Origin of the sequence: Azotobacter bryophylli (genome assembly GCF_042643485.1) — a bacterium.
Classification (GTDB): Bacteria; Pseudomonadota; Gammaproteobacteria; order Pseudomonadales; family Pseudomonadaceae; genus Azotobacter; species Azotobacter bryophylli.
In genome coordinates this window covers 1-54997 of sequence record NZ_JBHRSJ010000012.1, presented here as the reverse complement: position 1 = coordinate 54997, position 54997 = coordinate 1, and the positions used below count along the sequence as shown (strand labels likewise).

Sequence of the window (54997 nt, the reverse complement as noted above, 5' to 3'; positions counted from 1 at the left end):
GCTGCACGCCGTGCACGGCGACCGCCTGGTGCTGCGCGACCAGTCGGCCCGGCGCACCCAGGGCGGCGGACGGGTGCTCGATCCCAACCCGCCTGCGCGCCAGCGGCGCAGCGCGATGCGCCTGGCGCAGCTCGCCGCGCTCGCCGGCGGCGCTCTGGAGCAGGCCCTGCCGCTCCTGCTGGAGCAGGCCGACAACGGCCTCGACCCGCTGGCGCTGGCGCGCCAGTTCAACCGCCCGCGCCCGGGCTGGCGGCTGCCGGAGGGCGCCTGCGAGATCGCCACCCGGATCGGCCCGCGGTTGTTCGAGCGTCACTGCTGGCGGCGGCTCGGCGAACGGCTGGTCGAGGGGCTCGAGCGTTTTCACCGGGAGCAGCCGGACGAGCTCGGCCCCGACCGCGACCGTCTGCGCCGCTACTGCCTGCCGGAACTGGAGCGGGCGGTGTTCCTCGCCCTGCTGGAGGAGGCGCTGGCCGCGGGGCGGATCGAGGCGAGCGGCCCCTGGCTGCACCGCCCGGAGCATCGGGTACGCCTGAGCGAGGCCGAAGAGGCGCTGCGGGCGCGCCTGTGGCCGCTGCTCGAGGCCGGGCGCTTCGATCCGCCCTGGGTGCGCGATCTGGCCCGTGCCCTGGCGGTGGAGGAGGGCGCGATGCGCCTGCTGCTGCGCAAGCTGGCGCGGCTGGGTCTGCTGCAGCAGGTGGTCCGCGACCTGTTCTATCCGGAGGCGACCCTGCGCCGGCTGGCCGCCGAGGTGCTGGCGCTGGAGACGCAGCAGGGCGCGGTCCGCGCGGCGGCCTTGCGCGACCGCATCCAGCTCGGCCGCAAGCGCTGCATCCAGCTGCTCGAGCATTTCGACCGCATCGGCCTGACCCGCCGTTTCGGCAACGAGCGCCGGGTGCGCCGCGACAGCGCCCTAGTGCGGGAATGCGCCCGCGGCTGAGGCGGGCGCCAGAGTCGAGGAAGGCATTCGCGTCCGGTGGCGCGGCCGGGCTTCAAACCCGGTTGGGGACGGCAGCCGTTCCTGGGTAGGTTCGACTCCTACTGCCTTCCGCCATATCCCTGCGGTTGCGGCCCGCCCTGGTCGAAGCCGCTCACGTGACGGCTCTCGCTGCCGAGGAAGCGGCAGAGGGTGCGGGCGAAGAAGTCGCCCTTGCCGCGGGTATAGGCCTCGCGGTCGAGGGCATATTGGCTGGCCATGTGCCGCTTGAGCCGGGCGTAGGCTTCCACGTCCGCTGGATGGCAGCGCAGGTGGTCGCGGAACATCAGGTGCTTTTCCGCTTCGCTCAGGGTCAGCACGTGGACATGGTGGGTGCGCACTTGTGCTCCCGGCAGGCGGCCCTTGACGAAGAACATTCGCGGCGGCTGCAGGTTGTCGTGCCGCAGCAGATAGCCGCACTCCGCGAGCGGGGCGCGCAGTCGGCCCCAGTCGCAGCCGGGGGGCGGCAGCAGCATGATGTCGATGATCGGCTTGGCCGCCAGGCCGGGCACCGAGGTGCTGCCGAAATGCTCGATGCGCACCCCGTACAGGCCATGCCGCTCGAGCCGCAGGCCGAGGCGCCGTGCCTCGGCCCGGTAGTGCTGCGGCCAGTCGGCCTGGGGTTCGCAGATGCGGATCGGGTCTTCGATGAAGCGGTATCCGCCGTTCTGTCGGCGGATGGCGGGCTGGTGCATGGGTCCTCCTTGATCTCTTCGCTGTGCCGGACCTGGCGTTCGGGGCAGGGCTCCTCGTGGGCGGGGTGTGGGCGTGGGGACGCGTCCGGACCGTGCAGGCGGCTGCCCGTCCTGGGGCGGCAGGGGCTGTGGCCGTCGCGTAGGGGAAAAACTAGTGGCGGGTGCCGCACGGTGCCAGCGGATACTGTGTCCCGAGCCCCGCCGGGGCCTGCCGGCCGCTCAGCGGGGCGGGTACAGGGAGAGAACCCGGGCGACCGCCTCGCGGATGGCCTCGGTGCGCTCCTCCGGGCTGGCGTTGCCTCGGCGCACCACCTTCTCCGCGCTGCCGCGCCAGACCAGATTGCCGTCGTGCCCGTCGAGCAGGTTGATCAGCAGGGTGCCGACCTGGTAGTCGAAGGTGCGGGTTTCGCTGTAGGAGGGCATGCCCCAGTAGGGGTTCCAGGGGCTGCCCCAGTAGCCGCCGGAATAGTTGGTGACCTGGGTATGCCGCTGGTCGACGATCATCCACGCCTGCACCTTCAGATCGCCGACGCTGCCGGGCGGCGCCTGGCGCAGGCCGCGCTGTTCGAGCTGATCGGCGACGGCGGCGCGGACGCGCTGCTCGGTCAGGCTGCTGTCCAGGCGCGGGTCGTTGGGGCGGAACTGCACCGCCGGCTCCTGCCAGCTCCAGCTGCGGTAGGCGCCGAAATCCCGCGCCGGATCGAAGTCCCGCTCGATTCGGGTGCTCTGGCAGGCGGCCAGCAGGAGCATAAGCGGCAGCAGTAGCAGGCGGACGGACATGATGACTTCTCCGATTGCAGGACGGACGGTGTGATCTAGGGTGGGAAGCCTTCGAGGGCGCGACGGATCGCCTTGCGCAGGGGCTTGGCATGTTCGGCGCCGGCATCGCCGTCGTCGCTCTCGCCGTAGCCGCTCCAGACGCGCTGGCCGTCGGCGCCGTCGAACAGCTCGACGCGCACCACCAGCGCATCGTATTCGTAGTTGCGCACGATCGGCACACTGCCCCACAGCCCGTAGTCGTTCCAGTAGCGGCCGTAGCCGTAATAACCGCCCGGGTACGGGTAGGGATAGCCGTAGTAGTCGTCGTAGTACTGGCGGACCCGGTGCTCGAGGCTGACCGCGGCGGCGACCCGCAGATCCGCCCGGGCGCCCGCCTGCGCCGGGCGCAGGCCGCGCTGGTCGAGGGCGGCGCCGAGGGCTTCCTGGAACAGGGCCGGATCCACGTCGGCTCCGCCGCCCGGCGGGCGGTCGTCGAGCCAGGCCCAGTTGCGGTAGCGGGCGTAGTCCCGTGTCGGCGCCGGATAGGCGGAGCGGTCGAAGGTCGTGGCCGCGGCGGCGGGCGCCGGCGGCAGCGGCGCGGATTCGGCGCGGTAGGGGTTGGGGCTCTGGCAGGCGCCGAGTGCGAGGCAGAACGACAGCATGGCCAGGCGACGCATACGATCCCCATGACGTCCGGGTGTCTCGCTCAAGTATCGTCGCGCGCCCGGACCGACGGAAGTGACTGCTATCAAGCTTAGCAGACCGGACGGGGCCGGCAGAGCCAGTGCAGGTAGCGGCCGAGCCCTTGGAAGCCGGGATGGCGGCGGTAGGCCAGTTCCATCTCCAGCAGGTCGAGCAGCTCCGCCTTGGCCTGGAACTCCGCCGGCATGTAGTCGTGGAACACGCGCACGCCGCTGCGGCATTCGATGTGCCAGTTGGCGTTCATCTGCGCTTCCAGCTCGCGCGGGTCCAGCGGCCGCTGCGGGGTCAGGCTCTGCCCTTCGCCGGCGAATTCCTCGCGGCGCAGCTTGCGGAAGTGGCCCTTGAGCAGGTTGCGGTAGATCAGCGCGTCCTTGTTGTAGAAGGCCAGCGACAGCCAGCCGTCGGCGGCGGTGAGCTGGTGCAGCACCGGCAGAATGCTGTGCGGCTCGGCCAGCCATTCCAGCACCGCATGGCAGAGCACCAGGTCGTAGGGCGCGTCGAGCCGGCCGAGCAGTTCCTGCCAGGCGGCCTGCAGGAAGGTGGCCTGCAGTCCGGCCTCGGCGAAGCGCTGGCGGGCGCCCTCGAGCATCGGCGCGGCCGGCTCGGCCAGGGTCACCTGGTGGCCGTGCTGGGCCAGCCAGAGCGCCATGTGGCCGAGCCCGGCGCCGACGTCCAGCACCCGCAGCGGCCGCCCGGGCAGGACTTCGGCGAGGTCGGCCTGGAGCACGGCCAGGCGGATCGCGCCCTTGGCGCCGCCGTAGATCTTCTCGGCGAAGCGCACGGCGAGCTGGTCGAAATGGCGGTCTCCGGCTTGTCCCGTCATGGCTTGTAGCGCCGTTCGGTATCGGCCAGCTTGGCGCGCACCACCTCGTCCATGTCCAGGCCGAGCTCGGCGCAGAGCAGCAGGAGGTAGAGGACGACGTCGCCGATCTCCTGGCCGGCGTGGGCCAGCTGGTCGGCGGGCAGGTGGCGCGATTCGTCTTCGCCGAGCCACTGGAAGATCTCCACCAGCTCGGCCATCTCGACGCTGGCGGCCATGGTCAGGTTCTTCGGGCTGTGGAAACGGCGCCAGTCGTTGGCATCGCGAATGGCGTGCAGGCGGCGGGTGAGTTCGGTCAGGTCCATGCGGCACTCCTGGAGGGAGGCGCATAGCTTCGGCTGGAAGCCGGGGCGGTGCAAGTTCTGCGCAAGAAACGTCGTTACGAACGAAGGCGGGAGTCCGTCCCCGCCTGGACTGCGGTCAGTGCCGACCGCCTCCGTGGCTGTTCCTGCCACCTTTGCGGCCGGCTTCGGAGGCTTTCTGCGGGTCGTTGGCGAAGTTGCCGCCACTGTTGCGTCCGCCCTTGCGCCCGGCGGTGGATGCTCTTTCACGGTCATTGGCGAAGTTGCCCGGATTGGTGCTCTTGGTCATGCCGTTATCCTCGCGTGGATGGGGACCCGAGACCGAGGCGTCGCTCGGCCTGCCTGGATTCTGAATGAGGCGAGGCGGGGGAGTTCCGGATTTTCCGGCGAAGGGGCTGGTAGGGGATGGGCGGTCCGGGCGCTGCAGGCAGCGGGGAGCATCGCTGCCTGCGCGGGCGGACGTGGCGTCAGCGACCGTGGCCGAAGGCCAGGCCCTGCTGACGGCGCTCGGCGAAGTAGGCGTTGGTGACCTTGATCACCACCGGGCTGAGCAGCAGCAGCGAGATCAGGTTGGGAATCGCCATCAGGCCGTTGAGGGTGTCGGCGACCAGCCAGGCGAACTCCAGATGGGCGAGGGCGCCGAAGGGGATGGCCGCCACCCAGAGCACGCGGAACGGCAGGATCGAACGGGTGCCGGCGAGGTATTCCCAGCAGCGCTCGCCGTAGTAGCTCCAACCGAGGATGGTGGTGTAGCAGAAGATCACCAGGGCCAGCGCCAGCACGGAGTTGCCGATGCCGGGCATGGCGCTCTCGAAGGCCGCCGAGGACAGGGCCGCACCGCTCTGGCCGCTGTTCCAGAGGCCGGAGGTGAGGATGACCAGGGCGGTCATGCTGCAGATGACCAGCGTGTCGATAAAGGTCCCGAGCATGCCGATCAGGCCCGAGCGCACCGCGCAACTGGTGGTTCCGGCCGCCTGGGCGATGCCAGCGGTGCCGAGGCCCGCCTCGTTGGAGAAGATGCCGCGGGCGACGCCGTAGCGGATTGCCGCCATCACCGCCGCACCGGCGAAGCCGCCAGCGGCCGCCGCAGGACTGAAGGCGTGCTCGAAGATCAGCGCGAAGGCACCGGGAATGGCCTGGTAGTTGATGATCAGCACGCTGACCGAGGCGATGATGTAGCTGATGCACATGAAGGGCACCAGGGATTCGGCGACCTTGCCGATGCGTCGCACGCCGCCGAGGATCACCAGCCCGGTGATGGCCATGGTGACCACGCCGGTGACCCAGTCCGGCACGCCGAAGGCGACGTTGAGGGCGTCGGCCATGCTGTTGACCTGGACCATGTTGCCGATGCCGAAGCCGGCCAGTCCGCCGAACAGGGCGAAGGCTCCGCCCATCCAGGCCCACTTCCGGCCCAGGCCGTTCTTGATCGCGTACATCGGGCCGCCGACGTGCTCGCCGCGCTCGTCCTTCTCGCGGTAGTGCACCGCCAGCACCACTTCGCAGTACTTGGTGGCCATTCCGACCAGAGCCGTGCACCACATCCAGAACACCGCGCCGGGGCCGCCCAGGGCGATCGCCGTGGCCACGCCGGCGATGTTGCCGGTGCCGACGGTGGCGGCCAGGCAGGTCATCAGCGCCTGGAACGGGCTGATCTCGCCGCTCTCGTCGTCGCCTTTCTGGCGGCCCTGCCACAGCAGGCGGAAGCCGTTGGGAATGTTGCGCCAGGGCATGAACCTGAGGAAGAACAGCAGGAAGAGTCCGGTACCGAGGATCAGCACCAGCATCGGCGGGCCCCAGACCAGGGCATTGAGTCCATTGACCAGGGTGTTCAGAAAATCCATCGGCAACTCCGGTGTTTTGGTGGTTGACAGGCTGTCCATGGGGCTGCCGCGTGAGAGGGCAGCTCCCCGTGGTCGAAGCCGCCGCTTTCGGCCGGCCGGGCCACGATCGCCTGTCAGGTTTCCAAGCAGGATAGATGCCATCGGCCGCAATCAGGTAGAAAAAGCGGAACGGAGCCGCTCCGGCGCGGGGACGGCCGCCCGGCTGCCCCGTTGCGGTGCGCGTTCGTCGGCAGGATGGTGCGCAGCTTCCCGACCGGCGCGGGCGCGCCAGAGGCGGTCGCCTCAGTCGAGAATGAAGTGGGGCAGGAAGCGCGAGCTGTCCTGGGTGACCAGGGTGGCGTCCTCGCGGATGCCGATGCCGCAGGCCCGGTCGCCTACCACCCAGCTGCCGATCACCGGGTAGTGGCCGTCGAAGCAGGGCAGCGGGTGGCAGGCCTGGCGGATCGCCGGTCCGTCGTAGGGGCCGGGAACGGCGAGGCGCTGGCCATCCAGAGTGTGCAGCTGGACGTTGGCCCCTTCGCGGGAGAGCAGCGGCTTGCGTACCCAACCGGGGGGGAGGGTGGCGCCGGGGGCATCCTCGAAGTAGGCCGGAAGCAGGTTGGGATGGCCGGGGTGGCGCTCCCAGAGCAGGGCGAGGATGCCCTTGTTGCTCAGCACGGCTTTCCAGGGCGGCTCGATGAAGCGGGTGAAGGAGCGGCCGATGTGCTGGCCGAAATCCTCTTCCAGCATGAACTCCCAGGGATAGAGCTTGAACAGGGTGGGAATGTGCTGATCTTCCAGGTCGACGAAGCCGCCCAGGCGATCGAGGCCGATCGCTTCGATGTCGATATGCCGCGTCTCGTGGCCGGCCTGGTTGGCGATGTCGCGAAGGTAGTCCACCGTGCCGCGATCCTCCGGGGAGTCTCCGGCGCAGGCGAAATACAGCGGCTGCTGCACGGAGATCCCGGCGAAGCGCTCCATCAGGCATTCTTGGATTGAATTGAACTGATCTGCGGCGATCGGCAGCTCGCCGTTCTGCTGTTGCTGTTCCAGCCACAGCCACTGGAAGAAGGCCGCTTCGTAGAGCGCGGTCGGGGTGTCGTAGTTCAGCTCGAAGAGCTTGGCCGGCCCCCGACCGTCATAGGCCAGGTCCAGGCGTCCGTAGAGGTGCGGTTCGCGGCGGCTCCAGCTGGCGGCCAGCGGCTCGCGGAAGTGCTCCGGCACCCTGAGGCGGTCCAGCAGCTCCTCGCTGGCGACGATCTCCTCGACCAGCGCCAGGCTCATGGCGTGGATCTCCTCGGTCGGCGCCTCCAAGTCCACTTCGATCTGCTGCAAGCTGAAACGGTAGGCGGCTCGCTCGTCCCAGTAGGGCTGGCCGTCGATGGTATGGAAGCGAAAGCCTAGGCATTCCGCCTGGGCGAACCAGTCCGGCCGTTCGTGTTGGGGAATCCGTTGCATCAGCTGCCACAGTTCGAATAGCGGTAAGCGCCGGCGCCGAAGCCGCCACGGCTGACCAGAGGGGAGGCCGGGGTGCGGATGTCGGCCATGCTCACCTTGACCGGGCCTTCATGGTCGCCGATCCGCCTGTTGCAGGCGCTGCGCAGGTACTGGAGGTCGTCCTGCGCGCGGTACAGCGGCTGGCTGGTGAAGAGGCGGCCGTTGCCCCGGTTCGCCGCGTCCGGATATGGCTCGCGGCCGACCAGATAGCCGGCCACCGTCGCCCTGTGCTGGATGCCGGCTCCGGGAATGGGCTCGCAACCCCCGGCCCCGAAGTCCGCTTCGCACTCCTGCTGGTTCAGGTAGCGCGGCGCATGTCGCTGGTGGACCGACTCCGCCTGGGCGCGCTCCTGCTGGCAGACGCTGCCACTGAAGACGCCGGCGGCGATGCACGAGGCTTCGCTGCGGTAGAGGTAGCCCGGGTGGGACTGCCCGCAGCCGGCGAGCATCAGCGGGGTGCTGCCGACCAGTACCAGGCGCATGGCCTTGCTGCGTTTCATCGGGCGCTCCTCAGCCGTTCATGGCGGCGGCGTTGAGCACGCCGACCGAGACGGAGGAAAGGGCCACCAGGATGCCGCTGGCCATCTCGTTGTCGCCGATGCGTTGCCCCAGGCCGGGAATCAGCGCTCGCAGCAGGGCGAAGGTCAGCAGCTGGGCGATCAGCGCCACCAGTCCCCAGAGCAGGAAGTCCAGCAGGCTGACGGATTCGCGCATGGCGCTGGCCAGCGGCAGGACGAAGCCCAGCAGGCTGCCGCCGAAGGCCAGCGCGGCGGCCGGGACGTTGGTGCGGATCAGCTGCCATTCCTTGTGCGGGGTGAGGGCGGTGTAGATCAGGCCGAACAGCGCCAGCATCAGCAGGCCGGCGCCGAAATAGAGGGCGAAGGCCGGTACGCCGGCAAAGTAGAAGGCAAGGTCGTCTCGCACCGCGGTGCTCCCTGTGATGTCACTTGGCCGGCAAAGTAGCGGCGCACAGGGGGGAAGGCAACCGCGCAGCGGTCGACGAGGAGAGAATCGTGAAGAAGGTCACCTTTGCCGCGCCGGGGAGTCCTTCGGCGCGGCAAAGATCGGGGCTCAGGCGCTCGGGCGGGATTCGCGCAGACTTTCCAGCTGGCGTCCCTGGCGGGCGGCGTAGGGCTCCAGTAGACGTTCGATGCCGGCGGCGGTGCCCGTCGGCGTGGCGACCGGGCGGACCCGGGCCCGCTGGCGCACCTGCGGGTCGTCGCCGATCTCGTGATCCAGCAGCAGCTGGTTGCGGCTGTGCTGCGACAGGGTCAGGGCCTCCTGGACGCCTGTGCTGAGCAGGAGCTTGGCCTGGCTCAGGCCGAACAGGTTTTCGCCCCGGGTTTCGGAGAGCTGCAGTTGCAGGGTGACTCCGCTGTCCGCCGCCTCGCTTCGCAGGTCCTGGTGCAGCGCGCGCAACAGTTCGCCGCAGCAGAGGGCGTCGGCCAGGTAATCGTTGCCGATCTCGCGGCGATGGAACAGCAGCAGGCTGCTACCCTCGTTGAGCGGGTGCAGCTCGCCGCGGTATAGCTCGGCGGCTCGCTCCAGGCAGTCGCGGTGGCGCTGGCGCAGCTCCAGCAATTGCTCGCGGGGCAGCTTCCTGAGCTGCTCCAGCGGGCCGAGGTGGACCGCCAGGATCGCGCTTTCCCGGGCGTCCGGGATCGGCTGCGACGGTTGGGGGCCGGATACGGACGGCTCTTCGTCGAGATCGAAATCCTCGTCGAAATCGTGCTGCCGGGGTGCGCGGGCTTGGTGCGGCCGCGGGCGCTCGCCGATGGTCGGCAGGTCGAAGTCGTCGTCATCGCGACGGCTGGCCGCCAGCGGGGAGAGACGGGCGGGGGCCTCGTCGAGCGGCTCCTCGTCGGTTTCCGCGTCCTCGTCGAGCTCGTCGGTCTCCAGCTGTTCCGGCACCAGCATGGCCTGCAGCTGGCGCGCCAGATCGCCGATCTCGTCCTGGCGTCCTGCCGCGGGGGCAGGGGCTTCTGGGGCGCGCAGCCAGACTCGCAACTGTAGCAGCGGCGTGGAGATATGCCGCCCCAGGCGCAGGCTCAGGGCCAAGGTCGCGGCCAGCAGGATCAGGCTGAGCAGCCCCATGTTCTGCAGGCTGAGGGTCATCGGCAGCTGGAACTGCTGCATGTCCAGGCTGATGCGCAGGTGGCCGGCGATCACTTCCTGGAAGGTGATCGGCGCCGAGTAGAGGCCCGGCTCCTCGCCCAGCAGGTTCTGCTGCGGGCGCGAGCCCGATTCGGCGAGGATGCGGTTGTCCACGCTGTAGATCGCCGCGTGGGCGACCAGCGGGTTCTTCACCAGGTTGCTCAGCAGCACGTTGAGGCTGAGCAGATCGTTCGACACCAGCAGCTCGGTGGCTGAGGCGGCGGTCTGGCTGAGCAGGCTCTGGCCGAGGGCATCGGCCTGCTGCTGCATGGCGTGCTTGAACTGCATGGTGACCACCCAAGAGTAGACCAGCAGTGCGAGTATCACCAGCAGCAGGCTGTGGCAGACGACGCGCAGCACCAAGGGCACGCGGCGGTGGCGCAATGCGCGGAACAGTAGCAGAAAGAGGTTGTCGGGTCTGACGGACGCTGGCCGGTTCACAGATCTCGGCTCTTGATGGGGAGGGACGGGCAGTATACGGAAAGCCCGTGTCCCGCCGGAAGCAGCAAAGGCGTCGGCATGGAAAAACCCCGGGGTACTCCTGTCGCGGTGCTGCTGCGCTGGCTGCCGGGCCTGATAGAATGCGCGGCTTCTTCGCTTATGGGAGCTGCGCCTTGCGCGAGATTGTCCTGATCAATATCACCGGGGAGGACCGTCCCGGTCTGACCGCGGCCATTACCGGCGTGCTGGCCAAGTGCGGGGTGAACATCCTCGACATCGGCCAGGCGGTCATCCATGAAACCCTGTCGTTCGGCATCCTGGTGGAGATCCCGGCCCCCGGCAATGCCTCGGCACTGTTCAAGGACCTGCTGTTCGCCGCCCATCAGTTGAATCAGCAGGTGCGTTTCACCCCGGTTTCCGAAGTCGAATACCTGCAGTGGGTCGGCGGTCAGGGCCGGCCGCGCTACATCGTCACCCTGATGGCGCGCCAGGTGACCGCCGGACAGCTCGAGCGGGTCAGCTCGAGCATCGCCAGGCACGGGCTCGAGATCGAGCGCATCGACCGCCTCTCCGGGCGTCCGCCGCTGGACGCCCCGCCGGCCCGCAGCAAGGCCTGCATCGAGTTCTCCGTGCGCGGCGAGCCGGCCGATCCGGAGGCGCTGCGCGAGGAGCTCCTGCTCACCGCCCAGGAGCTGAACGTCGACATCGGTTTCCAGCGCGACAGCCTGTACCGCCGCAACCGCCGTCTGGCAGTGTTCGACATGGACTCGACGCTGATCGAGGCGGAGGTCATCGACGAACTGGCCAAGGCCGCTGGGATCGGTGACAAGGTCGCGGCCATCACCGAGCGGGCGATGCGCGGCGAGCTGGATTTCCGCGCCAGCTTCAAGGAGCGCCTGGCGCTGCTCAAGGGGCTTCCGGAAACCGTGCTGGCGGATATCGGCGCCTCCCTGCGCCTGACCGAGGGTGCCGAGGTGCTGTTCGCCGAGCTCAAGCGGCTGGGCTACAAGACCGCGATCCTGTCCGGCGGCTTCACCTATTTCGCCCGGCAGATCCAGCAGAAGCTGGGCATCGACTACGTGTTCGCCAACGAGCTGCAGATCGTCGACGGCCTGGTCACCGGCGTGGCGGTGGAGCCGATCGTCGACGGCCAGCGCAAGGCCGACCTGCTGCGCCAGCTGGCGCAGCAGGAAGGGCTGTCCCTGGAACAGACCATCGCCGTCGGCGACGGCGCCAACGACCTGCCGATGCTCGGCCTGGCCGGTCTCGGCGTGGCCTTCCGCGCCAAGCCTCTGGTCCGGCGCTCGGCTAGGCAGGCGATCACCAACCTCGGGCTGGACGGCATCCTCTATCTGATCGGCCATCGCGACCGCGACAGCCAATAACGCGTAAGCCCGGCTTGCCGGGGCGGCGGACGCCCCGGCGACCGACGGTCACTGACCCTCGGCGGGGAAGTCGTAGTTCATCTCGGCGCTGGGCCCCTGCAGGTAGTAGCCCTGGATGTAGCTGGCTCCGGCCTGCCAGAGCGGTGCCAGCACCGAGGTGTTCTCGATGTCAGGCACGATGGTCGCCTTGCCTTCGGCGTGCAGGTCGTGCAGCAGGGACTTCAGTCTTTCCCGGTTCGGCTCCTCGTCGAGGTCCTTGAGGAAGGAACCGTCGATCTTCACGTAGTCGACGGGCAGGTGCTTGAGTGCGGTGAACGGATTGGTCGAACAGCCGAAATGGATCAGGGCGCTCTGGCAATGCAGTTCAGCGAGGCCTTGGGTCAGGGCCTTGGCCTGCTTGAGGTAGGTCGTGGCGTCGCTCTCGTTGAACTGCAGGACCAGCGCATCGGAGGGGAGCCGCGCGGCCTTGAGTGCGGCGCCGAGCCAGGGCAGTAGGCTCGGGTCCTGCAGGGTGGCCGCGCACAGGTGGATGAACAGGCGCGTGTCGTGGCCTTTCGCCCGGTGCGCAACCAGGCGCTTGATCGCGTTCAGGATGACCCAGCGATCCAGCGTCTCGGCCAGCCCGGCCTCCATCGTGGCGCCGAGAAAATCGGCCGGCGCCACTTCCTCGCCCTGCGGATTGAGCAGGCGCAGCAGCACCTCGTAATGTTCGGTGGCCTCGCCGCGCAGGCTGATGATCGGCTGGAACAGCAGGCGGAAGCCGTCCAGCTCCAGCGCCTGCCTGACCATGGCGACGATGCTGCCGCGGCTGGCCGCGGCGGCCAGCTCCTCGGCCGGATCGTAGAGTTTCAGGGCGTTGCCGCCATCCAATGCATCGGCGCAGCGGTGGGCACGGTCGATCACGTCCTGGGCCTTGGCGGTCATCTCGTCGAGACCGGCGACGCCGATCGACAGGGTGATCTGCACGGTGCGGCCGTTGACTTCGAACAGATGCCCCTCGGCCTTCTTCAGCAGCGTGGCCAGGCCGGCGCGGGCCTGCTCCGGCGTCACGGCGTCGTGCAGCGTGGCGAACACGTCGTCGGCGAAGCGGGCCAGATGGGCTGTTTCGCCGAAGTGGGCGCGCAGCAGATCGGCCAGGTCGGCCAGCAGCCGATCGAAGCCGGCCAGGCCCAGTTCGGCCTTCAGCTGGGGATAGCGGTCGATGTGGATGTAGCACAGGCAGGCGGCCTGGCTGGCGCTGACCGCACGCTTGGTGGCTTCATCCAGCAGTTCCATGAAATGGTTGCGGTTGTACAGGCCGGTGACCAGATCCTGGGTGCTGATCTCGCGCAGTTTCTCCTCCAGCTCGCTGTTGCTTTCGTTGCGCATCACCACCTGGATGCAGGGCTCGCCGTCGTAGCTGGCGGGAGACAGGCTCATGCGCAGTCGGAGCTGATGCCCATCCTCGCGGATGCCGTTGCATTGCAGCTCCCTGACGTCCGCGGCGCTGGCGTAGTTCTTGATGAAGTCCCGAAAGCGGGCCTGATCCTGGCCGGCGATCAGATCGATCATCGGCATCCCTTCCAGTTCGTCGGCCTCTTCGTAGCCGAAGAGCTGGAGATAGGCGCGATTGGCATAGATATGCATGCCATCGTGCACGTAGGCGATGGCGTCCACCGAGCTGTCGAGCAGCAGCTGGCAGCGCTTCTCGGCCTCGCGCAGGGCGATTTCGGCGGCCCGCCGCGCCCGGCGCTCCTCCAGGTTGGCCAGCTCGCGCCGGGCGACCAGCATCAGGCGCTCGTCCTCGCCGACGGGCAGGGCATCCTGGGCTCCGAGGGCGAGGGCTTCGGTGATCAGGTCGGAATCGTTGTCCTGGACCAGCTGGACGATGGGAATGTCCTTGAGCTGTCGGCGGATGCTGGCGATCGCCTCGGCAGGACTGAGGTTCTCGCTGCTCGGCGCGGCGATCAGCAGGTCCCAGCTCTGCTGCAGCGCCTCGGCGAGATCCTCGCTGGACGTCAGCCGATGCACGCGGGTCGCGCTGCCGGCGTTGCGGAACAGGCTGACCAGGCGTTCGGCTTCGTTCTGCGAATCTTCCAGGATCAGCAGGCGGACGGTTTTCTTTTCGATGGCCATAACTTTGAACTCAGCCGCGGCTGGGCGTGCTGGCAGGCAAGGTGCCTGGCAGAAGACAGGGGAAGTGGCCGGAATCTACAGTGGCCGTCGGGGGGAGTCAAAGCCTTCCGGCCCGTTGGGGGACACCGGTCGCGTCGGGCTGTGACCGGTGTCCCGCGGGAGCGGATCAGTGCTCGGAAGAGCGCTCGTGGCCGAGCGCCTGGCCCATCTGTACCGGGCTCAGGGCGCCCAGTTCGGCATGCCATTGCACCTGGCCCGGGCCGAACAGGACGATGGCGGTCGAGCCCAGCTTGAAGCGGCCGCATTCGGCGCCCTTCTCCAGATGGATCGGCGCGCGCGCCGCCTCGTCGTAGCGCCAGCTCTTCAGGGCGCGCTTGGGCGGCGTGACCAGGCCGGCCCAGACCGTCTCGATGCTGGCGACGATCATCGCGCCGACCAGCACCACGGCCATCGGCCCGAGTTCGGTGTCGAACAGGCAGACCACCCGTTCGTTGCGGGCGAACAGCTCGGGGACGTTCTCGGCGGTGACCTGATTGACCGAGAAGATCCGGCCCGGCACGTAGATCATCTCGCGCAGGGTGCCGGCCAGCGGCATGTGCACGCGGTGATAGTCCTTCGGCGACAGGTAGACGGTGGCGAACTCGCCGCCCATGAAGGGCTCGGCGATCCGCTGGTCGCCGCCGAGCAGCTCCAGCAGGCTGAAGCTGTGGCCCTTGGCTTGGAAGATGCGGCCGTATTCGATCGTGCCGATCTGGCTGACGGTGCCGTCGGCCGGGCTGAGGATGGCGCCCGGCGTGCTGTCCAGCGGCCGGGCGCCATCCTTCAGGGCGCGGGTGAAGAAGGCGTTGAAGTTTTCGTAGGCGGTCAGGTCCTCGATCAGGGCCTGGCGCATGTCGACCTGGAAGCGTCGGGCGAACCAGCGGATGAAGGCGTTCTTGAACCAGGCGTTGCTGCACTCGGCCAGGCAGCCGGCGGCCCGGGAGATCAGGTGGTGGGGCAGCAGGTACTGGCTGGAAACGAACAGGCGGTCTTTCAGGCGCATCGTCAGATCTCTACGGGCGTGTCTGGATGGTTGCCCCATTCGCCCCAGGAGCCGGCATAGCCCTTGACCCGCGGGTAGCCCAGGGCCTTGGCGATCAGGTAGGTGAGGCCGGAGCGGTGATGGGTCTGGCAGTGGGTGACGATTTCCTTGTCCGGGGTGATGCCCAGGCCGTTCAGGCATTCGGCGATGTCCTCGCGGATGCGCAGGGCGCGGGCCGTGTCCATGGCGGCGGTCCATTCGAAATTGATCGCACCGGGCACATGGCCGCCTTTCGCCGCGAGGACCTTCTCGCCGCGGTATTCCTGGGGCGAGCGGGCGTCCCATACCACCAGATCGGCGGCGCCGAGTCGGCTTTGCAGGTACTCGCGGGTGGCGGTCGGCTCGCTGTGCAGCGTGAGGGCCACGGGGCTGCCGGCCGGCGCCGGAATGTCCTGGGACAGCGGGCGCTCTTCCGCCAGCCAGGCGCGCAGGCCGCCGTTCAGATAGTGGTAGCGGCGATGGCCGATGACGTCCAGCAGCCAGATGAAGCGGCCGGCCCAGCCGCCGCCCTCGTCGTCGTAGACCACGTAGACCGCATCCGGACGATGACCGAGTTCGCCGAACAGGCTTTCCAGCTGCTCCTGCGGCGGCAGTAGGCCGGGCGCCGGCGGCTGGCCGAGCTGGGTACGCTTGGGATCGACGAAGCGGGCGCCGGGGATGTGGCCCTCGGCATAGCGGGCGGCGCTGGTCAGATCGACCAGGATCAGCTCCGGCGCGCCCAGGCGGGCTTGCAGATCAGCCGGTTCGATGACCAGCGGCAGCGTGGCGAAGTCGGCCATGGGTGGCTCCAATCAAGGGGGTGAAGGCGGGCATTGTAGCCAAAGCCCGCAGCCCGTCGGCAATTCGGCGGGAGGCCCGCTCAGTATTCCGGTTCGGGCAGGCTGGCGAGGATGTGCCGGTAGCTGGCCATCCGTTGCGGCTGGATGCGGCCCTCCTCCAGCGCCTTGAGCAGGGCGCAGCCGGGCTCGCGGTCGTGCTTGCAGTCGCGGAAGCGGCAGTGGCCGAGCAGGTCGCGGAACTCGATGAAACCGGCCTCGACATCCCCGCGGTCGACGTGCCCCAGGCCGAATTCGCGGATGCCGGGGGAGTCGATCAGTTCGCCGCCGCCGGGAAAGTGGAACAGCCGGGCGGTGGTGGTGGTGTGGGTGCCCTTGTTGGTGAGTTCCGAGAGGGCGCCGACGCGGGTGTCCACCCCGGGCAGCAGGCTGTTGACCAGCGACGACTTGCCCACCCCGGACTGGCCGACGAAAACGCTGACGTGCCCGTTCAGGGCCGCCTGCAGTCGCTCCATGCCGTCGCCCTGGTGAGCCGACACCTCCAGCAGCGGGTAGCCGAGCTGGCGGTAGGTCGCGAGCAGGGCGCCGAGCTGGTCGGCGTTGGCCTCGTCGATCAGGTCGGCCTTGTTCAGCAGCAGCAGGGGACGGATGCCGGCGTGCTCGGCGGCGACCAGGTAGCGGTCGATCAGGTTGGCGTGAGGCTCGGGCAGCGGGGCGAAGACGATGACGATCTGGTCGACGTTGGCCGCCACTGGCTTGAGCTGGCCGCGGATGTCGGGGCGGCACAGCTCGCTGCGCCGCGGCAGTTGCGCGACGATCACGCCGATGCCCTGGTTGCCGGCGCGCCAGACTACCCGGTCGCCGGTGACCAGCGCCGGCAGGTTGGCGCGCAGGTGGCAACGGAAGACCTGGCCGGCCAGTTCGCCGTCGTCCGCCTCGACCTCGACCTGCACGCCGAAGTGGGCGATCACCAGGCCGGTCTGCTCCGGACCGAGATCGCCGCCTTCCAGCTCTTCAAGGGCACGGGACTCGCGCCGGGCGGCGCGGGAGGCGCGTTCTTCCTGGATCTTTTCGATGCGCCAGCTTTGTCGGCGGCTGAGTTGGCGTTTGGCCATGAATCTCCCGGGGATGTGCGCGGGGTGACGAAAGGGGAGGGGAGTTTAGCATGGGCCCGGCCTGCTAAACTGCGCGGCAAAGCTAAGGAGCCCCACCATGCAGAACCCGCAGAACCTTATTTGGATCGACCTGGAAATGACCGGGCTGAATCCCGACCAGGACGTCATCATCGAGATGGCCACCATCGTCACCGACAGCGAGCTGAACATCCTGGCCGAGGGGCCGGTGATCGCCGTGCACCAGAGCGACGAGATCCTCGCCGGGATGGACGAGTGGAACACGCGCCAGCACGGCCGTTCCGGGCTTACCCAGCGGGTCCGCGAGAGCCGCATCGACACCGCCGCCGCCGAGGCGCAGACCCTGGCCTTCCTCGAGCAGTGGGTGCCGAAGGGCAAGTCGCCCATGTGCGGCAACAGCATCTGCCAGGACCGGCGCTTCCTGGCCCGCTATATGCCGGCGCTGGAGGCCTGGTTCCACTACCGGCACATAGACGTGTCCACCCTCAAGGAGCTGGCTGGCCGCTGGGCGCCGCAGGTGCGCGACAGCTTCAAGAAGGCCGGCAGCCACCTGGCGCTGGACGACATCCGCGAATCCATCGCCGAGCTGCGCCACTACCGCGAGCACTTCATCAAGTACTGACCTGCAGGGCGGATTCGTCCGCCCCTATAAACCGTGCCGTCGTAGCGCCCAGGCCACGTGCTCGCGGACCAGCGCCGACGGATCGTCGCGGCGCGCCTTCAGGGCCTCCAGCGCCACGATGGTCGAGGGCGCGTTGCCCAGGCCGACCGCCAGATTGCGTAGCCAGCGCTCGTAGCCGGCACGCCGCAGGGGCGAGCCTTCGGTGCGGCTGAGGAACTGCTCTTCCGTCCACAGAAACAGTTCGGCCAGCGTGGCGTTGTCCAGTCCGTGGCGCGGCTGAAAGTCGCCCTCGGCGCTGGGCCGGGCGAAGCGGTTCCACGGGCAGACGATCTGGCAGTCGTCGCAGCCGAACACCCGGTTGCCGATCAGCGGGCGCAACTCCTCGGGGATCGAGCCCTTGAGCTCGATGGTGAGATAGGAGATGCAGCGCCGGGCATCCAACTGCCTGGGGCCGACGAAGGCGGCGGTCGGGCAGATGTCCAGGCAGGCGGTGCAGCGCCCACAGTGCTCGCCGGCATGGGGCTCGTCGACCGGCAGCGGCAGGTCGACGAACAGCTCTCCGAGGAAGAACCAGCTGCCGGCCTTGCGGTTGAGCAGCAGGGTGTTCTTGCCGATCCAGCCGAGGCCGGCCTGTTCGGCGAGGGCCTTTTCCAGCACCGGCGCGCTGTCGACGAAGGCCCGGTAACCGAATGGGCCTATGACCTCCTGGATGCGCTCGGCCAGGTGCTGCAGGCGCTTGCGGATCAGCTTGTGGTAGTCGCGGCCGAGGGCGTAGCGGGAGACGTAGGCCTTCTCCGGCTCGGCCAGGCGCTCGCTCATCCACGTATCGCCGGGCAGGTAATCCATGCGCAGGGAAATCACCCGCAGGGTTCCGGGCACCAGTTCGGCCGGGCGCGAGCGCTTGCTGCCGTGGGCCGTCATGTAGTCCATCTCGCCCTGATGGCCTGCGGCCAGCCAGCGCTGCAGATAGGCCTCGTGCTCCTGCAGATCGACGCCGGCGATCCCGACCTGCTGGAAGCCGAGTTCGCGGCCCCAGTCCTTGATCGACTGGGCTAGATTGGCGAGGTCGGGAAGGGGCATGGTGACTAAAGAAAAACGGACTTAGATGCGATAATTCTGCCAGACCTTGGAGCCGACGCATGCCAGATTCTCACGACGATTTGCCCATCCCCCTCTACAGTGCCGCCCAGGTGCGCGAACTCGACGCGCGCCTGATCGCCGCCGGTACGCCCGGTTTCGAACTGATGCAGCGCGCCGGCCATGCCGCCTGGCGTGCCCTGCGCCGGCGCTGGCCGGATGCCGGCGCGCTGACGGTGCTGGCCGGCCGTGGCAACAACGCCGGCGACGGCTATCTGGTCGCAGCCCTGGCCAAGCGCGCCGGGTGGCTGGCTCGGGTGCTGGCGGTCTGCAATCCGGCGCAGCTGCAGGGCGATGCGGCGAAAGCCTGCGACGAGGCGCGACAGGCCGGCGTGGAGATCCAGCCGTGGCGCGAATGCGCGCGGCTGGAAGGCGTGCTGGTCGACGCCCTGCTCGGCACCGGGCTCAGCGGCGAGGTGCGCGAGCCCTATGCCCAGGCGATTCGCCAGCTCAATGCCAGCGGCCTCCCGGTGATGGCGGTGGATATTCCCTCGGGGCTCAGCGCGGATACCGGACGAGCGCTCGGTGTGGCGGTGCGCGCCGAGCTGACCGTCACTTTCATCGGCCTCAAGCTGGGACTGCTCACCGGCGATGCGCCGGATTGCGTGGGAGCGCTGGCATTCGCCGACCTGCAGGCCGATCCGCAGATCGTCGCCGGTCTGCCGGCAGAAGCCGTGCGTCTGGCGGCGGGCAACGTCGCGCGTCTGGCGCCGCGGCCGCGCAGCGCGCACAAGGGGCGCTATGGCCATCTGCTGGTGGTGGGCGGCGACCGCGGGCTCGGCGGTGCGGCGCTGCTCAGCGCGGAGAGCGCCCTGCGCAGCGGCGCCGGTCTGGTCAGTCTGGCGACCCGCAGCGAGCACGTGCCGGCGGCGCTGGCGCGGCGGGCTGAGGTCATGAGCGTCGGGGTCTCCTCGGCCAATCAGCTGCTGGCGCTGATGGAGCGGGTCGATGTGCTGGTGGTGGGGCCGGGGTTGGGCCAGGCCGCCTGGGGGCGCAGCCTGCTCTCGGCGGCCGCCCGTGGGGCGCGGGCCCAGATCTGGGATGCTGACGCCCTGAACCTGCTGTCGGTCGGCGCGGCGAGCGTGCCGGCCAACACGGTGCTCACGCCCCATCCCGGCGAGGCGGCGCGCCTGCTGGGCTGCGACATCTCAGCCGTGCAGGCCGACCGGCCGGCGGCGGTGCGGGCGCTGGCCAGGAAATATGCGGCGGTGGCGATCCTCAAGGGGGCCGGCAGCCTGATCGCCGATCCCGACGGGCGCTTGGCGGTGTGCGATCACGGGCATCCGGCGATGGCCGGCGCCGGGCTGGGCGACGTCCTCGCCGGGCTGGTCGGTGGCCTGCTGGCCCAGGGACTGCCGCCGTTCGAGGCTGCCTGCCTGGCGGTCTGGCTGCACGCCCGCGCTGGCGAGCGGCTAGCGGTTCAGGGGCGCGGACTGGCGGCCGGCGATCTGTTCCCGGTCGTTCGCCAATTGCTGGAGGAGCACGCGCCATGCCTGAACTGATCCTGCATGCGGCCGACGAGGAGAGCCAACTGGCCTTGGGGAAACGCATCGGCGCGGCGACCGGCGGACGCGGCGTCATCTTCCTGCACGGCGATCTCGGCGCCGGCAAGACCACCCTGTCGCGCGGTATCCTGCGCGGCCTGGGGCACGCCGGCCCGGTGAAGAGTCCGACCTTCACGCTGGTCGAGCCTTATGTCGTCGGCGAGGTGCGTGCCTATCACTTCGACCTGTATCGCCTGGCCGATCCGGAGGAGCTGGAGTTCATGGGCATTCGCGACTATTTCGCCGACGATGCCCTGTGCCTGGTCGAGTGGCCGCAGCGCGGAGCCGGCATTTTGCCAAAGCCCGACCTGGACATTACCATTAGCCCACAGGCGGGAGGCCGTTCATTGCGTTTGCTGCCTCGGAGCGCGCGCGGCGAAGCCTGGTGTGCCTCTCTGAGTCAGGAGAATCAATAGAAATGAAGGGTAGTCGCATGCGTGCGTGGCTTGTCGGCATGGGGATGCTGCTCGCCACCTTGGCTGCCGATGTCTGGGCGGCCGCGGAAGTCCGCAGCGTGCGTTTGTGGCGGGCGCCCGACAATACCCGCCTGGTCTTCGACCTGAGCGGTCCGGTCCAGCACAACATCTTCACCCTCAGTGCGCCGGAGCGGATCGTCATCGACGTCAGCGGCGCCCAGCTGCGCACTCCGCTGGAACAATTGGCCCTCGGCAACACGCCGATCACCAGCCTGCGTTCGGCCCAGCGAACCCCCGAAGACCTGCGTCTGGTGCTCGACCTGAGCAAGGCGGTGACGCCGAAGAGCTTCACCCTGGCGCCCAACCAGCAGTACGGCCATCGCCTGGTGATCGACCTGTTCGACGAGGGCGCGAGTCCCGTCCAGGAGCTGCCGCCGAGCAAGGTCGCCAGCGCGCCGCAGGTTCCGGTATCCCCGGCCAAGCCGGCGACCAAGGTGGCGCCGCCGCCGGCTTCCCGGCGCGATGTCGTCGTCGTCCTGGATGCCGGACACGGCGGCGAGGACCCGGGGGCCATCGGTCCCAAGGGCGTCCAGGAAAAGACCGTGGTGCTGGCCATCGCCCGCGAACTGCAGCGGCAAATCAACGCCGAGAAGGGCTTTCGCGCCGAGCTGACGCGTACCGGCGACTATTTCATTCCCTTGCGCCGGCGTACCGAGATCGCCCGCAAGAAGGGCGCCGACCTGTTCGTTTCTATCCACGCGGACGCCGCTCCACGCTCCTCGGCCTTCGGCGCCTCGGTGTACGCCCTGTCCGATCGCGGCGCGACCTCGGAAACCGCGCGCTGGCTGGCCGACAGCGAGAACCGCTCGGACCTGATCGGCGGCGACGGTGGCGTCAGTCTGGACGACAAGGACCGCATGCTGGCCGGCGTGCTGCTCGACCTGTCGATGACGGCTTCGATGTCCTCCAGCCTGAACGTCGGACAGAAGGTGCTGAGCAACATGGGCCGCATCACGCCCTTGCACAAGCAGCGGGTCGAGCAGGCCGGCTTCATGGTGCTGAAGTCGCCGGACATTCCGTCGATCCTGGTGGAAACCGGGTTCATCTCCAACCCCGGCGAGGCCGTCAAGCTGCAGACGCAAAACCATCAGCAGTCCCTGGCGCGCTCCATCCACGGCGGCATCCGGCATTTCTTCCAGCAGAGCCCGCCGCCCGGCACCTATCTGGCCTGGCTCCGCGATTCCGGCAAGGTTTCCCGGGGGCCGCAGGAGCATGTGGTCAGCGTCGGTGAGTCCCTGTCGATGATCGCCGAGCGCTACCAGGTGAATCCGGCGCTGCTACGCGATGCCAATAACCTGAAGAGCGACTCGCTCAAGGCCGGGCAGGTTCTCAACATCCCCGCGGCCACCCTGGCGGCGCAGCAATGAACGGCCAGCCGCGCATCCAGCTGCTGAGTCCTCGGCTGGCCAACCAGATCGCCGCCGGCGAAGTGGTCGAGCGGCCGGCTTCGGTGCTCAAGGAGCTGCTGGAGAACAGTCTGGATGCCGGCGCCCGGCGCGTCGATGTCGAGGTGGAGCAGGGCGGCGTCAAGCTGCTGCGAGTCCGCGACGACGGCGGCGGCATCCCGGCCGAGGACCTGCCGCTGGCCCTGGCTCGGCACGCCACCAGCAAGATCCGCGATCTGGAGGATCTCGAACGGGTCATGAGCCTGGGGTTCCGCGGCGAAGCGTTAGCCTCGATCAGCTCGGTGTCGCGTCTGACGCTGACGTCGCGCACGGTCGATGCCGAACAGGCCTGGCAGGTGGAAACCGAGGGGCGTGAAATGGAAGCCCGGGTGCAGCCGGCGGCGCATCCGGTGGGCACCTCGGTGGAAGTGCGCGACCTGTTCTTCAACACGCCGGCGCGGCGCAAGTTCCTGCGCGCCGAGAAGACCGAGTTCGACCATCTGCAGGAGGTGGTCAGGCGCCTGGCCCTAGCCCGCTTCGACGTGGCCTTCCATCTGCGCCACAACGGCAAGGGCGTGCTCAATCTTCACGAAGCTCCCGACGATACGTCCAAGGCCCGGCGGGTGGCGGCGGTCTGCGGCTCCGCCTTCCTGGAGCAGGCGCTACCCATCGAGGTCGAGCGGGGCGGCCTGCGTCTGTGGGGCTGGGTCGGGCTGCCGACCTTCTCGCGCAGTCAGGCCGATCTGCAGTATTTCTACGTCAACGGCCGCATGGTGCGCGACAAGCTGGTCGCCCATGCGGTGCGCCAGGCCTATCGCGACGTGCTGTTCAACGGCCGGCATCCGACCTTCGTGCTGTTCCTCGAACTCGATCCGGGGGTGGTGGACGTCAACGTGCACCCGACCAAGCACGAGGTGCGCTTTCGCGACAGCCGCATGGTCCACGACTTCCTCTACGGCACCCTGCACCGGGCTCTCGGCGAGGTTCGCCCGGAGGACCAACTGGCGGCGTCGACGCCTGCGGAGCCGGTGGCCCGGCCGAGCGGGCTGGCGGCCGGCGAGTTCGGCCCGCAGGGGGAAATGAGCCTGGCGGCGCACGTCCTCGAGCGTCCGGCGCCCGAACCGGCCTGGCGTCCTGCCGGGAGTGGCGGCTATCGCCCGGCCCAGCCTGCGCCGGCGGTGCCGGCCGGCGAGCTGCAGGGAGCCTACCGTGAGTTCTTCGCGCCCTTGCCCGAAACGCCGGCGGCATCGGCACGGAGTCTTCCGGAGGAGCAGGGCGATATCCCGCCGCTCGGCTATGCGCTGGCCCAGCTCAAGGGCATCTACATCCTTGCGGAGAATGCCCAGGGCATGGTGCTGGTAGATATGCATGCGGCCCACGAACGGATCACCTACGAGCGCCTGAAGAGCGCCATGGCCAGCGAGGGGCTGCGCGGTCAGCCGCTGCTGGTGCCGCAATCGCTGGCGGTCAGCCAGCGCGAGGCCGATTGCGCCGAAGAGCATGCCGACTGGTTCCGGCGTCTGGGCTTCGAGCTGCAGCGGCTGGGGCCTGAGACGCTGGCGATCCGGCAGATTCCGGCCCTGCTCAAGCAGGCCGAGGCGTCCCGGCTGGTCTGCGACGTGCTGGCCGATCTGCTGGAATACGGCACCAGCGATCGCATCCAGGCCCACCTCAACGAGCTGCTGGCGACTATGGCCTGCCACGGCGCGGTTCGCGCCAACCGCCGTCTGACCGTGCCGGAAATGAACGCCCTGCTGCGCGACATGGAGCACACCGAGCGTAGCGGCCAGTGCAATCACGGCCGGCCGACCTGGGTCCAGCTGGGCATGGACGAGCTGGACAAGCTGTTTCTGCGCGGACGGTAGTCGCTCCCTTGGGGCTCCTTCGACTTAGGTGGCTTGCGGTGCAGGGCCTACAGGCCGAAACTAGGCGCCCTTTGCGCTCCTTCCGAGTTTGTCGATGTCCCGTTTGCCTCCCGCCATCTTCCTGATGGGGCCGACCGCCTCCGGTAAGACCGAGCTGGCCCTCGAGCTGGCGCGGGCTCTGCCCTGCGATCTGATCAGTGTCGATTCGGCGCTGGTCTATCGGGGCATGGATATCGGTACGGCCAAACCGTCGAAGGAAATCCTGGCGGAGTTCCCACATCGGCTCATCGACATCCGTGAGCCGGCGGAAAGCTATTCGGCAGCCGAATTCCGCGACGACGCGCTGGCCGCCATGGCAGACATCACGGCCAGGGGGCGCATCCCCCTGCTGGTGGGTGGAACCATGCTGTATTTCAAGGCGCTGCTCGAAGGGCTGGCGGACATGCCGAGCGCCGATCCGGTATTACGTGCCGAGCTGGAGGCCCGGGCTGAGGAGGAAGGCTGGGCTGCCCTGCATGCCGAGCTGGCTGCGGTCGATCCGGAGTCCGCGGCGCGCATCCATCCCAACGATCCCCAGCGGCTGATCCGTGCCCTGGAAGTCTATCGCCTCAGTGGTCTGAGCATGACTGCGCATCGTCAGCGGCAGATGGCGCAAAATCCTGTATTCGACAGCTCAGGCTCGGGGCATTTGCCTTATACTGTCGCGCAATTAGCCATAGCACCGGCACAGCGCCAGATTCTCCATGAACGCATTGCACAGCGTTTCAAGCGCATGCTCGAGCAGGGCTTTATCGAGGAGGTCGAAGCGTTGCGTCGACAAAACGATTTGCACGAGGGCCTGCCCTCCATGCGGGCAGTGGGTTACCGGCAAGTCTGGGAATATCTCGATGGCAAGCTGAGCCACGAGCAGATGGAGGAGCGTGGCGTGATCGCCACGAGGCAGCTCGCCAAGAGGCAGTTCACCTGGCTGCGCAGCTGGTCCGGCCTGCACTGGCTGGATAGCCTGGCCCACGACAATCTGCAACGTACCTTGAAATGCCTAGAGTCGGCAGCCATATTGGGCTGATCTTTTTATTGTCGTCCATTTATCCGACTTGGACGAACTGAATTTCGAATAACGAACTATCTCACCTCTATAGGAGTGCGGCACATGTCAAAAGGGCATACGCTACAAGACCCTTACCTTAATACTTTGCGCAAAGAGCGCGTTCCGGTTTCCATCTATCTGGTCAATGGCATCAAGCTGCAGGGCCAGATCGAGTCCTTCGACCAGTTCGTGATCCTGCTGAAGAACACCGTCAGCCAGATGGTTTACAAGCATGCGATTTCCACCGTGGTTCCCAGCCGTCCCGTGCGTCTGCCTACCGCATCCGAGGGCGAACCGTCCGAGCCGGGCAACGTTTGATAGGAGTCCGCCTTGTTCTTTGAGCGCCCTGATGGTGGGGAGCGGGCCGTTCTGGTTCATTTGGAGGCCCAGGATCCCGAGGCGCGTGAAGATCCTCAGGAATTCCAGGAATTGGTCCGTTCGGCTGGCGCCGAGGTGGTGGCGCTGGTCGTGGTGCCGCGCCATCAGCCAAGCGCCAAGTATCTGATCGGCACCGGCAAGGTCGAGGAGTTGCACGACCTGGTCGGTGCCGAGAAGGTCGAACTGGTCATCTTCAATCACGTCCTCACGCCGAGTCAGCAACGCAACCTGGAGCGAGTGCTGGAGTGCCGGGTACTCGATCGTACCGGGCTGATTCTCGATATCTTCGCCCAGCGCGCGCGTACCCACGAGGGCAAGCTGCAGGTCGAGCTGGCCCAGCTGGAGCACATGAGCACCCGTCTTGTCCGTGGCTGGACCCACCTGGAGCGACAGAAGGGAGGGATTGGCTTACGCGGTCCGGGCGAGACTCAGCTCGAAACCGACCGACGCCTGTTGCGGGTACGCATCCGGCAGATCCGCCAGCGCCTGGAGAAGGTGCGCAGCCAGCGCGAGCAGGCCCGGCGCGGACGCAGGCGCGCGGATATCCCGTCGGTTTCTCTGGTTGGTTATACCAATGCCGGCAAATCCACTCTGCTCAACGCTCTGACCGCATCCGACGTCTACGCGGCCAACCAGTTGTTCGCCACGCTCGATCCGACGCTCAGGCGCCTGGAGCTGGAGGACGTGGGGCCGATAGTTATCGCCGATACGGTGGGATTCATACGCCATCTGCCACACAAGTTGGTCGAAGCTTTCCGCGCTACGCTGGAGGAGACGAGCAACGCCGATCTGCTGCTGCACGTGATCAACGCCCACGAGCCGGAGCGCGAGGCACAGATCGAGCAGGTCATGACGGTGCTCGGGGAAATCGGCGCGGACAGCCTGCCGATTCTCGAGATCTATAACAAGTTGGACATGCTCGAGGGAATCGAGCCGCAGATACAGCGCAATGCAGAGGGCAAGCCGCAACGGGTCTGGGTATCGGCCAGGGATGGGCGGGGATTGGACCTTCTACGCCAGGCCATCGCCGAATTGCTGGGTGATGATCTCTTCGTCGGTACCCTGCGCCTGCCTCAGGGGTTCGGCAGGCTGCGCGCGCAGTTCTTCGCCCTGAATGCGGTGCAGGGCGAGGAGCACGACGAGGAAGGCAGCAGTCTGCTGGTCGTGCGCCTGCCCCGAGTCGAGCTGAATCGGCTGCTCAGCCGTGAAGGGCTGCGGTCGGACGAGTTCCTCGAACAACATACTTTGCAATGAAAGCCCTGGTCTGCGGTTTTGCCGTAGGCGGCAGGCATTGGGTAGCATGGGGCGGCGCGCCGTGGGTGCGTCTGTGTTTTTCTGATGGAGAGCGCTATGGCTTGGAATGAGCCGGGTGGCAATTCTAACAACCAGGATCCTTGGGGGGGGCGAGGCGGCGATCGCAAAGGTCCTCCCGATCTCGATGAAGCTTTCCGCAAGTTGCAGGAAAGCCTGAACAGCATGTTCGGCGGCAAGAAGCGCGGCAGCGAAGGGCGCGGCGACAAGAGCGGTGGGCTGGGCCTGGTCGCCATAGTTCTGGGCGTGCTCGCCGCCATCTGGTTGTACAGCGCCATCTATGTGCTGGACGAGCAGGAGCAGGCGGTGGTGCTGCGCTTCGGCAAGTATTACGAGACCGTCGGGCCGGGCCTGAACATCTATTTCCCGCCTGTCGATCGCAAGTTCGTCGAGAACGTCACCCGCGAACGGGCCTACAGCAAGCAGGGGCAGATGCTCACCGAGGATGAGAACATCATCGAGGTGCCGCTGACCGTCCAGTACCGGATCAGCAATCTGCAGGATTTCGTCCTGAATGTGGACGAACCCGAGGTCAGCCTGCAGCACGCCACTGAAAGCGCCCTGCGTCACGTGGTGGGGTCCACCGAGATGGATCAGGTTCTCACCGAGGGGCGCGAGACTCTGGCCAGCCAGGTCCATGAGCGTTTGCAGCGCTTCCTGGATACCTATCGTGCCGGTATCACCGTTACCCAGGTGAACGTGCAGAACGCTCAGGCCCCGCGTGAAGTCCAGGAGGCCTTCGATGACGTGATTCGCGCCCGGGAAGACGAGCAGCGCGAGCGGAACCAGGCCGAGGCCTATGCCAATGGCGTGATTCCGGAGGCCCGCGGTCAGGCCCAGCGGATCCTCGAGGATGCCAATGGTTACCGCGAGGAAGTCGTGTCGCGTGCCCAGGGCGAGGCTGATCGCTTCAGCAAGCTGCTGGCGGAATATCAGAAGGCCCCGGAAGTGACGCGCGAACGGCTTTACCTGGAAACCATGCAGGAGGTTTTCGGCAATACCAGCAAGGTTCTGGTCGCCGGCAAGAGCGGACAGAGCAATCTGCTCTATCTGCCGTTGGACAAGATGATCGAGAGCCGCGGCGGCAGCGCCACTGCTGGGGGGGCGCCCGCGCCAGCGGCGGGTTCCGAGGTGGGCACGCGATCCGTGAATGACCCGCAGCAGAAAGACCTGCGTTCGAGGGAGAGGCGCTGATGAGTAACAAGTCCCTGGTCGCCCTGATCGCAGGCGTGGTTTTGGCGCTGGTCCTCTGGAACAGCTTCTACATCGTGGCGCAAACCGAGCGTGCGGTTCTCCTGCGCTTCGGGAAGATCGTCGAGACCAACGTTGAGCCCGGCTTGCACGTGAAGATTCCCTACGTCAATCAGGTGCGCAAGTTCGATGCCCGCCTGATGACTCTGGATGCACCGACCCAGCGTTTCCTGACCCTGGAGAAAAAGGCGGTGATGGTGGACGCCTATGCCAAATGGCGCGTGGCGGATGCCGAGCGTTTCTATACCGCCACGTCCGGCCTCAAGCAGGTTGCCGACGAGCGTCTTTCGCGCCGGCTCGAGTCGGGCCTGCGTGATCAGTTCGGCAAGCGCACTCTGCACGAAGTGGTATCCGGTGAGCGAGATGCGTTGATGGCCGACATCACGGCTTCCTTGGATCGCATGGCGCGCAAGGAGCTGGGCATCGAGGTCCTCGATGTGCGGGTCAAGGCCATCGACCTGCCTAAGGAGGTCAACCGCAGCGTCTTCGAGCGCATGAGCACCGAGCGTGAGCGTGAAGCACGCGAGCACCGCGCCAAAGGCAAGGAGCTGGCCGAGGGTATTCGCGCCGATGCGGACCGGCAGAGTCGCGTGCTGTTGGCCGAGGCCTATCGCCAAGCGCAGGAGGTTCGCGGCGAGGGCGACGCCCGCGCGGCAGCCATCTACGCCGAGGCGTACAAGAGGGACGGGGAGTTCTACGCTTTCTACCGCAGCCTGCAGGCTTACCGCGAAAGCTTCGCCAACAAGAGCGATGTGCTGGTGCTGGATCCGGACAGCGACTTCTTCCGCTATCTGGAGCGGACCAGGCCCTGAGGGGTGTCCGGCGGGGCCATCGGTCCCGCCGGGATGCCTTGGACGGAAAACGTGTTATGATGGGCCAGCCGGGAAAAACCCGGCTTTTTTGCGTCTGTGGGAATCATGTGGCAGGAATTCGGCGTTGCCTTGTGTCTGATGCTGGTGCTTGAAGGCATCCTGCCATTCCTCAGCCCAGGTCGCTGGCGTGCGGTGATCGTGCAGGTATTGCGGTTATCGGATCGTCAGCTGCGCCTCATGGGGTTGACCAGCATGCTGCTGGGAACGGCCCTCCTGTATTTGCTTCACTGAAGGCTTGCCGCCCGGATCGAGAGAGGAAAGGCAATGGCAACGGTAGACCGCTGGCTGCTGCCAGATGGCATCGAAGAAGTTCTGCCGCCGGAAGCGGCGCGCATCGAGGTGGCACGCCGCCAGATGCTGGATATGTTCCAGCGCTGGGGCTACGAATTCGTCGTCACCCCACACATCGAATATCTGGAATCCCTGCTGACCGGTGCCGGTCAGGATCTGGATCTGCGGACCTTCAAAGTAACCGATCCGCAGTCCGGTCGCCTCATGGGGTTCCGCGCTGACATCACGCCGCAGGTGGCGCGGATCGATGCCCACACTCTGCGTCGCGAGGGGCCTAGCCGGCTCTGCTACGTCGGTAGTGTCCTGCATGCCCAGCCGCGAGCGCTGTCCACCTCGCGCAGTCCTATCCAATTGGGTGCCGAGCTTTACGGGGATGCCAGTCCGGCCAGCGACGTGGAAATCATCGGCCTGATGCTGGAAACCCTCGAGCTGGCCGCCGTGCCGGACGTGCATATGGATCTCGGGCATGTCGGTATCTACCGTGGCTTGGCGCGCGCGGCGGGGCTTTCCGGTACTGCGGAGCAGCAACTGTTCGACGCCCTGCAGCGCAAGGCCGTCGATGAGGTTGAGAGCCTCACCGCGAGTCTGCCCGAGGGGTTGGCTTCTATGCTGCGCGCTCTTGCCGAGCTCTGCGGCGGACGCGAAGTGCTCGATCTGGCGCAGGCCTGCCTGGTCGAGGCGCCGGACGAGGTGCATGCCGCCCTGGATGAGCTGATTGCGATCGCCGACGAGCTGGGCGTGCGTTATCCGGAGCTGCCGCTGTATTTCGATCTGAGTGAGCTGCGCGGCTACCACTACCATACCGGGGTGGTATTCGCTGCCTTCGTTCCCGGGGTCGGCCAGTCGATCGCCCAAGGGGGGCGTTATGACGACATCGGCGCCGATTTTGGTCGGGCTCGCCCTGCGACCGGTTTTTCCACCGATCTCAAGACCTTGGTCGTCCTGGGGCAGTTGGAGCAGGCGAAGCCGCCGGTCGGCATCTGGGCTCCCGATAGTCACGATGTCTATCTTTGGCAGGTGGTCCAGCGCCTGCGCCGCCAGGGAGAGCGGGTCGTGCAGGCGCTGCCGGGTCAGCAGATCGCCGACGCGAAGGGCTGCGGCTGCGATCGCCAATTGCTTCTGTGTGATGGCCAATGGCAGGTGGCGCCACTGGCGTTCTGAGTTTTTTCGTCGGCTGCAAGCCGGCATCTGTTTTCCCGAAGAGGACAAGCGTTATGGGTAAGAATGTCGTGGTCCTGGGTACCCAGTGGGGGGATGAGGGCAAGGGCAAGATCGTCGATCTGCTGACCGATCAGGCGGCGGCCGTCGTACGCTACCAAGGTGGCCACAATGCCGGTCACACTTTGGTCATCGATGGCGAGAAGACTGTGCTGCACCTGATTCCGTCCGGCATCCTGCGCGACAACGTCGAGTGTCTGATCGGCAACGGTGTGGTGGTCGCGCCGGATGCGCTGATGCGCGAGATCGCCAAGCTGGAAGAGAAGGGGGTGCCGGTGCGCGAGCGCCTGCGCATCAGTCCGTCCTGCACCCTGATCCTGCCCTATCACGTTGCCTTGGACCAGGCGCGCGAAGCCTCTCGTGCCGAGGGCAAGATTGGCACCACAGGTCGTGGCATCGGCCCGGCCTACGAGGACAAGGTGGCGCGTCGCGGCCTGCGCGTCGGCGATCTGTTCAATCCCGAACGTTTCGCCAAGAAGCTGGGCGAGCTGTTGGAATACCACAATTTCGTCCTGCAGAACTTCTATAAGGTCGAGCCGGTCGACTTCCAAGCGACCCTGGACGAGGCGCTGGGTTATGCCGAGCAGCTCAAACCGATGATCACCGACGTCGCTGCGCGTCTGCACGAACTGCGCAAGCAGGGCGCCTACATCATGTTCGAAGGGGCTCAGGGCTCGCTGCTGGATATCGACCACGGCACCTACCCCTACGTCACCAGCTCCAGCACCACTGCCGGCGGCACCGCCACGGGGTCGGGGTTCGGTCCGTTGTACCTCGACTATATTCTCGGCATCACCAAGGCCTACACGACTCGCGTCGGTTCCGGTCCGTTTCCGACCGAATTGTTCGACGAGATCGGTGCTCATCTGGCCAGTAAGGGGCATGAGTTTGGCTCCACCACTGGTCGGGCCCGGCGCTGCGGCTGGTTCGATGCGGTGATCCTGCGTCGCGCCATCGAGATCAACAGCATCTCCGGTCTGTGCCTGACCAAGCTGGATGTGCTTGACGGGCTGGAAACCGTCAAGTTGTGCGTGGGCTACAAGGATGCGGTTGGTAATGTCATCGAGGCGCCTACCGATGCCGATAGCTATGTCGGGCTGGAACCGGTCTACGAGGAAATGCCGGGCTGGACGGAGTCGACCGTCGGCGCCAAGAGCCTGGAAGAGCTGCCGGTGAATGCGCGAGCCTACATCAAGCGCATTGAGGAGCTGGTGGGGGCGCCCATCGATATCATTTCTACCGGTCCGGATCGCAACGAGACTATCGTGCTACGCCATCCGTACGCCTGATCGGCGTTGCAATGTCAGAGGCCGCCTTCGGGCGGCCTTTGCTTTTCCGGTGGACTCTCTAACAGCAGGTTGTGCAGGGGCAAGAGCTATCGATTGGGGGTATTTTTAGCGAAAAAAACAAAACCGAGCCATTGGCTCGGTTTTGTATGAATAAATAATGGTGCCCAGGAGAAGACTCGAACTTCCACGGTGTTGCCACCGCTAGGACCTGAACCTAGTGCGTCTACCAATTCCGCCACCTGGGCACATCACGATGATCGCTCATCGCTATTTCTGCAGTATTTCACCGACTGGGGTCGATTCGGGCGCTGCCGCCCGCTTTCTGTAAAGCGATACGTCAATAATCGCTTTTGGAGAAGATGGTGCCCAGGAGAAGACTCGAACTTCCACGGTGTTGCCACCGCTAGGACCTGAACCTAGTGCGTCTACCAATTCCGCCACCTGGGCACTGAATCGATGAATGCTTCATCAATTCGTGTTACAACGTCAGCGACGTTGTGGGCGCGAACTATACGGAGCCGGTCTGGCGTTGTAAACCCTTATGGCGAAAAAATTATTCTTGCCGGAAAGCTGACCGACGGATGGATTTCGCGCTTCAATAAGCACATGGCACATATACTTATGAAAAGGTGACAACTCTCTAATGGCCGATTGGCAAAGTCTCGATCCCGAGGCCGCCCGCGAGGCGGAAAAGTACGAAAACCCCATTCCCAGTCGTGAGCTGATCCTGCAGCGCCTCGACGATCGCGGTGCGCCCGCCAGCCGCGAGCAGTTAATAGAAGAGTTCGGCCTCTCCGGAGAGGAGCAGCAGGAAGCGTTGCGGCGGCGCTTGCGTGCCATGGAGCGGGATGGGCAGCTGATTTATACCCGCCGGGGTACCTATGCCCCGGTGGACAAGCTCGATCTCATTCTCGGCCGCGTCAGCGGACATCGCGACGGCTTCGGTTTCCTCATCCCTGACGATGGCAGCGAAGATCTCTTCCTGAGTCCTACCCAGATGCGTCTGCTCTTCGATGGCGATCGGGCCCTGGCCAGGGTGTCCGGTTTCGACCGCCGCGGGCGTCGTGAGGGGGCCATCGTCGAGGTGATCTCGCGGGGCCATGAAACCGTCGTCGGTCGCTACTACGAGGAGGGCGGAATCGGCTTCGTCATCCCCGACAACCCGAAGATCCAGCAGGAAATCCTAGTCACGCCGGGGCGCACCGCAAACGCTTCGGTCGGCCAGTTCGTCGAGATCAAGATCACCCATTGGCCCACGCCGCGCTTCCAGCCGCAGGGCGACATCATCGAGGTGATCGGCAACTACATGGCGCCCGGCATGGAGATCGACGTGGCGCTGCGCAGCTACGATATCCCCCATGTCTGGCCGCAGGCGGTGCTCAACGAGGCGCACAAGCTTTCTCCCGAGGTGGACGAGAAGGACAAGCTCAAGCGAGTCGACCTGCGTCATCTCCCCTTCGTCACCATCGATGGCGAGGATGCCCGCGATTTCGACGATGCGGTCTATTGCGAGAAGACCGGCTGGATCACCGGCGGCTACCGCCTGTACGTCGCGATCGCCGACGTCTCCCATTACGTCAAGGTGGGGTCTGCTCTCGACGAGGAGGCGCGCAAGCGCGGCAACTCGGTGTATTTCCCCGAGCGGGTAGTCCCGATGCTGCCGGAGGAGCTGTCGAACGGCCTCTGTTCGCTGAACCCACAAGTCGATCGGCTGGCGATGGTCTGCGAAGTGACTCTGTCCCGTTCCGGCAAGATGACCGGCTACCAGTTCTACGAGGCGGTCATTCATTCCCACGCCCGGCTGACCTACAACAAGGTCAGTACCATGCTGCAGCAGCCGAAAACTCCCGAGGGCAAGCGGCTGTCCAGCATCTACTCCGGCGTGCTGCCGCATCTCAAGCAGCTCTATTCGCTCTTCAAGGTGCTGCTCAAAGCGCGCCACGTGCGCGGGGCTATCGATTTTGAAACCCAGGAGACCCGAATTGTCTTCGGGACCGGGCGCAAGATTGCGGAAATTTTGCCGACCGAGCGTAACGATGCGCACAAGCTGATCGAAGAGTGCATGCTCTGCGCCAACGTGGCGACTGCGGCGTTCCTGCAGCAGCACGAGATCCCCTCTCTTTTCCGGGTTCACGACGGGCCGCCGGCGGAGCGTCTGGAGAAGCTCAAGGCCTTCCTCAGTGAACTCGGCCTGAGCCTGCATTGCAGTAAGGACGGCCCGACACCCAAGGATTACCAGAAACTGCTGGAATCGATCCAGGGCCGCCCCGATTTCCATCTGATCCAGACGGTGATGCTGCGCTCGCTCAGTCAGGCCGTTTACAGCGCCGAGAACCACGGCCATTTCGGTTTGAATTATCCGGCCTATACCCATTTCACCTCGCCGATTCGCCGCTATCCGGACCTATTGGTGCATCGTGCGATCCGCAGCGTAATCCGCTCGCGCCGGGAAACCCCGCATGTCCGTCGCGCTGGTGCGGCCAGCATGCCCAAGGCGCGCATTTACCCTTACGACGAGGCTGCCCTGGAACAGCTCGGCGAAGAGTGTTCGATGACTGAACGGCGTGCCGACGAGGCAACCCGCGACGTGGTCAACTGGCTGAAGTGCGAGTTCATGCAGGATCGCGTCGGCGAGAGCTTCGAGGGGGTGATCACCGCGGTGACCGGCTTCGGCATCTTCGTCGAACTGAAGGACATCTACGTCGAGGGGCTGGTGCATGTGACCGCTCTGCCGAGCGACTACTATCACTTCGATCCGATCCATCACCGTCTTTCCGGCGAGCGCAGCGGGCAGAACTTCCGGCTGGGGGACAGCGTGGCGGTGAAAGTCATGCGGGTCGATCTGGACGAGCGCAAGCTCGACTTCGAGCTGGTCGATGGCCAGCTCGCTCGCCCGAACAGGCGTGCCGGAAGCGGGGCTGAAGCTGATCGGTCGCCCAAGGAGCGCCCGGCAAAATCCCGCGGCAAGAGCAAGACGGCTGCCAAGGCGGAGCGTCAGGGCGAGTATGAGGCACGAGGCCGGGGCAAGGAACCGCCGGTATCGCCCGAACTGCTGGCCCAGGCCGAGGAGATGCTCGGCAATACCGACGTGAAGCGCAGCCGTGCCGTGAAGCAGGCCTTGCTCTCGGAGGCCAAGAGCCCGAAAACCGACCGCAAGGGGGAGGGTAAGACCGGCGGTAAGCCGAGCAAGCATCGCAAGGGGCCGCCGAAGGCGAGCGCCAGGAGTTCCTCTAGCAAGAGCAGGGCCAAATCATGACCCAGCTGGAGAGAATCTACGGCGTACATGCCGTCGAGGCCCTGTTGCGTCACCATCCCAAACGGGTCAAGCAGCTCTGGCTGGCCGAGGGGCGGCAGGATCCTCGGGTGCAGACGCTGATCGAACTGGCCCGGCAGGCGCGGGTAGCGGTCGGCCAGCGCGACCGCCGCGAGCTGGACGAGTGGGCCGAGGGCGTGCATCAGGGCGTGGTGGCGGAGGTCAGTCCCAGCCAGGTCTGGGGCGAGGCCATGCTCGACGAACTGCTTGACCGTTGCGAAGGCACGCCGCTGCTGCTGGTGCTGGACGGCATCACCGACCCGCACAATCTCGGCGCCTGTCTGCGCACCGCCGATGCGGCCGGCGTCCAGGCGGTGATAGTGCCGAAGGACAAGTCGGCCACGCTGAACGCCACGGTGCGTAAGGTCGCCTGCGGTGCGGCCGAGGTCGTTCCCCTGGTCGCGGTGACCAATCTGGCACGCACTCTAGAAAAGCTCCGCCAACGCGGTCTTTGGACGGTCGGCACGGCCGGCGAGGCCGAGCAGGATCTGTACCAGCTCGATCTGCGCGGCCCGACCGTTCTGATCATGGGGGCCGAGGGCAAGGGGATGCGTCGGCTCACACGAGAGCATTGCGACTATCTGGTGCGCCTGCCGATGGCCGGCAGCGTCAGCAGCCTGAACGTGTCCGTGGCCACCGGCGTCTGTCTGTTCGAGGCCATCAGGCAGAGAAAGGCCGCTGCGCAGGGCTGACCGGGGAGCCCGGTGCGGCAGCCGTGCCCGCCGGGCTTCATGGATCGGCCCCAGGCACTTAGGGTGCTTGCCCCCTGGTTGCTCAAATCTTCGCCAGTCGCCTTGCTTCCCCCTCCGGCCTTCTCTAGAATTGCGCCCCTTGCCTGGAGCACGGGTGTCGCATCCGCTTTCGGCAAGTCCAACGAGTCATTCACTCCTTGCCTGACCGCTGTGGCGGCAGGCTGCAACCCGTAAGGAGCATCTATGCGTCATTACGAAATCATTTTCCTGGTCCATCCTGACCAGAGCGAACAGGTCGGCGGCATGGTGGAGCGTTACACCAAGCTGATCGAAGAAGACGGCGGCAAGATCCATCGCCTGGAAGACTGGGGTCGCCGTCAGCTGGCCTATGCCATCAACAACGTGCACAAAGCCCACTACGTGCTGATGAACGTCGAGTGCAGCGGCAAGGCCCTGGCCGAGCTGGAAGACAACTTCCGCTACAACGACGCCGTCATCCGTAACCTGGTCATCCGTCGCGACGAAGCCATCACCGGCCAGTCCGAGATGCTCAAGGCCGAGGAAAACCGCAGCGAGCGTCGCGAGCGTCGCGAGCGTCCCGAAGGTGCTGCCGACAGCGATAGCGATGGCAGCGACAGCGATAGCGCTGACGAGTAATCCACGGACCTTTTGAGGAAACCAATCCATGGCACGTTTTTTCCGTCGTCGTAAGTTCTGCCGTTTCACCGCTGAAGGCGTGAAAGAGATCGACTTTAAGGATCTCAACACTCTCAAGGCCTACATCTCCGAGACCGGCAAGATCGTTCCCAGCCGCATCACCGGTACCAAGGCTCGTTATCAGCGTCAGCTGGCCACCGCTATCAAGCGCGCCCGCTACCTGGCCCTGCTGCCCTACACCGACAGCCACGGCCGTTGATGGCGGGCGGTCGACAGGCAAGTAAGGGATAGATCGCATGCGCGCCCTGGCTGAGTACGTCATGCGTGGCCGTATGCAGGCAACCCTCGTGGTGGTCGGTTCGGCGGCTCTGCCGTTGCTGTTCTGGCTGAGTGCTGCTGCAGGCAGCCTGGTGTTGCTGCGCCGGGGCCTTGGCGATGCGTTCGGCATCGTCGCCTGGGCGCTGTTGCCGGCGCTGGCCTGGTGGTACTTCGGCGACCCACGCACGCTGCTGGTCCTGCTCGGTACCCTGGGGCTGGCACAGTTGCTGCGGGCTACGGTGTCCTGGCGCCTAGTACTGACGGGCAGCGTGCTGCTCGGCGTGGTGTATGCGCAAGTGCTGGGCTCGGTGTTCCAGGCGCCCATCGAAGCCACGGCGGGCGAGCTACAGAAGCTCATGCCGCAGATGCTCGGGCAGGCCCGGGAGCAGTTGTCCGAGGCCGAGCAGGCGCATCTGAACGCTCTGCTGGTACCGGTGCTGACCGGCCTGCTGGCGGCGTTGCTGCAGATCGGCAGCGTGCTCGCGCTGATGCTCGGGCGCTATTGGCAGGCGGCGCTGTACAACCCGGGCGGTTTCGCCGGCGAGATCCGCGCGCTGCGTCTGCCGCCGCTGCCGGCGATTCTGCTGCTGGCCGGCATGCTGCTGGGCCCGAGTCTGGGCGCAGAACTGGCCATGCTGACGCCGTTGTGCAGCGTGCCGCTGGCCTTCACCGGGCTGGCCTTGGTGCACGGGCTGGTGGCGCAGGGCCGGCTGGGCCGCTTCTGGTTGGTGGGGATGTACGTGACGCTGCTGCTGTTCATGCAGCTGGTCTATCCGTTGCTGATGGTTTTGGCCATTGTCGACAGTCTGATTGATTTTCGCGGTCGCCAGACGCCCAAGGGCGGCTCCGGATCCGCGAACGGTGAAGGTTAAAAGTTAAGAGGTAAGACTCAAATGGAAGTCATCCTGCTGGAAAAGATCACCAACCTGGGCAACCTGGGCGACAAGGTGAATGTGAAGGGCGGTTACGCACGTAACTTCCTGCTGCCGAAAGGCAAGGCTACCGTGGCTACTCCTACCAACGTCGCTGCGTTCGAAGCACGTCGTGCCGAGCTGGAGAAGCAGGCTGCCGATAAGAGGGCCGAAGCCGAAACTCGCGCTGCCCAACTGAACGAGCTGGAAATCACCATCACCGCTACCGCGGGCGATGAAGGCAAGCTGTTCGGCTCCATCGGCACCCACGACATCGCCGACGCCCTGACCGCCTCCGGCGTGCCGGTGGCCAAGAGCGAAGTTCGCCTGCCCAACGGTACCATCCGTCAGACCGGCGAGTACGACGTGGCCCTGCACCTGCACACCGACGTCGAGGCCAGCGTTCGTCTGATCGTGGTCGCCGGCTAACCGGTTGCCGCCTCGTCTGGCACATCCGGTGCCTGGCGTTTAGCATTGGGCACGTTCCCGCGTGGTGGGAACGTGCCCTTTGTTTTTGCAAGTCCACATTTCTGCGAGTGCCATGAACGACGTCAGCGTCCCCGAGCAATACGACCTGGAAACCGCCGCCCTCAAGGTGCCGCCGCATTCCATCGAGGCCGAGCAGGCCGTCCTGGGCGGCCTGATGCTGGACAACAACGCCTGGGAGCGAGTGCTGGACCAGGTATCCGACGGTGATTTCTACCGTCACGATCATCGCCTGATCTTTCGGGCGATCTACGTTCTGGCCGAACGCAACATGCCGTTCGACGTGGTCACCCTGTCCGAGCAGCTGGACAAGGAGGGACATCTGGCCCAGGTCGGCGGTCTGGCCTATCTCGGCGAGCTGGCCAAGAACACCCCTTCGGTGGCCAACATCAAGGCCTACGCGCAGATCATCCGCGAGCGCGCCACGTTGCGTCAGCTGATCGGCATCAGCAACCAGATCGCCGACAGCGCCTACGCCCCGCAGGGGCGGACCGGCGACGAGATCCTCGACGAGGCCGAGCGCCTGATCTTCCAGATCGCCGAGGCGCGGCCGAAGACCGGCGGCCCGGTCGGGATCAACGATATCCTGGTCAAGGCCATCGACCGCATCGACAGCCTGTTCAACGCCGGCGACGCCATCACCGGCCTGTCCACCGGCTTCACTGACCTGGACGAGAGGACCAGCGGCCTGCAGCCGGCCGACCTGATCATCGTCGCGGGACGTCCCTCCATGGGCAAGACCACCTTCGCCATGAACCTGGTGGAGAACGCCGTGCTGCGCACCGACAAGGCGGTGCTGGTGTACTCCCTGGAGATGCCCGCCGACTCCATCGTGATGCGTATGCTCGCTTCTCTCGGTCGGATCGACCAGACCAAGGTGCGCGCCGGCAAGCTGGACGACGACGACTGGCCGCGGCTGACCTCGGCGGTCAACCTGCTCAACGACCGCAAGCTGTTCATCGACGACACCGCCGGCATCAGCCCCTCGGAAATGCGCGCGCGCACCCGCCGGCTGGCTCGCGAGCACGGCGAGATCGCCCTGATCATGGTCGACTACCTGCAGCTGATGCAGATTCCCGGCTCCAGCGGCGACAACCGTACCAACGAGATTTCCGAGATCTCGCGCTCGCTGAAGGGGCTGGCCAAGGAGTTCAACTGCCCGGTGATCGCCTTGTCGCAGCTCAACCGCTCGCTGGAGCAGCGGCCGAACAAGCGTCCGGTGAACTCCGACCTGCGCGAATCCGGCGCCATCGAGCAGGACGCCGACATCATCATGTTCGTCTACCGGGACGAGGTCTATCACCCGGAAACCGAGTTCAAGGGCGTCGCCGAAATCATCATCGGCAAGCAGCGTAACGGTCCGATCGGCACTACGCGCCTGGCCTTCCTCGGCAAGTACTCGCGCTTTGAGAACCTGGCGCCCGGCAGCTACCAGTTCGACGACGAATAAGACGGTTCGGGCCGGGGCGGCAGCGCTCCGGCGCCTCGTCGATGCGTTTCGCCTGCAGCCAAAATCCTTCGCCGAGGAGTACCATGGAGTTCCGTCCGTTCTCCAAGGATTCCCCGATGCGCCCTCTCGTCGCCACGGTCGATCTCGCCGCCATTCGTCACAACTATGCCCTGGCCAAGCGCTGCGCATCCGGCCGCCGCGCCTTCGCCGTGGTCAAGGCGAACGCCTACGGGCACGGTATCCGCGAGGTGGTGACGGCGCTGCGCGAGGAGGCCGACGGCTTCGCCGTGGCCTGCCTCGAGGAGGCTGCCGAGGTCCGCGCCCTGCACGGCACGGCACGGATCCTGTTGCTGGAGGGCTGCTTCGAGCCGGCGGAATACCTGATCGCCGCTCAGCTCGGGCTGGATGTGGCGATACAGGGGGCGGAGCAGGCCGAGGCCTTGCTCGCCGCCACGCTTTCGCGGCCGCTGAACGTCTGGCTGAAGCTGGACAGCGGTATGCACCGCCTCGGCTTCGGCGCCCGGGAGGTGCGCGACTGGCATGCCCGCCTGCAGGGAGCGGCGCAGGTCGCCGAGCTGAACCTGATCAGCCATTTCGCCTGCGCCGACGAGAGCGGGCACCCGCTGACCGCGCAGCAGCTGGAGACCTACCGCAGCCTCGCCGACCTGTCTTTCGCCCAGCGCACCCTGGCCAACTCGGCGGCCATCCTGAGCCTGCCGCAGGCGCACATGGACTGGGTACGTCCGGGCATCATGCTCTACGGCGCCACGCCGTTCCTCGACCGCAGCGCCGGGGCCCTGGGGCTGCAACCGGCGATGACCCTGACGGCGCAGCTGATCGCCGTCCGCGAGGTGCCGGTAGGGGAGAGCGTCGGCTACGGCGCGACCTGGCGGGCATCGCGCCCGGCGCGGATCGGCACGGTCAGCTGCGGCTATGCCGACGGTTACCCACGCCATGCGCCGGCCGGTACGCCGGTGGTGGTGCGCGGGCAGCGCGCGCCGCTGGCCGGCCGGGTATCCATGGACATGCTGGCGGTGGACCTGACCGACCTGCCCGAGGCGCGGGTCGGCGACCCCGTGGAGCTGTGGGGCGCGCAACTGCCGATCGACGAGATCGCCCAGGCCTGCGGCACCATCGGCTACGAGCTGCTGACCAAGGTGACCCAGCGGGTGCCGCGGCGCTACCGCTGACCGGGCGCCGCACTCGCGTGCGGCCTGCGGACTGCTAGACGCCCGGAGGGCTGCCGGCTCCACGGGAAGTCGAGCGTTTTGCTCGGTTTTCTGGTTATTTTTTGTGCTATATTCCGCGCCCGTTTCATCCGACCGGTCATCGCCATGCACGCCGCCAAGCCGCTGTTCGACTATCCCAAGTACTGGGCCGAGTGTTTCGGGCCCGCACCCTTCCTGCCGATGAGCCGGGAAGAGATGGATCGGCTCGGCTGGGATTCCTGCGACATCATCATCGTCACCGGCGACGCCTACGTGGACCATCCGTCCTTCGGTATGGCGATCATCGGCCGTGTGCTGGAGGCCCAGGGCTTCCGCGTCGGCATCATCAGCCAGCCGGACTGGCGGTCGAAGGACGACTTCATGAAGCTCGGCGAGCCGAACCTGTTCTTCGGCGTGGCCGCCGGCAACATGGACTCGATGATCAACCGCTACACCGCCGACCGGAAGATCCGCTCCGACGACGCCTACACCCCCGGCGGCGTCGCCGGCAAGCGCCCGGACCGCGCCAGCCTGGTTTACAGCCAGCGCTGCAAGGAGGCCTACAGTCACGTGCCGGTGATCCTCGGCGGCATCGAGGCCTCGCTGCGCCGCATCGCCCACTACGACTACTGGCAGGACAAGGTGCGCCGCTCGATCCTGATGGACGCCACCGCCGACCTGCTGCTCTACGGCAACGCCGAGCGCGCCGTGGTCGAGGTGGCCCAACGCCTGGCCGCCGGCGAGAAGATCGAGACCGTCACCGACATCCGCGGCACCGCCTTCGTCCGCCGCGACGCGCCGGAGGGCTGGTTCGAGATCGACTCCACGCGCATCGACCGGCCGGGCAAGATCGACAAGATCATCAACCCTTACGTGAACACCCAGGATCTGGAAGCCTGTGCGATCGAGCAGGGCAAGGGGGCGGCCGACCGCGGTGAGGTGGAGGACCCGAACGAGGCCAAGGTGGTGCAGCTGCTGCCTCATCCCAAGCTTACGCGCGAGCGCACGGTGATCCGCCTGCCGTCCTTCGAGAAGGTGCGCAACGACCCGGTGCTCTATGCCCACGCCAACCGCGTGCTGCACCTGGAGACCAATCCGGGCAACGCCCGAGCCCTGGTCCAGCGTCACGACAACCTGGACATCTGGCTCAATCCGCCGCCGATCCCGATGACCACCGAGGAGATGGACTACGTCTTCGGCCTGCCCTATGCCCGCGTGCCGCATCCGGCCTACGGCGGGGAGAAGATCCCGGCCTACGAGATGATCCGCTTCTCGGTGAACATCATGCGCGGCTGCTTCGGCGGCTGTACCTTCTGCTCGATCACCGAGCACGAAGGACGGATCATCCAGAACCGCTCGGAAGAGTCGATCCTGCGCGAGATCGAGGAGATCCGCGACAAGGTGCCGGGTTTCACCGGGGTGATTTCCGACCTCGGCGGGCCGACCGCCAACATGTATCGCATCGCCTGTAAGAGCCGCGAGATCGAGGCCGCCTGCCGCAAGCCGTCCTGCGTCTATCCCGGCATCTGCGACAACCTCAACACCGACCACTCGGCGCTGATCCAACTCTACCGCTCGGCCCGCGACCTGCCGGGGGTGAAGAAGATCCTGATCGCCTCCGGCCTGCGCTACGACCTGGCCGTGGAGTCGCCGGAGTACGTCAAGGAGCTGGTCACCCACCACGTCGGCGGCTACCTGAAGATCGCCCCCGAGCACACCGAGCAGGGCCCGCTATCCAAGATGATGAAGCCGGGTATTGGCACCTACGACCGCTTCAAGAGGATGTTCGACAAGTACTCGAAGGAGGCGGGCAAGGAGCAGTACCTGATTCCGTACTTCATCGCCGCCCACCCGGGAACCAGCGACGAGGACATGATGAACCTCGCCCTGTGGCTCAAGCGCAACGGCTTCCGTGCCGACCAGGTGCAGGCCTTCTATCCCTCGCCGATGGCCACGGCGACCGCCATGTACCACTCGGGCATGAACCCGCTGCGCAAGGTGACCTACAAGAGCGACGGCGTGACCATCGTCAAGAGCGAGCAGCAGCGCCGCCTGCACAAGGCCTTCCTGCGCTACCACGACCCGAAGAACTGGCCGCTGCTGCGCGAGGCGCTGAAGAACATGGGCCGTGCCGACCTGATCGGCAACGGCAAGCACCAGTTGATCCCTGCCTATCAGCCGGCCACCGAGGAATATCAGAGCGCGCGGCGCAAGAACTCCACGCCGGCCGGCAGCAAGAAGGTCGGCAAGGCTGTCGCGGGTAAGCCCATGCTGACCCAGCACATCGGCCTGCCGCCGCGCAGCCACGACGGCAACCCCTGGGACAAGCGCGAGCAGGCCAAGGCCGCCGCCGAGGCGCGGCGCAAGGGGGCCAAGGGCGGCAAAGCGGACGGCAAGGGCGGTAAGCCCCGACGCCCGGTGGCGCCGCGCTGAGGCGTGCCGGGCCGGAGCGAAGCTGTGGCCGGCAGGGGCGAGCGGACTCGCTCCTGCGGAGGCCGAAGGCGTGTCAGTCGGGCTGGCGGCCGGCCCATTTCGCCGGTGCCAGCGGCTGCCAATTCTCCAGGTTGGCCAGCAGCTCGGCCGGCGAGGCGCCGCGTTGCAGCATCTCGCGGTGCGGTGCCCGCACGAAGCCCTCGTCGACCAGGTGATCGAGGAACAGGCTGAGCTTGTCGTAGAAGCCGTTGACGTCCAGCAGCCCCAGGGGCTTGGCGTGATAGCCGAGCTGGCCCCAGGTCCAGACCTCGAACAGCTCCTCCAGAGTGCCGAGGCCGCCGGGCAGGGCGATGAAGGCGTCGCTGAGCTCGGCCATGCGCGCCTTGCGCGCGTGCATGCCGTCCACCACCTCCAGGCGCGTCAGGCCCCGGTGGCCGATCTCGGAGCGCTCCAGGCTGTGCGGGATGATGCCGATCACCTCGCCGCCGGCAGCCATGGCGGCATCGGCGACCACGCCCATCAACCCCACCGCGCCGCCGCCGTAGACCAGGCGCAGACCGCGTTCGCCGATGTGGCGGCCGAGCGCTTCGGCCGTTTCCCGATAGAGCGGATTGACGCCTGGGCTGGCGCCGCAGAAAACACAGATAGAACGCAAGGGCATCATGGACTCCGCCAAATGAACCAGTCCACAGAGTAACGACTGCCGCCGCGCGGGCCAACAGGCGAGTTTTCCGGCGCCAGAGAAACGCCGCGTAGCGATGCCTGCCGACGTGGCTGATGGGAGGTGGACGAGGCGGCGCCGGCGCATCCGGCAATATGCCGGCAAGCACCCGGTCCCGGGGTGGATTTGACCGGCCCAGTGCCCTCCATTTGTGCAAATGCCTGTGGATAAGTCTGGTAATAACTCTCCTGGACGGACGGCCTCGTCGGTCCGAAAAGCCCCTCCGGGACTTCCTCCAGCCTCCTGCAAGCCCGTCAGGAGGGTGCGTTTTTTCTGACGTCAAGAGGTTTTGGCAGGATTTTTCACGGTAGCCGGGGGGCTGCGCGGTTGTCCCCGAGAAGTGTGGAATAGCTTGTGGATAACCTGGGTAAGGGCCTTCCGCAGGCACTGGAACCGGGGTTCCACAAGGATTGATCGTTTTTTGATCGGTCACGCTGGCAAGGCGCGAGCGTCAGACTCTCGGCGCCTGTGCTGCAGCTCGTCGCACGGCAATGCGGCGCTTTCACCCCCCGCATCGAGGGGGCGCTCTGCCAGTCGTCGTCTACAGTTGAGAGAGCCATGCCTGTCGCGGTGTCGCCGCGCCGGCCGCCCAGCGGGTCCGTTCTACTGAGGGGAATCGCCATGTTCGGATTGGAGGCTCTAGATCTCGCGCGAATCCAGTTCGCCTTCACCGTGTCCTTCCACATCCTCTTCCCGGCGACCACCATCGGCCTGGCCAGCTACCTCGCCGTGCTGGAGGGGCTCTGGCTGAAGACCGGCGAGGAGGTCTACCGCGACCTGTATCACTTCTGGTCGAAGATCTTCGCCGTGAACTTCGGCATGGGCGTGGTCTCGGGGCTGGTGATGGCCTACCAGTTCGGCACCAACTGGAGCGTCTTCTCCGATTTCGCCGGCGGCGTCACCGGCCCCCTGCTGGCCTACGAGGTGCTCACCGCGTTCTTCCTCGAGGCGGGCTTTCTCGGCGTCATGCTGTTCGGCTGGAACCGCGTCGGGCCGGGGTTGCACTTCCTCTCCACGGTGCTGGTTGCGCTCGGCACCCTGGTTTCGACCTTCTGGATCCTCGCCTCCAACAGCTGGATGCAGACCCCGCAAGGCCATGAGATCGTCAACGGCCAGGTGATCCCGGTCGACTGGCTGAAGGTGATCTTCAATCCCTCGTTCCCCTATCGTCTGGCACACATGGCCATGGCCGCCTTCGTCGCCACCGCCTTCGTGGTCGGCGCCTCGGCGGCCTGGCACCTGCTGCGCGGGCGGGACAACCCGGCGGTGCGCAAGATGCTGTCGATGACCATGTGGATGGCGCTGCTGGCCACTCCGGTGCAGGCGGTGATCGGCGACTTCCACGGTCTCAACACCCTCGAGCACCAGCCGGTGAAGATCGCCGCGATGGAGGGGCACTGGGACAACGTGCCCGGCGAGCCGACCCCGCTGATCCTGTTCGGCTGGCCCGACATGCGGCGCGAGGAGACCCGCTTCAAGGTCGAGGTGCCCGTCCTCGGCAGCCTGATCCTGCGGCACAGCCTGAGCGAGCAGGTGCCGGCGCTGAAGGAGTTCCCGGCGCGGGACCGGCCCAATTCCACCGTGATCTTCTGGAGCTTCCGCCTGATGGTCGGGCTGGGCTTGCTGATGATCTTCGTCGGCCTCTGGGCCCTGTGGCTGCGCGTCCGCGGCCGCCTCTACCAGTCGCGGCCGTTCCTGCGCCTGGTGCTGTGGATGGGGGCTTCCGGGCTGCTCGCCATCCTCGCCGGCTGGTTCACCACCGAGGTCGGCCGTCAGCCCTGGGTGGTCTACGGCCTGCTGCGCACCGCGGACGCCGTCTCGGCCCACGGCCCCGGCCAGCTGAGCTTGACCCTGGCGCTGTTCGTGCTGGTCTACGTCGTCATCTTCGGCACCGGCATCGGCTATCTGCTGCGGCTGATCCGCAAGGGGCCGGTGACCGAGGAGGGCCGGGAGGCCAGCGCCGGCGGCCCCGGCCAGACGCGCACGCCGGCCCGGCCCCTGTCCGCTGCCGACGAGGGCATGCCGGAGGGGAGCCGCGACCTACTGGGCGGGAGGACCTGAAGCATGGGCATCGAACTCTCGATGATGTGGGCCATCATCATCATCTTCGGCGTGATGATGTACGTGGTGATGGACGGCTTCGACCTGGGCATCGGCATCCTCTTCCCGTTCGGACGGAGCCAGAGCGAGCGGGACGTGATGATGAACAGCGTGGCGCCGGTCTGGGATGGCAACGAGACCTGGCTGGTGCTGGGCGGCGCCGGGTTGCTGGCGGCCTTCCCGCTGGCCTATTCGGTGGTGCTCTCGGCGCTCTACCTGCCGATCATCTTCATGCTCTTCGGCCTGATCCTGCGCGGCGTGGCCTTCGAGTTCCGCTTCAAGGCCATCCATCACCAGCACTGGTGGGACCTGTCCTTCATCGTCGGCTCGCTGGTGGCGACCTTCTTCCAGGGCGTGGTTCTCGGCGCCTTCATCGATGGCCTGCCGGTGGTCAACCGTGCCTACGCCGGCGGCGCCTTCGACTGGCTGGCGCCGTTCCCGCTGTTCTGCGGCCTGGGCCTGGTGGTCGCCTACTCCCTGCTCGGCTGCACCTGGCTGATCATGAAGACCGACGGCCCGCTGCAGCAACGCATGCACGACCTGGCCATGCCGCTGGTGCTGGCCCTGCTGGTGGTGACCGGCGTGGTCAGCCTGTGGACCCCGCTGAGCCATGCCGACATCGCCCGGCGCTGGTTCAGCCTGCCCAACCTGTTCTGGTTTCTGCCGGTGCCGCTGCTGGTGCTGGTCTGCACCTTCGCCCTGCTGCGCGCGGTGAAGCGCAACGCCCACTACGCGCCGTTCCTCTACACCCTGGCGCTGATCTTCCTCGGCTACAGCGGCCTCGGGATCAGCCTGTGGCCGCACATCATCCCGCCGGGGATCTCGATCTGGGACGCCGCGGCGCCGCCGCAGAGCCAGGGGTTCGCGCTGGTCGGCGCGCTGCTCATCGTGCCCTTCATCCTCATGTACACCGCCTGGAGCTACTACGTGTTCCGCGGCAAGGTCAGGCCCGGGGAGGGCTACCATTGACCCGGCGCGCGGATGTTCCGGCGGCTAAGAGGCCGCTGCTGCAGCGCCTCGGCTGGCTGGTGTTGATCTGGTCGGCAAGCGTGCTGACCCTGGCGGCGGTGGCCTGGCTGCTGCGCCAGTTCATGCGGGCGGCGGGGCTGAGCGCGCCCTGAAGCCGGGCGCGCTGCGGGCCGCCGGACTATTTGATCGCCTTGAGAATCACGAACTTCGGCGTCGCCGCGACCTGCTCGACGCCGCGGAACAGGCGCTTGAGCTTGGCGTGGTAGCCCAGGTGGCGGTTGCCGACGATCCACAGCTGGCCGCCTGCCACCAGCGCCGCCCGGGCCTGCTGGAACATGCGCCAGGCGAGGAAGTCGCCGACCACCTGCTGCTGGTGGAACGGCGGGTTGCACAGCACCAGATCCAGCGATTCCGCCGCCTGGCCGATCAGCCCGTCGGCGGCGCGGATCTCCGCCGGGCGTTCGCCCAGCGCCGCCCGCCAGTTCTCCCGGGCCGACTGCACCGCCATGTAGGACTCGTCCACCAGGGTCAGCTGCGCTTCGGGGTTGGCCAGAGCGCAGGCGATGCCGAGCACGCCGTTGCCGCAGCCCAGGTCGGCCACCCGCGCCGCGCCGAGGCCGCCCGGCAGGTGCGGGAGGAAGGCGCGGGTGCCGATGTCCAGCCCTTCGCGGCAGAACAGGTTGGCGTGGTTGACCAGTTCGACGGGCGGCGCGTCCAGGCGGTAGCGGGTCGGGTAGGGCGAGACCGGGGCCGGCCGCTCCGCGGGCGCGGCGGTGAGCAGGCGGGCCTTCTTCACCGCCAGCGAGGCCTGCACCGGGCCGACGTAGCGCTCCAGCAGGTCGCCGGCGGCGCGCGGCAGATGCTTGACCATGGCCGCGGCGATCACCCGGGCGTCGGGGGCCAGCCGGCCGTGCAGACGGATCAGCTGTTCCTCCAGCAGCGCCAGGGTCTTGGGCACGCGGATCAGCACCCAGTCGAACGGCCCTTCGGCAACCTCGCTGGCCGGCACGAAGGCGACCGCGTCCCCGGCCAGGCCGTTGCGCCGGAGGTTGTCCTGCAGGGCCAGATAGCCCAGGTGCGAGTCGCCGCTGCTGACCACCCGGGCATGGGGCGCCAGCGAACAGGCCAGGGCGCCGAAGGCGTCGTTGAGCAGCAGCACCCGGCTCGAGGCGGCCAGGCCCAGTCCATGCAGATGGTTGAGCAGGTATTCGTCGGCGGCGTCGAAGGCCTGCAGCGGGTCGTCGCGCTGGGGCGGCTGGCGGAGCAGGTCGAGGCGGGCGAACGGGGTCTGGAGAATAGGCATGGAAACTGACGGTGTTTGTCGGCGTGGTTATCGGGGTAGGCTGTAGAGGCGAATTCGCGGAGCCCGCAGGGCGAACGAGTCCGCCCACACGAGTCCGGAAAAATGGAGCGCAGTATGACCGCCAGCGACGACAAGTTCACCCGGGAAACGCTACTCGAGGTGCGGCCCTGGTCGCCGAGCCTGTTCAGCCTGCGCTGTTCGCGCGCACCGGGCTTTCGCTTCCGCGCCGGCCAGTTCGCTCGGCTGGGCGTGCCGAAGGCCGACGGCGGCATCGTCTGGCGCGCCTATTCGATGGTTTCGGCGCCCCACGACGAGCATCTGGAATTCTTCTCCATCGTGGTCCCCGACGGCGAGTTCACCAGCGAGCTGGCCCGCCTGCGGCCGGGCGACCCGCTCTACGTGGAGCGCCAGGCCTACGGCTTCCTGACCCTCGACCGTTTCGCCGACGGCCGCGACCTCTGGCTGCTGGCCACCGGCACCGGAGTGGCGCCGTTCCTGTCGATTCTCCAGGACCTGGAGGTCTGGCAGCGCTTTACGCGCATCGTGCTGGTCTACAGCGCGCGCACGGCGGGCGAACTGGCCTATCAGGATCTGATCCGCGAGCTGCCCGGGCGCGACTATCTGGAAGGGGCCGGCGACAAGCTGGTCTACCTGCCGGTGCTGACCCGCGAGCGGCTGCCGGGGGCCCTGCACGGGCGCATCACCGCGCTGATCGAAAGCGGCGAGCTGGAGCGCGCCGCCGGTCTGGCGCTCGAGCCCGAACACTCGCGGCTGATGCTCTGCGGCAACCCGCAGATGATCGAGGACTGCCGCGCCCTGCTCAAGGCCCGCGGCCTGCAGCTCAGCCTGACCCGCCGGCCGGGGCAGGTGGCGGTGGAGAACTACTGGTAGCCAGCCGAACGGCCAGGGGCAGTTCCCATACAGCAGCTATGCTTTTCCTTCGCCGACGGTCCGATTCCGGGACCGCGATCCGTGGCTGGTGGCCGTGCGTGCGTTCGCCAGCCTTTCCCTTGAACTGTTGCCGGGCCGGCCTCGGCGCTGCTTGCGGCGCGACCGGCGGCACAGGTAATGCCTGAGGGAGCAGGTGATCGAGGACAAGCGGATGAACAATCCGACATTGGCACCGAGTCTGCAAAAGCCCGAACTGGGTGTCAGCAGATTGCTTCCACTGACTCTCGAAGACTACCCCCAGCAGCGTGCCTGCGTGCTGTACTGCCAGGGCTGCCTCTGGTGCGACGGCCGCGGTCAGCTCGCCGAGCCCCTGCGCGTCGCCTGCCCCGGCGAGCTGTGCTGGAGCGAGATCGAGGCCTTCCTGGTGCGCCGGCGGGGGCGGCTCGATGCGGTGATTTTCGGCGGCGACGAGCCGACCCAGCAGCGCGACCTGTACGGCGCCATGCAGCGGGTGCGCGAGCTGGGCTTCAAGGTGGGCCTGCACAGCAGCGGCGTCCATCACGAGCGCTTCCGCCAGGCCCTGCATGGGGTGGACTGGGTCGGCTTCGAGGTGCGCAGCGCCCCGCCGCAGGCACGCCGGGCCGGCTCGCCGGAGGGCGGCTGGGTGCACTGGCGCAGCCTCGGCGATCTGATCGACAGCGGCGTGGAGCACGAGGTGCGACTGAACTGGCACCCGCAGCTGCTCAGCTTGGACGTGCTGGAGACGGTGGCCGAGCGCCTGCGCACGCTGGGCGTCCGCCATCTGGCGGTCCGCGAGCTGCAGGGCCAGCGTCTGCCCGGCCCGAGCATCCCGACCCCGCGCTTCACCGACGTCGTGCGCGCCGAGGTCCGCCAGCGTCTGGCCCGCTTCTGGCCCGAGCTGGTCTGGCGGACGGTGTTCAAGTACTAGGCCGCAGCAGCGGGCGGGCGCTGCCGGCGTCCGCCCGCGCCGGTCGGCGGCGCCATGGCCGGAACGGCTTCGCGACGGAGCCGTGCTTCGGCTCGTCTTCGTTTCCTCTGGTGGCATACGAATTGGTAGTCTGACCGACAGCCGCCGGAGAGACCTTTATATTCCTCGCTGGCCCGATCACGATAACGAGCGCCTGCCGCCTTTCCGGCCGGCCTATCTTGCCTGTAAGGACGCCCCATGACAGAGATTCTGGACAATCTGGTCTCGTTGTTGAGCCTCGAAGCCATCGAGGAAAACCTGTTCCGCGGTCGCAGCGAAGATCTCGGCCTGCGCCAGCTGTACGGCGGCCAGGTGCTCGGCCAGGCGGTGTCGGCCGCCAGCCAGACGGTCGAGGCCGACCGCCACGTGCATTCGCTGCACGGTAACTTCCTGCGCCCGGGCGATGCCGGCTTGCCGGTGGTCTACCAGGTCGAGCGGCTGCGCGACGGCACCAGCTTCAGCACCCGCCGGGTCACGGCGATCCAGAAGGGGCGGCCGATCTTCATCTGCTCGACCTCCTTCCAGACCAGCGAGGAGGGCCTCCACCACCAGCGCCCGAGCATGCCCGAGGTGCCCGCGCCCGAGGACCTGCCGTCCGAGGCCGAGCTGATCCTGCCCATCGCCGACCAGCTCCCCGAGCGCCTGCGCGAGTGGACCGTCCGCAAGGCCATCGACGTGCGCCCGGTGACCCACGTCAATCCGTTCGCCCCGCAACCCGGCGAGCCGGTCCAGTACGTGTGGTTCCGCACCGACGGCAAGCTGCCGGACGAGCCGCAGCTGCACAAGTACCTGCTCGCCTACGCCTCCGATTACACCCTGCTGAGCACCTCGCTGCGCCCGCACGGGGTTTCCCTGTTCCAGAAGTTCATGCAGGTCGCCAGCCTCGACCATTCGCTGTGGTTCCATTGCGACGACCTGCGCATGGACGAGTGGCTGCTGTACGCCATGGACAGTCCCTGGGCCGGCAACGCCCGCGGCTTCGCCCGCGGCTGCGTGTTCGACCGCAGCGGCCGGCTGGTCGCCTCCATGGCCCAGGAAGGTCTGATCCGCATGCGCAAGGACTGGATGTGAGGCTGTCCGAGGCACGCCACTGGGTGTTCGACATGGATGGCACCCTGACCGTCGCCGTGCACGATTTCGCCGCCATCCGCCGCGCCCTGGAGATCCCGCCGCAGGACGACATTCTCGTCCATCTGGCCGCCCTGCCGGCCGAGCGGGCGGCGCCGAAGCGGGCCTGGCTGCTCGAGCACGAACGCGCCTTGGCCGAAGCCGCGCAGCCGGCCGGCGGCGCCGCGGAGCTGGTGCGTGCGCTGTGCGAGCGCGGCTGCCGTCTGGGCCTGCTGACCCGCAACGCCCACGAGCTGGCGCTGATCACCCTGCAGCGGATCGGTCTCGACGACTGCTTCCTCTCCGACGACGTCCTCGGCCGCGACGAGGCGCCGCCCAAGCCCGATCCCGGCGGCCTGCTGCATCTGGCTGCGGCCTGGGACGTGGCGCCCGCGCACTTGGTGATGGTCGGCGACCACCACCACGATCTGGAGTGCGCCCGCGCTGCCGGCGCCTACGGGGTACTGGTCAACCAGCCGACCAATCCCTGGCCGGAGCTGAGCGACCGGTACGTGCGGGACTGTTTCGAGCTGCTGGCGCAGCTGTGACGCGGCGGGCCGTTACAGGGCCCGTGCCTGGAAAGTGTCGCAGCGGTTCGGGTCGCCGCCCTCGAAGCCGGCCTTGAACCAGTGCACGCGCTGCGCCGAGGTGCCGTGGGTGAAGGAGTCGGGCACCACCTGGCCGCGGGTCTGCCGCTGCAGGCGGTCGTCGCCGATGGCGTTGGCGGCGTTCAGCGCCTCCTCCAGATCGCCCGGCTCCAGCCAGTCCAGCCGCCGCTGGGCGTGATGGGCCCAGACCCCGGCCAGGCAATCGGCCTGCAGTTCCAACCGCACGGAGAGGCCGCCGGCGCCTTCCATCGGCGCGCCGCGGCGGCGGGCCTCATCCACCTTGGCGGAGACGCCGAGCAGGGTCTGCACGTGGTGCCCGACTTCGTGGGCGATCACGTAGGCCTGGGCGAAGTCGCCGGCGGCGGAGAAACGCCGGGCCATCTCGCGGAAGAAATCCAGGTCCAGGTAGACCTGGCGGTCGCCGGGGCAGTAGAAGGGGCCGCTGGCCGAACTGGCGAAACCGCAGGCGGAGCCGATGCCGCCGCTGAACAGCACCAGGGTCGGATCCTGATACTGGCGGCCGGCCTGCTGGAACAGCGCTCGCCAGGTGTCCTCGGTGTCGCCCAGTACGGCTCGGGCGAAATCGACCTGCGGATCGCCGGCCGGCGGCGCGCCGGCTTCCTGTGTCGATGGCGGGCTGACCGTGCTGCCGCTCTGGTTCATCAACTGGCCGAGGATCTGCAGCGGATCCTGGCCGGTCAGCAGACCGACCAGCACCACCGCGGCGATGCCGCCCAGGGTCAGCCCCTTGCCGCCGAAGCGCAGGCCGCCGCCACGGGCATCCACCACGTTGTCGCTGCGTCTTGCCCGTTTCCAGAGCATGGGCGGCTCCTCGCCGGTCGGGGGAATCCCTTTCAGTGTAGGCCCCGGGCGCGGGGCCGCTATCAGTGCGCCGGGTAGTCGGCGAGCACGCGCTGGCTGCCGTCGCGGGCGACGCCGATCACCTGGTAGGCATCATGGTGTTCGCCCATCTCCATGCCCGGCGAGCCGACCGGCATGCCGGGCGCCGCGGCGCCGATCAGGTCCGGCTGCTGGCGCAGCTTGAGGATGTCGGCGGCCGGTACGTGGCCCTCGACGAACTTGCCGTCGATCACCGCGGTGTGGCAGGAGCCGAGGCTATAGGGCACGCCCTGGCGGCTCTTGACCGCAGCCATGTCGCTCTCGACGTGGTCGGTGACAGCGAAGCCGTTGGCCTCCAGGTGCTTGATCCAGGCCTTGCAGCAGCCGCAGTTCGGGTCGCGGTGGACGTCGATGGCGATGGGCTCGGCGGCCTGGGCGCCGGCGGCGAACAGCAGGGTGGCGAGCAGGGCGAAGCGGCGCATGGGACAACTCCTCACGGGAACAGGCCGGCAGGATAACCCCGGTGCGGGCAGGGCCCAAGGGCGAAGATGTGTGCATGGATGTCCGGTCGCCGCAGTGCCGCCGGGCGAACGAACGGCGCCGTGGCGGGTCTTTTGTTGCAGTCCAGCCATGGCGAAGTGCTGGTGCGGAGTGCGGGGCACCGGCCCCGCGATTTCATGGAGGGAATCGAATGCTTTTCGCCCGAATCGTCCTGCTCGTCCAGGTTCTGGTCCTGGCGGGCCTGGGGCTGGCCTACTGGCTGAATCCCTACGAGATGGCCAACCTGAACGGCATGCTGCTGATGGAGACCGGCTCGGTGAGCAACACCCGGGTCTATTACGGCGGGCTGCAGCTGGGGCTGGCGCTGTTCCTCCTGTGGTCGATGCGGCGCCTGGAGCGGCTGGGCGACGCCCTGGTGCTCCTGATCCTGCTGCAGTCGTCCCTGGTCCTGGCACGGCTGGGGGCGCTGTGGCTGGACGGCGGCATCCTGCGCGACCTGGATCTTTCCTCGCTGCTCTACAAGCTGGTGAGCGCCGGGCTGGCCGCGCTCGCCCTGTACCGGCTGCGCCGCGAGCTGGCCGAACCGCCGCTGCTGACCGAGCGGATCGGCGACGACGGCGACCTCGATCAGCTCGTCCCGCTCGGCCGGCCGGAGCCGCGGGGCCTGACGGCCGGGCTGCGCTGAGCGGTCAGCGGCGCTCCAGCAGCACCCCCGCCTCCATGTGGTGGGTATAGGGGAACTGGTCGAACAGGGCGCAGCGGCTGATCCGGTGGGTGTCGCCGAGCTGGGCGATGTTGGCCGCCAGGGTCTCCGGGTTGCAGGAGATGTAGAGGATGCGCGAAAAGCGCCGGGTCAGCTCGCAGGTGTCCGGGTCCATGCCGGCCCGCGGCGGGTCGACGAAGACGCTGCCGAAGTCGTAGCCCTTCAGGTCGATGCCGGCCAGGCGGCGGAACGGCCGCACCTCGTTCAGCGCCTGGGTCAGCTCCTCGGAGGAGAGGCGCACCAGGGCCACGTTGTCCACGCCGTTGTCGGCCAGATTGGCCAGCGCGGCGCTCACCGACGTCTTGCTGATCTCGGTGGCCAGCACCCGGCGCACCCGCGTCGCCAGCGGCAGGGTGAAGTTGCCGTTGCCGCAGTACAGCTCGAGCAGATCGTCCTCGCGCGGACCGAGCGCCTCGAAGGCCCAGTTCAGCATCTTCTCGCAGACCGCGCCGTTGGGCTGGGTGAAGGCGCCTTCCGGCTGGCGGTAGCGGAAGCGCCGGCCGGCCACCGTCAACTCTTCTTCCACGTAGTCGCGACCGATCACCAGGCGCTGGCCCCGCGAGCGGCCGACGATGCTCACGCCCAGCTCGGCTGCCAGCTGCTCGGCGGCGACCTGCCAGGCCTCGTCCAGCGGACGGTGGTAGGCGAGGGTGATCAGCGCATCGCCGGCCAGGGTGGTGAGGAACTCGACCTGGAACAGCTTGAAGCCGAGTGCCTGGCTGGCCTGCCAGCCGGCCTTGAGCTGCGGCATCAGCCGGTTGATGTGCTCGCTGGCGACGGGGAAGTCGTCCAGCAGGATCGGCCGCGATTTGTCGCCCGGCTCGAACATCGCGTAGTGGCGCTCCTCGCCCTCGCGCCACAGGCGGAACTCGGCACGCAGGCGGTAGTGCTCGCGGGGCGAATCGAAGACCTCCGGCTCGGGCGCGGCGAAGGGGGCCAGCAGCGCGGCCAGGCGGGTCTTCTTCTCGGCCAGTTGGGCGTCGTATCGGGAAGGGTCGAAATGCGGACGGCTCATGGGAATCTCGTGGCGTGCAGGGGCCGCTGTGCCCGATGGAGACGGCCGGCGAGCGGACGGGCCCTTTCCATCGAGTCGACCCCGTGGGGGAAAGGCGGTGGATGATACCAGCTTGCCGGTGAAACGCAGCCTCGGGGCGGCCGCCGCAGGACGAAGGGGGATGCGTGGAGATGAAGAAAGCGGGCAGGGTGTGGCGGCGCCTGCTGGTACGCCCCCGGCGCGACGGCGGTCGCGCACGGGGGGCGGCGGGGCTCAGCCCAGCTGGGCCAGGCGGCGGGTGACGGCGGCTTCGATGCCGGCGGCGTCCAGGCCGCACTCGGCGAGCATCTCGCCGGGCTTGG

Annotated in this window: 53 protein-coding genes and 3 tRNA genes (1 of these 56 cut by a window edge); 33 read left to right on the top strand and 23 right to left on the bottom strand. The window is 67.2% G+C overall.

The features are described from left to right. Both selB and ACFOJE_RS06455 read left to right on the top strand, forming a co-directional pair. On the top strand, positions 1 to 937 hold the 3' end of the coding sequence (gene selB, locus ACFOJE_RS06460; RefSeq protein WP_377813468.1) for a selenocysteine-specific translation elongation factor. Its footprint begins 980 nt before the window's first position; only the last 937 of its 1917 coding nucleotides appear in the window; its start codon lies off the left edge, out of view; it ends in the stop codon at positions 935 to 937. Between the two features lie 18 nt (positions 938 to 955). Next, positions 956 to 1051: transfer RNA gene (locus ACFOJE_RS06455), tRNA-Sec, on the top strand. Here the strand turns inward: ACFOJE_RS06455 and ACFOJE_RS06450 are convergent. From ACFOJE_RS06450 to ACFOJE_RS06400, 11 genes are all read right to left on the bottom strand, one after another. Continuing rightward, entirely contained in the window at positions 1036 to 1668 is a 633-nt protein-coding gene (locus ACFOJE_RS06450; protein ID WP_377813467.1) for a GrpB family protein, read from the bottom strand. The genes ACFOJE_RS06455 and ACFOJE_RS06450 overlap by 16 nt on opposite strands. A gap of 219 nt (positions 1669 to 1887) precedes the next feature. Continuing rightward, entirely contained in the window at positions 1888 to 2448 is a 561-nt protein-coding gene (locus ACFOJE_RS06445; protein ID WP_377813464.1) for a DUF4136 domain-containing protein, read from the bottom strand. Between the two features lie 35 nt (positions 2449 to 2483). Further along, a complete protein-coding gene (locus ACFOJE_RS06440; RefSeq protein WP_377813463.1) occupies positions 2484 to 3104 on the bottom strand; it encodes a DUF4136 domain-containing protein in 621 nt (206 codons plus the stop codon). A gap of 77 nt (positions 3105 to 3181) precedes the next feature. Then, positions 3182 to 3952 carry a methyltransferase domain-containing protein gene (locus ACFOJE_RS06435; protein WP_377813462.1) on the bottom strand — a complete coding sequence of 257 codons (771 nt, stop codon included), beginning with the start codon at positions 3950 to 3952 and terminating at the stop codon, positions 3182 to 3184. Next, positions 3949 to 4254 (bottom strand): MazG-like family protein, encoded by a 306-nt coding sequence (locus ACFOJE_RS06430; protein ID WP_377813461.1) that lies wholly within the window; start codon positions 4252 to 4254, stop codon positions 3949 to 3951. Before ACFOJE_RS06430 ends, ACFOJE_RS06435 begins: the two co-directional genes overlap by 4 nt. 115 nt (positions 4255 to 4369) lie before the next feature. Beyond that, positions 4370 to 4540 carry a con-10 family general stress protein gene (locus ACFOJE_RS06425; protein WP_377813460.1) on the bottom strand — a complete coding sequence of 57 codons (171 nt, stop codon included), beginning with the start codon at positions 4538 to 4540 and terminating at the stop codon, positions 4370 to 4372. A gap of 178 nt (positions 4541 to 4718) precedes the next feature. Beyond that, positions 4719 to 6095 carry an alanine/glycine:cation symporter family protein gene (locus ACFOJE_RS06420; RefSeq protein WP_377813459.1) on the bottom strand — a complete coding sequence of 459 codons (1377 nt, stop codon included), beginning with the start codon at positions 6093 to 6095 and terminating at the stop codon, positions 4719 to 4721. Between the two features lie 282 nt (positions 6096 to 6377). After that, positions 6378 to 7532 (bottom strand): glutathionylspermidine synthase family protein, encoded by a 1155-nt coding sequence (locus ACFOJE_RS06415; RefSeq protein ID WP_377813458.1) that lies wholly within the window; start codon positions 7530 to 7532, stop codon positions 6378 to 6380. Continuing rightward, complete coding sequence (locus ACFOJE_RS06410) at positions 7532 to 8071, bottom strand: DUF1190 domain-containing protein (RefSeq protein ID WP_377813457.1); 540 nt, start codon at positions 8069 to 8071, stop codon at positions 7532 to 7534. Before ACFOJE_RS06410 ends, ACFOJE_RS06415 begins: the two co-directional genes overlap by 1 nt. A 10-nt stretch (positions 8072 to 8081) precedes the next feature. Next, positions 8082 to 8495, bottom strand: a complete 414-nt coding sequence (locus ACFOJE_RS06405; RefSeq protein WP_377813456.1) for a DUF350 domain-containing protein — start codon at positions 8493 to 8495, stop codon at positions 8082 to 8084. A 147-nt stretch (positions 8496 to 8642) separates the two neighbouring features. Next, entirely contained in the window at positions 8643 to 10166 is a 1524-nt protein-coding gene (locus tag ACFOJE_RS06400; protein WP_377813455.1) for an AhpA/YtjB family protein, read from the bottom strand. A gap of 173 nt (positions 10167 to 10339) precedes the next feature. Here ACFOJE_RS06400 and serB point away from each other — a divergent pair, with 173 nt between their 5' ends. Beyond that, complete coding sequence (gene serB, locus ACFOJE_RS06395) at positions 10340 to 11551, top strand: phosphoserine phosphatase SerB (RefSeq protein WP_377813454.1); 1212 nt, start codon at positions 10340 to 10342, stop codon at positions 11549 to 11551. Between the two features lie 48 nt (positions 11552 to 11599). On the opposite strand, the gene ACFOJE_RS06390 is transcribed toward serB, so the two are convergent. From ACFOJE_RS06390 to rsgA, 4 genes are all read right to left on the bottom strand, one after another. Continuing rightward, complete coding sequence (locus tag ACFOJE_RS06390) at positions 11600 to 13666, bottom strand: EAL domain-containing protein (RefSeq protein WP_377813453.1); 2067 nt, start codon at positions 13664 to 13666, stop codon at positions 11600 to 11602. Between the two features lie 166 nt (positions 13667 to 13832). Further along, positions 13833 to 14702, bottom strand: coding sequence for an archaetidylserine decarboxylase (gene asd / locus ACFOJE_RS06385; protein WP_377813876.1), 870 nt, complete (start codon positions 14700 to 14702; stop codon positions 13833 to 13835). 8 nt (positions 14703 to 14710) lie between these two features. Then, positions 14711 to 15526 (bottom strand): thiosulfate sulfurtransferase, encoded by an 816-nt coding sequence (gene rhdA / locus ACFOJE_RS06380; protein WP_377813452.1) that lies wholly within the window; start codon positions 15524 to 15526, stop codon positions 14711 to 14713. Between the two features lie 80 nt (positions 15527 to 15606). Then, positions 15607 to 16638, bottom strand: a complete 1032-nt coding sequence (gene rsgA, locus ACFOJE_RS06375; protein ID WP_377813451.1) for a small ribosomal subunit biogenesis GTPase RsgA — start codon at positions 16636 to 16638, stop codon at positions 15607 to 15609. A gap of 97 nt (positions 16639 to 16735) precedes the next feature. Here rsgA and orn point away from each other — a divergent pair, with 97 nt between their 5' ends. Further along, positions 16736 to 17278, top strand: a complete 543-nt coding sequence (gene orn, locus ACFOJE_RS06370) for an oligoribonuclease (protein ID WP_377813450.1) — start codon at positions 16736 to 16738, stop codon at positions 17276 to 17278. A gap of 24 nt (positions 17279 to 17302) precedes the next feature. Here the strand turns inward: orn and queG are convergent, their stop codons facing one another. Next, complete coding sequence (queG, locus tag ACFOJE_RS06365) at positions 17303 to 18358, bottom strand: tRNA epoxyqueuosine(34) reductase QueG (RefSeq protein ID WP_377813449.1); 1056 nt, start codon at positions 18356 to 18358, stop codon at positions 17303 to 17305. 59 nt (positions 18359 to 18417) lie between these two features. Between queG and ACFOJE_RS06360 the strand changes: the two genes are divergently transcribed. The 12 genes from ACFOJE_RS06360 to ACFOJE_RS06305 all read left to right on the top strand — a co-directional run bounded on the left by ACFOJE_RS06360 (position 18418) and on the right by ACFOJE_RS06305 (position 31382). Further along, the gene (locus tag ACFOJE_RS06360) at positions 18418 to 19917 is read left to right on the top strand and encodes an NAD(P)H-hydrate dehydratase (RefSeq protein ID WP_377813448.1); all 1500 of its coding nucleotides are present in this window, start codon (positions 18418 to 18420) and stop codon (positions 19915 to 19917) included. Continuing rightward, positions 19905 to 20375, top strand: coding sequence for a tRNA (adenosine(37)-N6)-threonylcarbamoyltransferase complex ATPase subunit type 1 TsaE (gene tsaE, locus ACFOJE_RS06355; RefSeq protein WP_377813447.1), 471 nt, complete (start codon positions 19905 to 19907; stop codon positions 20373 to 20375). The genes ACFOJE_RS06360 and tsaE overlap by 13 nt, the downstream gene beginning before the upstream one ends. Before the next feature lie 17 nt (positions 20376 to 20392). After that, complete coding sequence (locus ACFOJE_RS06350) at positions 20393 to 21802, top strand: N-acetylmuramoyl-L-alanine amidase (RefSeq protein WP_377813446.1); 1410 nt, start codon at positions 20393 to 20395, stop codon at positions 21800 to 21802. Beyond that, a complete protein-coding gene (mutL, locus tag ACFOJE_RS06345) occupies positions 21799 to 23685 on the top strand; it encodes a DNA mismatch repair endonuclease MutL (RefSeq protein ID WP_377813445.1) in 1887 nt (628 codons plus the stop codon). The genes ACFOJE_RS06350 and mutL overlap by 4 nt, the downstream gene beginning before the upstream one ends. Before the next feature lie 94 nt (positions 23686 to 23779). After that, positions 23780 to 24751, top strand: coding sequence for a tRNA (adenosine(37)-N6)-dimethylallyltransferase MiaA (gene miaA / locus ACFOJE_RS06340; RefSeq protein ID WP_377813444.1), 972 nt, complete (start codon positions 23780 to 23782; stop codon positions 24749 to 24751). 84 nt (positions 24752 to 24835) lie between these two features. Next, entirely contained in the window at positions 24836 to 25090 is a 255-nt protein-coding gene (hfq, locus tag ACFOJE_RS06335) for an RNA chaperone Hfq (RefSeq protein ID WP_377813443.1), read from the top strand. Positions 25091 to 25102: 12 nt separating this feature from the next. Next, a complete protein-coding gene (hflX, locus tag ACFOJE_RS06330) occupies positions 25103 to 26404 on the top strand; it encodes a ribosome rescue GTPase HflX (protein ID WP_377813442.1) in 1302 nt (433 codons plus the stop codon). A gap of 96 nt (positions 26405 to 26500) precedes the next feature. Continuing rightward, entirely contained in the window at positions 26501 to 27655 is a 1155-nt protein-coding gene (hflK, locus tag ACFOJE_RS06325; RefSeq protein ID WP_377813441.1) for an FtsH protease activity modulator HflK, read from the top strand. Further along, the gene (hflC, locus tag ACFOJE_RS06320; RefSeq protein WP_377813440.1) at positions 27655 to 28524 is read left to right on the top strand and encodes a protease modulator HflC; all 870 of its coding nucleotides are present in this window, start codon (positions 27655 to 27657) and stop codon (positions 28522 to 28524) included. The genes hflK and hflC overlap by 1 nt, the downstream gene beginning before the upstream one ends. Positions 28525 to 28629: 105 nt before the next feature. Next, positions 28630 to 28815 (top strand): DUF2065 domain-containing protein, encoded by a 186-nt coding sequence (locus tag ACFOJE_RS06315; protein ID WP_377813439.1) that lies wholly within the window; start codon positions 28630 to 28632, stop codon positions 28813 to 28815. Positions 28816 to 28848: 33 nt separating this feature from the next. Continuing rightward, entirely contained in the window at positions 28849 to 30036 is a 1188-nt protein-coding gene (locus tag ACFOJE_RS06310; RefSeq protein ID WP_377813438.1) for an ATP phosphoribosyltransferase regulatory subunit, read from the top strand. A gap of 53 nt (positions 30037 to 30089) precedes the next feature. Then, positions 30090 to 31382: an adenylosuccinate synthase gene (locus ACFOJE_RS06305; protein WP_377813437.1), complete on the top strand. Its 1293-nt coding sequence runs from the start codon at positions 30090 to 30092 to the stop codon at positions 31380 to 31382. Between the two features lie 158 nt (positions 31383 to 31540). On the opposite strand, the gene ACFOJE_RS06300 is transcribed toward ACFOJE_RS06305, so the two are convergent. Next, positions 31541 to 31627: transfer RNA gene (locus ACFOJE_RS06300), tRNA-Leu, on the bottom strand. Between the two features lie 115 nt (positions 31628 to 31742). Next, positions 31743 to 31829, bottom strand: a tRNA-Leu gene (locus tag ACFOJE_RS06295). Between the two features lie 196 nt (positions 31830 to 32025). On the opposite strand from ACFOJE_RS06295, the gene rnr reads away from it, so the two are divergent. From rnr to ACFOJE_RS06250, 9 genes are all read left to right on the top strand, one after another. Next, complete coding sequence (gene rnr, locus ACFOJE_RS06290; protein ID WP_377813436.1) at positions 32026 to 34638, top strand: ribonuclease R; 2613 nt, start codon at positions 32026 to 32028, stop codon at positions 34636 to 34638. Further along, positions 34635 to 35387, top strand: coding sequence for a 23S rRNA (guanosine(2251)-2'-O)-methyltransferase RlmB (gene rlmB / locus ACFOJE_RS06285; protein WP_377813435.1), 753 nt, complete (start codon positions 34635 to 34637; stop codon positions 35385 to 35387). The genes rnr and rlmB overlap by 4 nt, the downstream gene beginning before the upstream one ends. A gap of 243 nt (positions 35388 to 35630) precedes the next feature. After that, on the top strand, positions 35631 to 36044 hold the full coding sequence (gene rpsF, locus ACFOJE_RS06280) for a 30S ribosomal protein S6 (RefSeq protein ID WP_377813434.1): 414 nt from the start codon (positions 35631 to 35633) through the stop codon (positions 36042 to 36044). Between the two features lie 28 nt (positions 36045 to 36072). Next, complete coding sequence (gene rpsR / locus ACFOJE_RS06275; RefSeq protein ID WP_012699436.1) at positions 36073 to 36303, top strand: 30S ribosomal protein S18; 231 nt, start codon at positions 36073 to 36075, stop codon at positions 36301 to 36303. Between the two features lie 37 nt (positions 36304 to 36340). Next, positions 36341 to 37234: a hypothetical protein gene (locus ACFOJE_RS06270; protein WP_377813433.1), complete on the top strand. Its 894-nt coding sequence runs from the start codon at positions 36341 to 36343 to the stop codon at positions 37232 to 37234. A gap of 21 nt (positions 37235 to 37255) precedes the next feature. Beyond that, positions 37256 to 37702 carry a 50S ribosomal protein L9 gene (rplI, locus tag ACFOJE_RS06265; protein ID WP_377813432.1) on the top strand — a complete coding sequence of 149 codons (447 nt, stop codon included), beginning with the start codon at positions 37256 to 37258 and terminating at the stop codon, positions 37700 to 37702. A gap of 112 nt (positions 37703 to 37814) precedes the next feature. After that, positions 37815 to 39209 carry a replicative DNA helicase gene (gene dnaB / locus ACFOJE_RS06260; protein ID WP_377813431.1) on the top strand — a complete coding sequence of 465 codons (1395 nt, stop codon included), beginning with the start codon at positions 37815 to 37817 and terminating at the stop codon, positions 39207 to 39209. Positions 39210 to 39325: 116 nt separating this feature from the next. Continuing rightward, a complete protein-coding gene (gene alr / locus ACFOJE_RS06255) occupies positions 39326 to 40399 on the top strand; it encodes an alanine racemase (RefSeq protein WP_377813429.1) in 1074 nt (357 codons plus the stop codon). 144 nt (positions 40400 to 40543) lie between these two features. Beyond that, positions 40544 to 42850: a YgiQ family radical SAM protein gene (locus tag ACFOJE_RS06250; protein WP_377813428.1), complete on the top strand. Its 2307-nt coding sequence runs from the start codon at positions 40544 to 40546 to the stop codon at positions 42848 to 42850. Positions 42851 to 42923: 73 nt separating this feature from the next. On the opposite strand, the gene ACFOJE_RS06245 is transcribed toward ACFOJE_RS06250, so the two are convergent. Next, positions 42924 to 43511 (bottom strand): LOG family protein, encoded by a 588-nt coding sequence (locus ACFOJE_RS06245; RefSeq protein ID WP_377813427.1) that lies wholly within the window; start codon positions 43509 to 43511, stop codon positions 42924 to 42926. Positions 43512 to 44192: 681 nt separating this feature from the next. On the opposite strand from ACFOJE_RS06245, the gene ACFOJE_RS06240 reads away from it, so the two are divergent. Genes ACFOJE_RS06240 through ACFOJE_RS06230 form a run of 3 tightly spaced genes read left to right on the top strand, consistent with a single transcriptional unit; the run spans position 44193 to position 46792 of the window. Then, the gene (locus ACFOJE_RS06240) at positions 44193 to 45632 is read left to right on the top strand and encodes a cytochrome ubiquinol oxidase subunit I (protein WP_377813426.1); all 1440 of its coding nucleotides are present in this window, start codon (positions 44193 to 44195) and stop codon (positions 45630 to 45632) included. A gap of 3 nt (positions 45633 to 45635) precedes the next feature. Next, entirely contained in the window at positions 45636 to 46640 is a 1005-nt protein-coding gene (gene cydB, locus ACFOJE_RS06235; RefSeq protein WP_377813425.1) for a cytochrome d ubiquinol oxidase subunit II, read from the top strand. Then, positions 46637 to 46792, top strand: a complete 156-nt coding sequence (locus ACFOJE_RS06230; protein ID WP_377813424.1) for a DUF2474 domain-containing protein — start codon at positions 46637 to 46639, stop codon at positions 46790 to 46792. The genes cydB and ACFOJE_RS06230 overlap by 4 nt, the downstream gene beginning before the upstream one ends. Before the next feature lie 26 nt (positions 46793 to 46818). Here ACFOJE_RS06230 and ACFOJE_RS06225 read toward each other — a convergent pair whose 3' ends face one another. Continuing rightward, positions 46819 to 47943, bottom strand: coding sequence for a methyltransferase (locus ACFOJE_RS06225; RefSeq protein ID WP_377813423.1), 1125 nt, complete (start codon positions 47941 to 47943; stop codon positions 46819 to 46821). Positions 47944 to 48057: 114 nt separating this feature from the next. Here ACFOJE_RS06225 and ACFOJE_RS06220 point away from each other — a divergent pair, with 114 nt between their 5' ends. From ACFOJE_RS06220 to ACFOJE_RS06205, 4 genes are all read left to right on the top strand, one after another. Next, entirely contained in the window at positions 48058 to 48834 is a 777-nt protein-coding gene (locus ACFOJE_RS06220) for a ferredoxin--NADP reductase (RefSeq protein WP_377813422.1), read from the top strand. A 211-nt stretch (positions 48835 to 49045) separates the two neighbouring features. Further along, positions 49046 to 49783, top strand: coding sequence for an anaerobic ribonucleoside-triphosphate reductase activating protein (locus ACFOJE_RS06215; RefSeq protein ID WP_377813421.1), 738 nt, complete (start codon positions 49046 to 49048; stop codon positions 49781 to 49783). Positions 49784 to 50020: 237 nt separating this feature from the next. Continuing rightward, on the top strand, positions 50021 to 50893 hold the full coding sequence (gene tesB, locus ACFOJE_RS06210) for an acyl-CoA thioesterase II (RefSeq protein WP_377813420.1): 873 nt from the start codon (positions 50021 to 50023) through the stop codon (positions 50891 to 50893). Then, positions 50890 to 51477, top strand: a complete 588-nt coding sequence (locus ACFOJE_RS06205; protein ID WP_377813419.1) for an HAD family hydrolase — start codon at positions 50890 to 50892, stop codon at positions 51475 to 51477. Before tesB ends, ACFOJE_RS06205 begins: the two co-directional genes overlap by 4 nt. Before the next feature lie 12 nt (positions 51478 to 51489). Here the strand turns inward: ACFOJE_RS06205 and ypfJ are convergent, their stop codons facing one another. After that, positions 51490 to 52359, bottom strand: a complete 870-nt coding sequence (gene ypfJ, locus ACFOJE_RS06200) for a KPN_02809 family neutral zinc metallopeptidase (protein WP_377813418.1) — start codon at positions 52357 to 52359, stop codon at positions 51490 to 51492. A 62-nt stretch (positions 52360 to 52421) separates the two neighbouring features. Further along, complete coding sequence (locus ACFOJE_RS06195) at positions 52422 to 52859, bottom strand: DUF411 domain-containing protein (RefSeq protein ID WP_377813417.1); 438 nt, start codon at positions 52857 to 52859, stop codon at positions 52422 to 52424. Between the two features lie 209 nt (positions 52860 to 53068). On the opposite strand from ACFOJE_RS06195, the gene ACFOJE_RS06190 reads away from it, so the two are divergent. Beyond that, a complete protein-coding gene (locus ACFOJE_RS06190) occupies positions 53069 to 53563 on the top strand; it encodes a DUF4345 family protein (RefSeq protein ID WP_377813416.1) in 495 nt (164 codons plus the stop codon). Between the two features lie 4 nt (positions 53564 to 53567). Here the strand turns inward: ACFOJE_RS06190 and trmA are convergent, their stop codons facing one another. Then, on the bottom strand, positions 53568 to 54656 hold the full coding sequence (gene trmA / locus ACFOJE_RS06185; RefSeq protein ID WP_377813415.1) for a tRNA (uridine(54)-C5)-methyltransferase TrmA: 1089 nt from the start codon (positions 54654 to 54656) through the stop codon (positions 53568 to 53570). Between the last annotated feature and the right edge of the window lie 341 nt (positions 54657 to 54997).

Coding starts and splice junctions, on each gene's coding strand:
- tesB (WP_377813420.1), top strand. CDS start 50,021: ATGACAGAGATTCTGGACAATCTGGTCTCGTTGTTGAGCCTCGAAGCC.
- ACFOJE_RS06350 (WP_377813446.1), top strand. CDS start 20,393: ATGCGTGCGTGGCTTGTCGGCATGGGGATGCTGCTCGCCACCTTGGCT.
- mutL (WP_377813445.1), top strand. CDS start 21,799: ATGAACGGCCAGCCGCGCATCCAGCTGCTGAGTCCTCGGCTGGCCAAC.
- ACFOJE_RS06220 (WP_377813422.1), top strand. CDS start 48,058: ATGACCGCCAGCGACGACAAGTTCACCCGGGAAACGCTACTCGAGGTG.
- ACFOJE_RS06270 (WP_377813433.1), top strand. CDS start 36,341: ATGCGCGCCCTGGCTGAGTACGTCATGCGTGGCCGTATGCAGGCAACC.
- rplI (WP_377813432.1), top strand. CDS start 37,256: ATGGAAGTCATCCTGCTGGAAAAGATCACCAACCTGGGCAACCTGGGC.
- rsgA (WP_377813451.1), bottom strand. CDS start 16,638: ATGGCCAAACGCCAACTCAGCCGCCGACAAAGCTGGCGCATCGAAAAG.
- queG (WP_377813449.1), bottom strand. CDS start 18,358: ATGCCCCTTCCCGACCTCGCCAATCTAGCCCAGTCGATCAAGGACTGG.
- ACFOJE_RS06415 (WP_377813458.1), bottom strand. CDS start 7,532: ATGCAACGGATTCCCCAACACGAACGGCCGGACTGGTTCGCCCAGGCG.
- ACFOJE_RS06445 (WP_377813464.1), bottom strand. CDS start 2,448: ATGTCCGTCCGCCTGCTACTGCTGCCGCTTATGCTCCTGCTGGCCGCC.
- alr (WP_377813429.1), top strand. CDS start 39,326: ATGCGCCCTCTCGTCGCCACGGTCGATCTCGCCGCCATTCGTCACAAC.
- ACFOJE_RS06250 (WP_377813428.1), top strand. CDS start 40,544: ATGCACGCCGCCAAGCCGCTGTTCGACTATCCCAAGTACTGGGCCGAG.
- trmA (WP_377813415.1), bottom strand. CDS start 54,656: ATGAGCCGTCCGCATTTCGACCCTTCCCGATACGACGCCCAACTGGCC.
- ACFOJE_RS06195 (WP_377813417.1), bottom strand. CDS start 52,859: ATGCGCCGCTTCGCCCTGCTCGCCACCCTGCTGTTCGCCGCCGGCGCC.
- ACFOJE_RS06425 (WP_377813460.1), bottom strand. CDS start 4,540: ATGACCAAGAGCACCAATCCGGGCAACTTCGCCAATGACCGTGAAAGA.
- ACFOJE_RS06190 (WP_377813416.1), top strand. CDS start 53,069: ATGCTTTTCGCCCGAATCGTCCTGCTCGTCCAGGTTCTGGTCCTGGCG.
- rpsF (WP_377813434.1), top strand. CDS start 35,631: ATGCGTCATTACGAAATCATTTTCCTGGTCCATCCTGACCAGAGCGAA.
- rpsR (WP_012699436.1), top strand. CDS start 36,073: ATGGCACGTTTTTTCCGTCGTCGTAAGTTCTGCCGTTTCACCGCTGAA.
- ACFOJE_RS06215 (WP_377813421.1), top strand. CDS start 49,046: ATGAACAATCCGACATTGGCACCGAGTCTGCAAAAGCCCGAACTGGGT.
- rnr (WP_377813436.1), top strand. CDS start 32,026: ATGGCCGATTGGCAAAGTCTCGATCCCGAGGCCGCCCGCGAGGCGGAA.
- orn (WP_377813450.1), top strand. CDS start 16,736: ATGCAGAACCCGCAGAACCTTATTTGGATCGACCTGGAAATGACCGGG.
- ACFOJE_RS06450 (WP_377813467.1), bottom strand. CDS start 1,668: ATGCACCAGCCCGCCATCCGCCGACAGAACGGCGGATACCGCTTCATC.
- ACFOJE_RS06305 (WP_377813437.1), top strand. CDS start 30,090: ATGGGTAAGAATGTCGTGGTCCTGGGTACCCAGTGGGGGGATGAGGGC.
- hflC (WP_377813440.1), top strand. CDS start 27,655: ATGAGTAACAAGTCCCTGGTCGCCCTGATCGCAGGCGTGGTTTTGGCG.
- ACFOJE_RS06310 (WP_377813438.1), top strand. CDS start 28,849: ATGGCAACGGTAGACCGCTGGCTGCTGCCAGATGGCATCGAAGAAGTT.
- ACFOJE_RS06245 (WP_377813427.1), bottom strand. CDS start 43,511: ATGCCCTTGCGTTCTATCTGTGTTTTCTGCGGCGCCAGCCCAGGCGTC.
- rlmB (WP_377813435.1), top strand. CDS start 34,635: ATGACCCAGCTGGAGAGAATCTACGGCGTACATGCCGTCGAGGCCCTG.
- ACFOJE_RS06410 (WP_377813457.1), bottom strand. CDS start 8,071: ATGAAACGCAGCAAGGCCATGCGCCTGGTACTGGTCGGCAGCACCCCG.
- cydB (WP_377813425.1), top strand. CDS start 45,636: ATGGGCATCGAACTCTCGATGATGTGGGCCATCATCATCATCTTCGGC.
- ACFOJE_RS06315 (WP_377813439.1), top strand. CDS start 28,630: ATGTGGCAGGAATTCGGCGTTGCCTTGTGTCTGATGCTGGTGCTTGAA.
- ACFOJE_RS06240 (WP_377813426.1), top strand. CDS start 44,193: ATGTTCGGATTGGAGGCTCTAGATCTCGCGCGAATCCAGTTCGCCTTC.
- ACFOJE_RS06225 (WP_377813423.1), bottom strand. CDS start 47,943: ATGCCTATTCTCCAGACCCCGTTCGCCCGCCTCGACCTGCTCCGCCAG.
- ACFOJE_RS06360 (WP_377813448.1), top strand. CDS start 18,418: ATGCCAGATTCTCACGACGATTTGCCCATCCCCCTCTACAGTGCCGCC.
- hfq (WP_377813443.1), top strand. CDS start 24,836: ATGTCAAAAGGGCATACGCTACAAGACCCTTACCTTAATACTTTGCGC.
- rhdA (WP_377813452.1), bottom strand. CDS start 15,526: ATGGCCGACTTCGCCACGCTGCCGCTGGTCATCGAACCGGCTGATCTG.
- ACFOJE_RS06440 (WP_377813463.1), bottom strand. CDS start 3,104: ATGCGTCGCCTGGCCATGCTGTCGTTCTGCCTCGCACTCGGCGCCTGC.
- dnaB (WP_377813431.1), top strand. CDS start 37,815: ATGAACGACGTCAGCGTCCCCGAGCAATACGACCTGGAAACCGCCGCC.
- miaA (WP_377813444.1), top strand. CDS start 23,780: ATGTCCCGTTTGCCTCCCGCCATCTTCCTGATGGGGCCGACCGCCTCC.
- ACFOJE_RS06390 (WP_377813453.1), bottom strand. CDS start 13,666: ATGGCCATCGAAAAGAAAACCGTCCGCCTGCTGATCCTGGAAGATTCG.
- ACFOJE_RS06430 (WP_377813461.1), bottom strand. CDS start 4,254: ATGGACCTGACCGAACTCACCCGCCGCCTGCACGCCATTCGCGATGCC.
- ypfJ (WP_377813418.1), bottom strand. CDS start 52,359: ATGCTCTGGAAACGGGCAAGACGCAGCGACAACGTGGTGGATGCCCGT.
- ACFOJE_RS06435 (WP_377813462.1), bottom strand. CDS start 3,952: ATGACGGGACAAGCCGGAGACCGCCATTTCGACCAGCTCGCCGTGCGC.
- tsaE (WP_377813447.1), top strand. CDS start 19,905: ATGCCTGAACTGATCCTGCATGCGGCCGACGAGGAGAGCCAACTGGCC.
- ACFOJE_RS06420 (WP_377813459.1), bottom strand. CDS start 6,095: ATGGATTTTCTGAACACCCTGGTCAATGGACTCAATGCCCTGGTCTGG.
- hflK (WP_377813441.1), top strand. CDS start 26,501: ATGGCTTGGAATGAGCCGGGTGGCAATTCTAACAACCAGGATCCTTGG.